Raw genomic sequence first — 57,671 nt, forward strand, 5'->3', positions numbered from 1 at the left:
TTGCAGAAATTATCAAGGAACAAGATAACAGAGAAGCGGTTATACTGCAGGTTCAACAAGAGAAAAAAGCTAAATCAGATTCGCTTTTGGCCGTTAAAAGCCAAAATTGAAATATGAAAAGGTGTTAATATATTTAATATATTTTTTTATTAATACTGAAATTAATCTTACAGTCATCAATTATAATTTTGATTTCGGAAACAAAAAGCGCTGCCAAAACTGGCAGCGCTTATTTTATTTCACGGACAGGATCCCAGAATAAGGTTTTAAAATCTTTTATCCTTCCATTGTCCTGAACCACAATATTTTCTTCTTCTAATCTTCTTCTAAATTTGGGAACAGATAATTTACCACTGCTGCTAATGACGCGGTGAGCAGGAATATCGGCAGGACATCCACCCATAGCATTGCCTACATGACGGGAATGATTGGGGTAACCTACAGCCTTTGCAACAGCGCCATAAGTAGAAACGCGACCGCGTGGGATGAGCCTTGCAATCTCATAAACCTGTTGCTTGAATAATGCATCCATCCTGTAAACTATTCTTTTTAAAATTCAAGAAATTTAAATTTAAGCTGTACTGCAAAATTGTCCTTAAAATTATTTGTGGCATAATAACCTACTCTATAGAAAAAACCTAAATTAAACCTAGAGCTCAAAAAGTTATTGTATTCTAAACCGACTTCCTGATAAAGATGGTTAAGCGGTGAGAAATCAAACTGATGATACTCCGGGTTTTTCATGTCACCAATAATACCTTTGTACACAAAGTCAAAACTGGAGGTATTTTTACCAAAACTTTTAAAATACCATGGGATGCGGTGCGTAAGGAAGTATCCACCAAACTTGTCGTTAAAATATTTTCCAGAAGTCATTGTTGCAAAGCCCAAATACGTAGTGAGGTTAAAGTTGGAAAGAACCCCAGTATTTTTTGTTGAATCTAATCCTCCCATTTCAAATGTATGCCAAATTGGAGCTTTTCCAAAATAATAACCACCGTACACCCGGGTTCCGGTAGTACCCAAAATGGTGCGGAACTGGTGGGTATAAAGAATATCAAAACGACTGTAGTTAAAATCTCCGCCCAAGGTTTTGTAACCTTGTTCGTAATTAAAATAGACTTCGGGATACTTTTGGTCAAAAGTGTATTTTCCTTGCGGTGTCATTACATTTCTGCTGTTGGGCGAAAACTTAAGCGTTGCCATAGAACTAAAGTTGTTGAATTTGCCACTCTCTCCCATAAACTGATAATCAAACCCGGCTTCTTCAGACTGCTTTTTTGCAGAGATATTCAATGTAAGGGCATTCGTAAGATCAATCTCATAAGCCAGCCTTACACCGTCATATTTGTAATATTTATCGTTCTGAATCAGCATACCACTGTTGTTGATCGTCATTTTCATGTTCCACAAATTCTGGTTAAATCTACCAGAGGCATCCACATCATGGAAATAGTTGATTCTGAAGAATGAATTTCTCTCCAGACTTGTACGGACATCCAGACCTGCACCGTACTTCCAATTATGATCTTTAAAACCATATGCAAAATAAACATCCGGCGAAATATAACGGTTAAATCTTTCATTCAGTTTAAAACCAGCTCCCAAACGAAGACCTTCGTAACGGTTATATTTGTTTTGCATAGGATCAATATCAAACATACCGAACCTTATTTTACCTCGTAACAAAGTACTTATAATACTCACTTTCCGGTCTAGTCCGTATTTTTTTCCAAGGCTATCAATCTTTACATAGGTATTTTTTTCCCTTGCAGATAAACTGTCCGTCCTATATTTATCCAAAAGGGTTCCGTCTGCACTTTGTACGCTCATGGTATAGCCATTGAATTGTGAAGCTTTAAGCTCTACTGGCGACTGGAAATCAAAGTAATCAGCCTTCATATAAGCATAATTACCAAATTTTTTGACTTTGGATAACCGTTCTTTTTTTTCTTCAGCTGTTTCATTTTCCTTTTTCTTAACCGTTGAAAATTCTGACGAGCCCATTTTTATTTTCAGGTTTTCACTTTTGAGAAACCACTTATTGTCAATAGGAATCCAAACGGAAGTGATGCTGCCATCTGTCTTAACCTTGCTGTTACTTTCTATTTTCTTTACGGCGTAAGAATCCTTATCTATATAAAGATAACCATTGTATTTTCTTCTGTTCACAGGAGTTTTGTAATCAACTTGGCGAAAACGAATCACATAATTATCGCGCCCATCAATTTGGATAGAATCTGTTAAAAAGTAACGGTAAAGCGTTCGGTTTTCAGGTAAAATTTCACGAGGCACTTTGTTCCGGTTAGATCTTAAAGCTAACATTTCGTATACCGGATTTTGAAGCCCCGAAATCCTATTGTCCAAAACATTAACTTTTTCACCATATTTTTTGGAATATAAATACTGCATAGCACGTTCCCAAAGGAACATTTTGCTCACCTTTACAATGCCCATCATTTGCTCACCTTCTAGGGAATCTTTTTTCTGTTTAGCATCTTGATGGAGGCCACGGTCTGCCACTTTTGACAGAGAATCTTTTCTCGCATCAAAAAATTTTGTGTAAGATTTGACACTATCAGCATCTACATCATAAGACATTTTTTCATATGATTTATAAGAATAGGAATCCAGCGCCTTAGGTGAATTGTCTTTAAAATTCCTGAATGCTTTATCAATAATTGCCAGAGCTTTTGGATCACTTTGATTACTGAGGACAACCCCTTGTATATCTCTGGTTTTGGCATTATCGCGATCCAGAGAAAGTTCCATCACTTTATCTACAGCCACCTCATCACCAATAAAACCTATAAGCTCCACCGTTACCTTGGGACATTTGGTAGTAAAAGTAGCAACGCCTTTATCATCAGTCTCCCCCAGAAAGGTGTTATCACAATAGATTTTGGCATTTTGCAGCGGCTTATGGTTGTCTGCTCTGTAAACTGTTAAAGTACTTTGTGACAAAAGCGCTATAGAGGACAGAAAAGATAAAACCAGCAGGAAATTTTTAATCATGAGACAGTTGTTATTAATATTAAATTATTGCCAAGGCAATTTTGCAGCCAAAATTATATAATTAATACAAGTTAAGCCAATAATTTTCAAATAATGCGATGGAAGACAAAGCTGTTAAAAAAATGCTGATTAAAAGCTTAGTAATGCTACTCTACAAATCCAAAAATGAATTATTATCTTTGCAGAATGGTAAAAATTGGCAATATAGAACTCCCGGATTTTCCGCTCTTGCTTGCTCCGATGGAAGATGTGAGTGATCCGCCATTTCGCAAACTTTGTAAGATGCATGGTGCAGACCTTATGTATTCAGAATTTATTTCTTCTGAAGGATTAATCCGCGATGCTATCAAAAGCCGTAAAAAACTTGACATTTTTGATTACGAGCGTCCTGTAGGAATTCAGATTTTTGGAGGTGATGAAGAGGCTATGGCTATGTCTGCCAGGATTGTAGAGACCGTAGAGCCAGATCTGGTGGATATTAATTTTGGTTGCCCAGTTAAAAAAGTAGTTTGCAAAGGTGCTGGCGCCGGTGTGTTGAAAGATATTGACCTAATGGTAAGGCTTACCAAAGCTGTGGTGAGTTCTACCCACCTTCCTGTTACTGTAAAAACCAGGTTGGGCTGGGATGACAATAGCATCAACATTGATGAAGTGGCTGAACGCTTGCAGGAAACGGGCATCAAAGCACTCACGATACATGCCAGAACACGCTCCCAGATGTACAAAGGGGAAGCCCATTGGGATCACATCTCTAGAATCAAAAACAATCCAAATATAGAAATCCCTATTTTTGGGAACGGCGATATCGATTCTCCAGAGAAGGCTCTGGAATATAAACAAAAATACGATTGCGACGGCATTATGATTGGCCGAGGCGCTATTGGCTACCCTTGGATTTTTAACGAGATCAAGCATTTCTTTGCCACTGGCGAGATTTTGCCACCACCCACAATCTCCGAAAGGCTGGAGGCTGTAAAAAACCATGCTTTGTGGTCTGTGGAATGGAAGGGCGAAAGACCGGGACTTGTGGAGATGCGCCAACATTATAGCAACTATTTCCGGGGAATTCCTCATTTTAAAGAATTCAAGACCAAATTTTTGCAGGCCTTATCGCTAGCTGAGATGGACGAAATTATTGATGAAGCCAGACAATTTTATGCAGAAGTATAGAAGATAATTTTTTGATGTCCAATTTCAAATGAAATTTTACCAACTTTATCTTCTCTCCAAAACGATATTCTAAAAACAACTACTAAACTATTAATTGTCAATTAGTTAACTTGAACAACTAATTCTGTTAATAATAATTTAAGTGGAAAGTTCCTAAAGATAAAATTTCGACTTTTTTGCATGTATAAAATGAAGTGACTTCTGGATTAGACATCACAACGTATTTTTACATTTTAATTTCTTGAAGGATAAATTATTTTTTATTAAAATCAGAATTAAAATTCCTAACAAATCATACCTCAAAAAAGCTAAAAATCCATACTAATGATTCCTGAAGACAATTATATAGAAATTAATAAAAACTCTTGGAATAATCGAATAGATCCCCACCTAAAGTCCAAATTCTACAATATGGAAGGATTTATGACAGGTGAAACCTCACTAAATACGATCGAACTAGAACTACTTGGTGATATCCAGGGAACGACAATCTTACACTTGCAATGCCATTTTGGACAGGACAGTGTATCATTAAGTAGATTGGGGGCAAAAGTTACAGGCGTAGATCTTTCTGATAGGTTCTGACACCGAATTTATCTGCTGTAACCTTTATGATTTGGGAAATCATCTAGATCAGCAGTTTGATATTGTTTTTACAAGTTATGGTACCATCTCTTGGTTGCCAGATCTAGATAAGTGGGGAGAACTAATTTCAAAATATTTAAAACCTGGCGGAAAATTTATTTTTGTTGAATTTCATCCTATAGTCTGGATGTTTGATGAAAATTTCGATAAAATCAGATACCATTGTTTTAATGTAGAGCCTATCGTAGAAATTGAAAACGGAACCTATGCTGACAAGAATGCAGCTATATGTCAATCTTACGTAACATGGAATCATAGTATGAGTGAAGTACTTACCGGTTTATTAAGCCATTCTTTGGAATTGCAATCTATTCAGGAATATGATTACTCTCCTTATAATGTATTCAGTAACATGATGGAGTATGAGGAGAAAAAATATAGGATCAAACACTTAGATAAGAAAGTCCCACTTATCTACTCAATTGTTGTAAAAAAGAAAGAAAATATCTAGCACATAAGCAGCTATCGGGTATAACCTTTTTCAAAAAACTACAATTTTCTATTGTTGAGTTCTTTCGTGGCTTCTGCTAATCCTTCATTCCTGAGTCCGATGCTTACCAAAATATCTTAAAATGATTTCTTGAAAGTTAGTTTTGGCGGTATTTTGAAAATTGAATCTTTTAACAAATCTCTTTTCATTTAAAAAAAACTTTTGGCGATCACACAATAAGGCCAGCCATATCCAATGTTATTTGTTATGATCAAAAATTTTAGCTCAGTCTCAAAGCAATGTTACCAATACCTTAAAATATACAGTTTTCACTGTTTATAAAAATAAAAAGACACTTACAATAATTTATAAGTGTCTGATTTAAAAAGTGAGCGCGAAAGGATTCGAACCTTTGACCGTCTGCTTAGAAGGCAGATGCTCTATCCAGCTGAGCTACGCACCCTAATAACGTTATGTACTGTGATTATTCCGATTAAACCGGACTGCTCTGTCGATAAGAGCAAAGTACTGATGAATAGTTTTTGTAAAACTATCAAAAATTGTCGGGGCGGCAGGATTCGAACCTGCGACCTCCTGGTCCCAAACCAGGCGCGATGACCGGACTACGCTACGCCCCGAGATTTTCTAATGCGGAGGGTAAGGGATTCGAACCCTTGCGACCCTTTCGGGTCGACAGTTTAGCAAACTGCTCCATTAACCACTCTGGCAACCCTCCTTTAGAAATTATTTTAAGATCGTTATCTGCTCAATTGCGAGTGCAAATATAGAAGACTTTTCGTTACCAACCAAAACTTTTTCTTCTTTTTTTTTCATATTTTTGAATCATAATAATCACTTAAACCCAATACCAATGCGTAATTCCTTATATTTCACAGCCTTAGGACTAACGATACTTTCATGTGGATCTCAGCAAAAAAATATAAAAAATAAAACTTCACATATTAACACAGCTCCCAAACCGGTTGTGCTGGAAAAAAAGCCAGCTATAAAAGCTGATGAAGGCGAATATTATAAAATTAATATTGCGGATATTACCAAGAATGACAACACCGTCAGTTATGGTTCTATAGTAAGTGCAAAACCTCTGGGCTATAAGATTGATAAAACTTATTTCCCTTCTTTGGGGCAAAACTTTCGCCAACGGTATGTTATTTTACATTACACGGCACTGGATGATGACAAATCTGTTTCTACGCTTACACAGCAATCTGTGAGCGCGCATTACCTTGTGAGTACCTTGCCAGATAAAGACATTTACCAGATTGTGGACGAAAACAAAAGGGCGTACCATGCCGGCATCAGTTTTTGGAGAAAAGACCAGCAACTGAATGACACGTCGATAGGCATCGAGATTGTGAACCGCGGCTACACCACCGATTCTGCCAACAACCGTGTCTTCTACCCTTATCCGGATGAGCAGTTCCGGAAAGTTGCTGCGCTGGTCAAAGACATCGTAACCCGTTATAATATCCCCCCAACCAACATCTTGGCACATTCAGACATTGCTCCAACCAGAAAGCAGGATCCTGGTCCACTTTTCCCATGGAAAAGGCTTTATGACGAGTACCAAATTGGGATGTGGTATGATGAAGCTACAAAACAAGCTTTACAGACGCAGATTTTAGCGAACGAAGAACTCGTAACCCAATACAACGATCCAGTATTTGTGTCCAAAATACAGCAGCAATTGGTACAATTTGGTTATAACTTAACAGTTAACGGAGCTTGGGATAAGGCAACCAAGCAAACTCTTGAAGCCTTTCAGTTCCATTTCCGCCCAAACAATTACAATGGATTGCTGGATGCCGAAACCTGGGCTATTTTGCAGGCATTGATCCAAAAATATCCGCAAAAATAGATGAAAATCAATCTAACAACGGAGAGATTACTTCTCCGCCCTGTTTCTGAAAAGGATTATGAATCTATTTTTGATCTTCAGACGATGGAAGAAACTGCGAGATATAACACTTCCAAAGTGCCTGAAAGTATCCACGAATCCAAAACTGTAGTCAACAATTGGATTTTTGAAAATCAAAAAGAGAAAATTACACGCTTTACTTTTGCAGTTGACCTCTTAAATAATAATCAATTCATTGGTCTGATTGGTATTAATCTGGGAAAGGAACACTACAAAAATGCAGAAATATGGTTTCAGTTTAATAAAGCGTTCTGGAATAAAGGCTACGCAACAGAAAGTGTCAAACGAATACTTCATTTTGGTTTTCAAGAACTGAAACTCCATCGGATTGAAGCAGGTTGCTCCGTCGCAAATATTGGATCAATAAACGTTTTAGAAAAGTCGGGAATGACGAGGGAGGCACACACCAGACAGTTGCTACCTCTACCATCGGGTTGGTCTGATAATTATGGATATGCTATTTTGGAAACCGATTTTTTAAATCATTAAAAATATACAAAAAACCCTCGAATTGATTTTCGAGGGTTTTATTTGAACAAGCTTAGTTTAATTATTATTTACTCAACAATAGAGAAACCCATTCTTCTCTCTGGATTTTCTTTTCGAGCTTCAAATGCTGTTCTGTACAGACTTCTAGGATATCATCCACATCAAAGAAACAAAGCCCTGACAACAGCAATTTCCCACCATCTTCTAACACAGAAACATAAGTTGGGATGTCCGAAATCAAAATATTCCGGTTGATATTGGCCAGGATAATATCAAATTTCTCTTTGCCAAGATTCTCCGCCGTGCCGAGTTCTATTTCCAATTCTACATTATTCCGCGCCGCATTTTCTTTGGAATTTTCTACAGACCATTCATCAATATCAATGGCAACGGTTCTTCCGGCAACTTTTTGTTTGGCAAAAATGGCTAAGACAGAAGTTCCGCAACCCATATCCAGCACTTTTTTGTTCTCCAAATCCATATCCAGCATTTGCTGAATCATGAGGTGTGTTGTGGGGTGATGGCCTGTTCCGAATGACATTTTGGGCTGAATCACAATCTCGTGCATTTCTGGATTAGATTCATGAAACTCTGCCCGAATAAGTACTTTGTCCTCCACATTGATCGGGGAAAAGTTCTTTTCCCATTCCTCATTCCAATTGATATTCGGCATTTCCTCGTAGGTATAGGAGATTTCAACCTCATCATTTTGCAGGATAAAAATATTTTTCAGTTCATCTTCATTAAAAATATCTTTCTGAATATATCCCAAGATGCCGTCATACTCTTCGGTAAAGCTGTCAAAACCAATCTCTATCAACTCTGCCATCAGTATCTCGTTCCAAGGTTGCAGTGGGTTTATTTTAAAATTAAATTCTAAGTAGGCTGCCATTTTTATATTTTCAGCAAATTTAAGTTATTTAAAAAACATTTCTATAAGGCTAATGTGACAAATCCTTTCATTGAGGCTAAGGTTCCTAGAGCATTTTTACTAATTAATTCATTTTGATTTGATATGTAAACCCGACATGAAACCATCTCCCAGGCATCGGCACAAGGCTTGTTTCGGTGTATTGTGCATTGGTAAGATTATTAATCAAAACATACAGATTAAGGTTTTTGTGACGGAAATTAATCTGCTCATCCAGCGTATTGTAACTTCCCAGGTTAACCCTTTCAGAATATCTGTATATCAGCTGATTGCTAAAATTTTTGAGAAACTTAACATCCAACTGCGCCACCAGTTGATGCCTCAAATTTTGTAATGCGTAGCGCGAAAAGGACTCATTTTTATATTGATTATCCAAATAGGTATAAGCCAACCTATAATTGAGGAACGGAAATAGCTGATGTTTGAATTCGGTTTCAAAACCTTTCAGGTTAATTTTACCCACATTCTCTGCTCTCCAAGGGCTTTGTGGAGACTGCTTAAGCCAGTCGATACCATTGTTGGTATTACTTATAAATCCACTGATTTTAGCCATAATTTTAGGATTCTGAAAACGGTATCCCAATTCCGAGGACACCGCCGACTCCGGTACTAAGTTAGGATTTCCGGTTTCTGTCGGACTTTTGTAGTACAAATCTGTAAACGTGGGAATACGGAAACCTTTGGATATGGCGCCAAAAACTTTGTGCTGCGGGTTGAAGATAAAACCAACATCTACACCGGGATAGAAAAAATTATCCCCCGAATAATTGGCCCAGCTTGCACCAGGATTAATCTCCAGTTTTTGGTTAAAAAATTTGAACTGGTGGTCAAAAAAGACCTGCGTAACATCCCTATTCCTGTCTCCAAGATTACTGCTCAAGAGATATTCTTTCCGGTAATCAACACCAATGCTTGTTACGCCAATTGATGATTGATACGTCGCATTTACCGTCCCACCCACATTATTACCGATGTGCATATTTCTATAGTAGGAAGGGTTTTGACGAACGTAGAGATACATATCCTGGCCTCTTCGCCAATAGACACTCCCGTTAACAGATAGGTTTCTGAATTTTTGCTGATATTGCAAACTCACCACAGACGCCTGCGTTTCCTCGTATTGGTTAACCGCAGTTGGCGTGGCATAAAAACCATTAGCACCAAACTTTTTCTCAGAAAAACCGGCCTGCAGACTTATATTTCCTTCATTAAGTTTAAATCTGTTTTGGTAAAAAACATTCCTAATCTGATAATCTGTATTGTATCGGTATCCGTCCGAAGCTCCATTGCTGACAGAAACAAGATTAGAAAATTTATCGGTACCAAAGGTTCCTGTTGCCGATAAATCATAAGTTTTATAATCGCCACCCTGCGCTTTTATTGCGACTTGTTCTTCTGCGGATGCTTTAGTTACAATATTAATAACGCCGGCATACACATTTTGCCCATAAAGTTTTGCCGATGACCCCTTCATAATCTCTATCCGCTCTACCGCAGAAATATCAAACGGAATATTGAAGGTATTATGCCCCGTCTGAGAATCATTCATTCTGATGCCGTTTATCAAAACCAGCACCTGTTCAAAAGAACTGCCACGGATGGCAATATCGCTTTGCACGCCATTTGACCCCCTTCTTCTGATATCCATACCGGTGTAAAATTGGAGCAACTCATCAATGCTGGTTGCAGGGCTATTCTTGATCTGTTCTTTGGTAACCACTGTTACATTTTCGTTGACATCATTGTACGGGATTGATAAAAACCGTCCCTGTAAATTCAGTTCATCAATGGTTTTTTCCTGGTTTTGCCCATAAGCGTTAATTGCCAGGACAGCAACCGATAAACCCGTTATAATTCTCTTCATAATATGACTTCATTTTTAATAATTGGCGGCAAATATAGAGATTAGCAGTGACACCAACCTAAACAATATGCTAAACATAATATTTGAAATCTTGTGAAAGCATCAATACTTAATACAATTTGTTATTTAATCTTCTTGATTTTAGTAATTTTCAAAACCATGACTTAATCCAAAAATCATAAGGCCAATCCTTTTAATTTTTCGTAAATTTGTTGGTCTTATTTTTACTATGGCTACAGCTTCAGAAATCGATATCAAAAAGTATATTTTCGTTAAAAACGCCCACCTCAACAACCTGAAACACATTGATGTTCTCATCCCGAAGAATAAACTCATTGTGATAACGGGTGTATCCGGAAGCGGAAAATCATCATTGGCATTTGACACCATTTATGCCGAAGGGCAGAGGCGCTATGTGGAGAGTTTGAGTTCTTACGCACGACAGTTTTTAGGCAAACTGGAGAAACCAAAAATTGACGATATCAAAGGGCTTGCACCTTCTATCGCCATTCAGCAGAAAGTGATTTCTTCTAACCCGCGATCTACAGTAGGCACCTCCACGGAGATTTACGATTACCTAAAGTTGTTCTACGCCAGAGTCGGCAGAACTTTCTCACCAATTTCCGGTGAAGAAGTCAAAAAAGACAGCGTTACCGATGTAATCAACTTTATCCGCGATTCCAAAAAAAGTGAAACATTTTTACTTTTGGCACCTTTGGTTTTTGAAGTGGAGCATTTTGCGGAGCAATTAAAAACACTCAAAGTTTCTGGCTTTACAAGATTGGAAGTCAACGGCAATCTTGCCGGTATCGAAGATTTGGAAAGTTTCGGATTCACGCCGGAAAAAGATATGGCAATCAACTTGGTTATCGACCGGTTTAGCTATGAAGAAGACGAAAACTTTTTACAACGTTTGGCAGACTCTATCCAGATGGCTTTTTACGAAGGCCGTGGCTATTGCGCAATCAAGAATACAGACAACGGAAAGATCCGGGATTTTTCCAACAAATTTGAGCTGGACGGCATTGTTTTTAACGAACCGAATGTTCATTATTTCAGCTTTAACAATCCTTATGGCGCCTGCCCAACCTGCGAAGGTTATGGCAAGGTGATTGGCATTGATGAAGATCTCGTGATCCCGAACAAAAACTTATCGGTGTACGAAGATGCAGTAGCATCCTGGCGCGGCGAAAGTATGAGTGAATGGAAAAAAGATTTCATCAAAAAAGCTAAAGATTTCCCGATTCATAAACCTTATCACCAGCTGACAAAAGAGCAGAAGCAATACCTTTGGCGCGGCGATAAAACGAGAAATTTCCCAAGCATCGATAATTTTTTCAAAATGCTGGAGGAGAATCTTTACAAAATCCAATACCGCGTAATGTTGTCCCGCTACCGTGGGAAGACTACCTGCCCCGATTGCGAGGGATTACGCTTAAGAGAAGAAACCAGTTGGGTAAAGATTGATGGTCATAATATCCAGTCGCTGATAGAACTGCCGCTGGACGAATTGCTGCCCCTGATTAAAGGTTTTAAACTAAATGATTACGACAAAGAAATTGCCAAAAGACTAACTTATGAAATCGAAACAAGGTTAGAATTTTTGACGAAAGTCGGACTCGGCTATTTGACACTGAACCGGACATCCAACACACTCTCGGGCGGAGAAAGCCAGAGAATCAACCTGGCAACCAGTTTGGGAAGTTCTTTGGTGGGTTCCATTTATATTTTGGATGAGCCGAGTATCGGTCTGCATTCCCGCGATACCGAAAACCTGATCGGCGTTTTGCAACAGCTGCGTGATCTTGGAAATACTGTTATAGTGGTAGAGCACGATGAAGATGTGATGCACGCTGCTGATTACATTATTGACATTGGCCCGGAAGCCGGTTATCTTGGTGGCGACCTCGTATTCAGTGGTAATTACAATGAAATGCTGAAGTCTGCAACTTTAACCGCCAAATACCTGAATGGCGAACTGGAGATTGAAGTACCTGCTAAACGAAGAAAACCAAAAGAATTCATCAAAATAAAAGGTGCACGACAGAATAACCTTAAGAATATTGACGTCAATGTTCCTCTGGAATGCCTTACTGTGATTACCGGCGTTTCGGGAAGTGGCAAATCAACGCTAATGAAGGAAGTGATGACCAATGCGATCCAAATCCAACTGGGAATGGGCGGTAAAAAAGCGGATTATGATTCGGTGGAGTTTCCAAAAAAGTTGATTCAGAATATCGAACTAATCGATCAAAACCCTATTGGGAAATCTTCGCGCTCCAATCCTGTGACTTACCTGAAAGCCTATGATGACATAAGAGATTTATTTGCCAAACAAAAATCGGCAAAAGTGCAAGGTTATAAGCCAAAACATTTCTCTTTCAACGTAGATGGCGGCCGATGTGACGAGTGTAAAGGTGAAGGTGTCATCACGGTATCGATGCAGTTTATGGCAGACATCGAGCTGGAGTGTGAACATTGCCACGGCACAAGATTCAAAAAAGAAATCCTGGAAATCAAATACGACGAGAAGAATATCTCAGACATCCTGCATATGACAGTGGATGAAGCGCTGGAATTTTTCTCGGAAAATCACGAAGAAAAAATTGTAACTAAACTGAAACCTTTGCAGGACGTAGGTTTGGGTTATTTGCAATTGGGACAATCCTCTTCTACCCTTTCGGGAGGCGAGGCGCAGCGTGTAAAATTGGCGTCTTTCCTTGTAAAAGGTGTCACCACGGAGAAAACCTTATTCATTTTTGATGAACCTTCCACAGGTTTGCATTTCCATGATATTAAGAAATTACTGAAATCGCTTCAGGCTTTGATAGAACTGGGGCATTCTGTAGTGGTTATCGAGCATCAGCCTGACATTATCAAATCGGCAGATTACATTATTGATGTTGGCCCGAATGCAGGAAAATACGGTGGCGAGATTGTTTTTACCGGAACACCGGAAGATTTGGTTAAAGAGAAAAAATCTTTTACCGGGAAATATATTAAGGATAAGCTCAAGTAGATTTTTATCAAATTTAATTTTAACAGATACGAAGTTATCCACAAAAAAATGTGGATAAGTGTGAAATTTTAACATTCAGTTTACATTTTGTATTGTTTTTCTTTCTAAATTTACCATAGAGATTTAAGAAAAATGATTACAAAATCAACTTTTGGTTTCATCAGAATTACTCAAATTACATTTGATATAAAAATCAAAGGATAGCATCGTCGGCTATCCTTTTTTGTTGTTGTCTAACTAAAAAAATGAGATGTTTTATCTACTGAACCGGCTTCTAAAGAGTCGGTTCTTTCATTTTAAAAACAAATTTATTGGGCTTCGACAAACTCAGCCTGGCAAGATTCATTATAAGTTAAATATTAAGAATGTCACATTTTGGCCTTTGGAAGTGTTTATGTAAACATTAAAAAAAGCCACTTCTTGCGAAGCGGCTTTTGTATTATTTTCAGATCAATTATTTAGCAGCTTGCACATTGATGCCAAGCTCGATATCTTTACTGATCATCCATTCTGCTGGATCGGTTTCATCAGTCCCGAATTTGATTCCCCAGTCTGCCCTGTTTACCGTAAACTTAGCTTCAATTGAGGTTTTACCATCCGCAACAGTCACTTTCGCAGGGAAAGATACATTGACTGTTTTACCCAATAAAGTCAGGTTTCCGCTAATGGTTTTGTTGGCACCAGCAACCGCATCTTTTGGAAGATCGCCCTTTACATCGTCCACAGAAGTGATTTTAAAATCTGAAGTCGGATTCTTAGCCACATCAAAAAAGTCAGGATTTTTTAAATGAGCCTCAAGATCAGCCGGTTTTTTATCTGCCTCGGTCACCGATGCAGGATTAACCTTTAGGCTGGTCATATCAATCACAAAATCACCTGATGTAATTGCATTATTCTCCACGGTAATTTCACCAGACTTAAGGTTCAAAGTTCCCCAACGAGGTGCAAATCCACCTTTGTGAAATGCCTTCCAATCAACATTAGAAGTTGCTAAATCAACTTTGTAGGAATCCCCTGTTTTTGCAGCAACTTCCTGCGCATCTTTAACAGATTCTTTTTTGTCATTACACGCTGTAAACATAAGTGCAGCGCCTGCCAACGCCAATACTGTTAATTTTTTCATTACTAAATATTTTTATTTTTCAGTTGCAAAAATAGGAAACCTATTCACATGAAGCATTGATGTAGATCAATAAAAATTTGACCATCGCTTTTAATTAGTACATATTAAAACTCCTCTAATGCTTTGGAAACGCCCAGTCCAAATAACGCAAAATCATAAATAGCAGGATCGTTGGGGTTATATTTGCGGAGAATCATATCCAGTTCCTCCACTGCTTTCCAGTCATTTTGTTTACGGGTTAATATACCGAGTTTTCTTGAAATATTAGCGGTGTGAACATCCAGCGGAACCGACAAAAACCGGGCATCAATATTCTCCCAAATACCAAAATCTACCCCTTTTTTATCTTTTCGCACCATCCAGCGGAGAAACATGATTAACCTTTTGGACGCGGAATTCTTGTAAGGAGAACTGACATGTTTTTGTCCCCGGTGCTGCTCGATGATAAAATAATTCCGGAATCGTTCTATGGAATGATAAAAATTGGTTTCATTTTCATTGATGAGAAAGACGTCTTCCAGACTATCAAACTGAGTATAAATTCGTCTGAAATTCTTTAAAAAGAAAATGAAATCCTCATGATTAAATGTCCTGTGAATCGCTTTTGATGGGATTTTATCCAAATCAGACTCTGTAAAATTCATGATAAAATCGTAAGGTGACTGCCCCATCAATTCCATCATTTTGTTGGCATCATTGATAATCGATTTTCTATTGCCCCAAGCAATACTGGCTGACAAAAAACCCGCGATCTCGATATCTTGCTTTAGAGAAAAACGATGTGGAATCTGAATTGGGTCATCGGTAATAAAATCCTGAGAATTGTATAATTCCGCTTTTTCGTTCAGCAGATCGAAAATATCTTCTTCTTTCAAATTCATTGTTCAAAAATACGAATTGTTTTTGTCGCAAAGGTGAAAGACAAACAATCATAAAACGAAAAAAGCCGCAAAGTTCTCATTGAAAACATTTGCGACTTAATTAATTATTGATTTAAAATCTAGATTTTAAAATATTTTTTATCTTCCGATTACTTCGGTTATAGGATTGCCAACATTACCACTTGGGAACTGGATGTGCAAAAGGGAAGAAACAGTTGGTGCAATATCCGTCATGAAATAAGGTTTGTTGCTCTCGCCATGCGGTATGCCCCATCCCATAAAAATCAAAGGTATGTGAGAATCGTAGGAATTCCAAACGCTGTGTGTAGTCCCAGTTTTGGAATAAGGCGGCAACATAGAATCATGAGAAATCAGCTGGATATCACCACTTCTTTGCCTGTTGATCCCATTGATAATTCGTTGCTTGATAGGCTCGGGAATAGTTGCTTCCTGAACCTTGGTAGTAGAAACTGCATACAATACATTGGGATCTTTTGTTATTTCCTGGATGGCAAAATCTTTGATCGCTTCCAAATCCAGTTTGTTATCTGCGATCAGTTTTCTGTCAAAATAGACCTGATAATTATCTATGGCATTAATCAGTTTGTCAACCCCAAATTTCTCTTTCAGTTTTGCGGAGACATTTTTCTGCATGCCTTCTCCAAAAAAGCCGGTCGCAATTTTATGTTCTTGAAGGAAACCAACGGAATGTGCCCCACCATGATCTGCGGATAAGAAAACCGTATATTGGCCTTTGCCCACTTTGCTGTCTAGATATTTGAAAAATTCAGCCAAATCCTGATCCAGTCTTAGATAAACATCTTCTACTTCTATAGAATTGGGTCCAAACTTATGACCGGCATAATCGGTAGAGGCAATGTTGATCGCCAGAATATCCGTAATATTGTCCCCGCCCAAATTTTCACCTTCTACAGATGCTTCCGCCAATTTCAGCGTGAGCGTGTTTCCAAAAGGTGTAGATCTGATATTATCTTTTTTGTCCTGATAATCTGCAGCAAGGTTGCTGTAAGGGAAAGTAGGCGTTTTTGCACTTCCCAACAAACCCTCCCAAGGCGAATTGTCGGGTGCACTCTCTGTGTACTGATTGATTGGAAGGAGTGTATTCCAGCCATTGGCAACCAGTTTTTCCGGAAGTTTTTGTGCATTAAACGTCTTTACCCAGGTAGGCAATTCATTCATATAGTACGAACTTGTGATAAAGTCCCCTGTAGAATCATCAAACCAAAAAGCGCCATTAGGCGTATGGCCGGCAGGTAATATAGAAGCGCGATCCTTCAGTGAAACGCCAATGACTTTACCCTGAAAATTCGTCGCCAACCTCAGTTCATCTGTAATCGTTGTAGACCACAGGTTTTTGGGTGAATGGCTTCCAATCTTCGCGTTAGTTGTGCCTACAGGTTTTACACTCTCGTCCGTGGTGCAATAAACGTTTTTACCGGTTTCCTTGTCCATCCAGTCATTTCCGGCAATACCATGGATAGCAGGAACAGAGCCTGTATAGATCGAAGTATGCCCCAAGGCAGTTACCGTAGGAACATAGGGGATATGAACATTATTAAGAGAATAACCAGTATTGAGGAGTCTTTTGAAACCATCATTCCCAAATTTGTTATAATAGCGGTAAAGATAATCCCAGCGCATCTGGTCTATAACAAGACCTACTACAAGTTTTGGTCTTTCAACATTATTTAATTTTGTTTTTTGGGCTTCTACATTCGCCATCGTGGCTACAGCCAGCAGGAGAATCTGAATTTTTCTGAACATCCGATTACTTTTTATTGCCGTCAAATTTACAGTTTTAAAAAGTTTTAGGAAAAGAACTGTATTAATTTTAATTAAAACTGTTGGCAATAAAAAAAGAACGGAAGTGATCCGTTCTTATCCATTGTAGTTATAAAAATTACTTTGCGCCACCCGCATCTTTCTCCACATCGGTTTTAGTATTTTCTTTAACTTTTTGGTTTCCAAAACGCTTCACAAAAGTCAGAGAAAAACCATACCAGTCCCATTTGTTATAGCTTTGAACAGTACCTATTTGGGTATAAGTAGTTGTGTTCATACTTGGTCTTTTAAAGATATTCATCAATTGAAGACTTGTCTCGATCTGTGAAACAGGGAAAATTTTGGTCACCGATATATTATGAAAATAATTATACTTATTAGAAACTGAATTCCCGTTATTTTGATTATCAACGCTAAACCAAGCGCTTACATTAATATTCTTGTTAAAAAGATTGGTGTAAGAAAGGTTAGCTGTACCACCCAGATAGCTGATGTAATTGTTGGCATTTCCTAATCCGTTTCTTTGGTTAAAATCGCTATTATCAATGTAATACCATCCAAGGCCGAGATTGACGTTCAATTTATTTTTTAAAAGATTCTGATTTGTATTGGCAAACAAGTAATATTTGTTCACCTTCCCTTTGAAGTTATCAGGAAACGTAATGGTTTTCAACAATTTCCCGTTAGCATCATATTCCTGTTGATAATTTTCCCAATAATCCTGATTGGTGAACGAGTATCTTGCAGAAAGAAAGTATTTTTTGAATAAACTCAGTTTCAACATAAATCGGTCATTCGGATTTGGGAGAAGCTCCATATTTCCACGGTAATAGATCCCTTCATTATTGGGCATTTCGAATGGATTAAATTCGGAAAACCAAGGTCTCCAAAGACTGTGGTTATAAGTAAAGCTCAAATCATAGTTGCTAGAAAACGCATATTTGAGTAAAACATTGGGCATGAAGCTACCATAAGAATCCTTCCTGCCATTGTTCCCTACATTTTCTCTGATTTTGAAATGAATGTATTCATAGCGCAAACCAAATCTGGTCTCTAATTTTTCAAAAAAGGTCTTGCTGTAATTAAGATATAAAGAATTGATGTTATCAACATAATGAAAATCACTTCTAAGGGTTTTCGAGCTGTCCATCAAATCAATATAATCATTCGGAATTACATTATTATTAAAATTAGCCTTGCCGCCAGCTTCCAATGTGCCACCTTTCCCTAGAGGCGTGGTGTAATCTATTTTGAAGTAATAATTACGGTTCTCAGCGTCTGTATTTATAAGTGTTTGCTGGGCAGGTGTAATCAAATTCCAATCTATGCTTTGAGAAGATTGAGTCGCATTTTTAAGAATCCTTTCTGCTCCGCTTTTTTCAGAATCATAATTAACCCCCAAATTAATATCCAGAATTTTATTTTTTTCTTTATCATAATACTTATAGAACAAATTGGTTCCCAAAGTATTATTGATTGAGGAATTTACCAATTTCTGATACGCTTTCTTTTGCAAAATATCATTGGTAAAGAAAGTTGTAAAGGAATCAGAATTAGCATCTCTATTGCCACGAGAATATTCCAGTACCAATCCCAGACTGTTTTTGTCATTCAACTCATACTCAGATGTAGAAGAAAAAGAAGGTGTTTTGTTGTTATAAGCACTTTGCGATTCTATCAACTGCCTATCTTTGTTAGCGTAATAATTGTAATCACTGGCATTTTTGATGACAAAAACATTGTCGTTATAGCTTCCTGTAAAGGTTTGTGTAAAATTCTTTTTGTGATAATTAAGATTGATACTGCCGTACTGGTTATTTTTGGTATTCTGTTTATTGGTAAGGGAAATACTCCCCTTAATCCCTTCATCATCTCGCTTTTTAAGTACAATATTGATTACAGCCCCAGTGGCTTCATACCTAGAAGATGGACTAGTAATCACCTCTACTTTCATCAGATTATCTGCAGGGATAGTTGCAAGATATTCTTTGAGCTCTTTGCCAGTAAATACGGTTTTTCTATCGTTGATATAAACCGTTACAGACTGGCCTTCTGCACGTATATTGTCGTTATTATCTATATTAACCAATGGCGTCATCCGCACAATATCCCATGTGGTATTTCCTGCAATGATAGAGCTATTTGCCACGTTAAAAACCGTTCTGTCAGCTTTATTTTCAACAGTCGGCTTCTTTGCGATTACAGTAACCGCTTCTATTTCTTTTTCTTTGGTCTTGATTGTGTCATTGGTCTGCGCCAAAGTTAACGTTGCAGCAAGCAATCCCAAGCTTGAAAAGATTAATCTCATGTTCAGTTTTTTATATAAGACAACAACAACAGAACATTTGTTACATCCAATTTTCATGAAATTGCTGTAAAATCGAATTTTAATTAAATTTGGACAAAATACTTTGAACATGAATCCAAAAGTAGACGATTATATTAATCAATCAAAACAGTGGAAGCACGAGCTGTATACGCTGAGAACCATCATATTGGACTGTGACTTGACAGAATCTCTAAAGTGGAGCAAACCATGTTACTCTTTTCTGGGGAAGAATATTGTTATTATACAAGGCTTCAAAAACTATTTTGCGCTTTTGTTTTTTAAGGGCGGAATTATGAAAGACCCTCATCACCTTTTGTTAAAAATGGGAGAAAATACCCAAGCCGGCAGACAGTTGCGATTTGAAAATGTTCAGGATATTCTGGATAAAAAGCAAATTATCAAAGACTATATTTTCGAAGCTATTGAGATAGAAGAACGGGGCGAAAAGGTTGAAATAAAAAAAGAAGCGATACCAATTCCCGAAGAATTTCAGATAAAACTGAATGAAAATCCCGAATTAAAAAATGCTTTTGAATCTTTAACGCCGGGAAGACAACGAGGTTATTTGTTTTATTTCTCTTCACCTAAACAATCCAAAACGAGAGAATCCCGTATAGAAAAATCCATCCCCAATATCCTTGACGGAAAAGGCATAAATGACTAAAGATTGAAAAAGGAAATAACAGTCCAGCCCTTAGAAGGAATAAACGTTCTATAATCTGATATTAACAAAAAAAGCCGCATTGGAAAAATGCGGTTTTTAGGTTTATGACTTGTACAATCTAGAATTTTAAGTCGCCATTCACTTCTTTTACGGCTTTGGCAGCTTCGGCAAACTTCAGCTGTTCGTCTGCGGTCAAGGTGATATTGACGATGCTTTCTATACCATCTTTTCCTATAATAGCCGGTACGCCTAGGCAAATATCGCTCTGCCCATATTCGCCATCCAGCATTACAGAGCAAGGGATCATTTTCTTTTGGTCACACAGGATAGCCTGCACCATTACTGACACAGCAGCTCCCGGAGCATACCAAGCCGAAGTCCCCAATAGTTTGGTAAGCGTAGCACCTCCCACTTTGGTTTCTTCTATTACAGAGGCTTTTTGCTCATCATCCAAAAACTCGGAAACTGGCACTCCGTTTCTTGTCGCTTTGCTGTAGAGCGGCAACATCCCGGTATCAGAATGCGCAGCAATCACCATCCCATCTACATCAGAAATGGGACTTCCCAAGGCTTCTGCCAACCTGTATTTGAACCTTGCAGAATCAAGCGCACCGCCCATCCCGATAATCCTTTCTTTTGGAAGACCAGAAGTTTTGTGAACCAAATATGCCATGGTATCCATCGGGTTTGACACCACGATAATAATAACATCTGGGGAATATTTTACCAAGTTTTCTGTCACATCTTTTACGATGCCTGCATTGATTCCAATTAATTCTTCCCTGGTCATCCCTGGTTTTCTTGGGATCCCAGAGGTGATAACTGCCACTTTGGAACCTGCCGTTTTAGAATAATCGCCCGTTGTCCCCGTAATGGTGGTATCAAAGCCATTAAGAGAAGCGGTTTGCATCAGATCCATCGCTTTGCCTTCGGCAAAACCCTCTTTAATATCTACCAATACCACTTCTGATGCAAAATTTTTCATTGCAATATACTCTGCGCAGCTTGCTCCTACGGCGCCGGCTCCTACTACGGTAACTTTCATAATATAATTTTTTTGTTTTGATATAATTCCAGGTTTGCCAATGTGTAAGTTGATAACATTTCACCTTGGCAAAAAACTGTTTGCTAATAATCGTAAATATAATAAAACTTCCTTTGTCTGATATAAAAATAAAATCCAATTTTTATCATATCGCGATGGCTTGATCAATCATTGAGCCTATTTGCATGATTAATGGTCAAATGATGTTATAATAACATTTGTATTATAATTTGGTGCATAATAATTAATTCAGCAATGAAATGTGATTCATATTTTGTAAATTTGCTTGGAAAATTTTTGAATATATGTCAGAAAACAATATAAAATCTATTGCCGTTCTCACTTCCGGAGGAGATGCACCAGGAATGAATGCCGCGCTCCGAGCCGTTGTAAGGACAGCAAACCACTTCGATATTACCTGTTACGGGATTCGCGAAGGTTATAACGGCCTCATTGCCGGTGATGTTACCAAAATGGGCGCAAGGTCTGTAAAAAATATTATCAATCAAGGCGGAACCATTCTAAAATCTGCCAGATCCAAAGAATTCATGACGCCAGAAGGTCGTAAAAAAGCTTACGAACAATGCCAGAAGCTGGGCATTGATGCTTTGGTATGTATTGGCGGAGACGGTAGTTTTACCGGAGCTAAAATATTTAATGAAGAATTTGGTATCAAAGTAATTGGCGTTCCAGGGACTATTGATAACGATATCTTCGGGACAGACAATACGATTGGTTATGACACCGCGCTTAACACCGCGATGGATGCCATAGATAAAATCCGTGATACGGCTACCTCACACAACCGTGTATTTTTTGTAGAAGTGATGGGGCGTGATGCCGGTTTTATTGCACTGAACAGTGGTATTGCGACAGGTGCATTAGACATCCTGATCCCGGAAAGAAAAGACAGCATCCATGATCTTTTTGAAAACTTCCGTACGGCTGAGAAAGTTGGTAAATCTTCCAGCATTGTAGTAGTTGCAGAAGGCGAAGAGCTGGGCAGCATCTATGACATTGCCAAAGCCACAAAAGAAGAGTTCCCAAATTTTGACATCCGTGTTACGATTTTGGGCCATATCCAAAGAGGCGGATCGCCTAGCTGTGCAGACCGTGTGCTGGCAAGCAACCTGGGTTATGGTGCTGTAATTGGCCTTATGGAAGGTAAAAACAAAGTGATGGTAGGTATGCAGGGGAACAAAATCACCTACACGCCTATTGAAGAAGCCATTAAAAAACATAACGAAATCGATAAAAAGCTATTGCATATCGCAGAGATATTGGCAATGTAATCATTCATTAATAATAATTTAAAAACCTAAATTTTTTTAAACAATATGTCAACAATTAAAGTAGGAATTAACGGATTCGGTAGAATAGGACGTTTAGTATTCAGAGCAATGACTGAAAGAGACAACATCGAAGTAGTAGGTATCAATGACCTTATCGATGCAGAGTACATGGCTTATATGCTAAAATACGATTCTGTTCACGGAACATTTAAAGGAGAAGTATCGGTACAGGGTAACAACCTTGTCGTTAACGGAAAAACCATCCGCGTAACAGCTGAGAAAGATCCTAACAACCTAAAATGGAACGAGGTAGGCGCAGAATATATCGTAGAATCTACAGGATTATTCCTTACCAAAGATGCTGCACAAGCCCACATCAATGCTGGTGCTAAGAAAGTAATCCTTTCTGCTCCTTCAAAAGATGATACTCCAATGTTTGTAATGGGTGTCAACCACAAAGAATTGACAGATGATGTAAAAATCTTCTCCAATGCTTCTTGTACAACCAACTGTTTGGCGCCGTTGGCTAAAGTAATCCACGATAACTTCGGTATTGCAGAAGGCCTTATGACAACAGTACACGCTACTACAGCCACTCAAAAAACTGTGGACGGACCGTCTGCAAAAGACTGGAGAGGTGGTAGATCTGCACTTAACAACATTATCCCATCTTCTACAGGTGCTGCAAAAGCAGTAGGGAAAGTAATCCCTTCACTTAACGGTAAATTGACAGGTATGTCTTTCCGAGTACCAACAGCAGACGTTTCTGTTGTAGACCTTACTGTTAGATTGGAGAAACCAACTTCTTATGACGAAATTGCAGCAGCTGTAAAAGCAGCTTCTGAAGGTGAGTTGAAAGGTATACTTGGTTATACTGAAGATGCTGTAGTTTCCCAGGATTTTGTAAGCGATGCAAGAACATCTATCTTTGATAAAGAAGCAGGTATCATGTTGTCTCCAACTTTTGTAAAATTGGTTTCTTGGTATGATAACGAATGGGGTTATTCTAACAAACTAACAGACCTTTTGGTACACTCTTCTTCTTTGTAAGAAAAACTTTTTTAAGTCTTAATAGAACCTTCGGCCAGTCCGGAGGTTTTTTATTTTTTGTATCATTTGTTTTTTGCAACTATTTTTTTCCAATATATTATTAAACAATGTATTATCTATAAAATTTCAAAAAATTAGTAATTGAAAATTAAAATGATTATTTTTGAGAATAATTTTACGATACAATGAGTAACAACGATGATAAGAAAAAAGCACTACAACTGGTGCTTGAAAAACTAGACAAAACATACGGAAAAGGGACAGTTATGACCTTGGGAGAGGATTCTGTAGATACGACTATAGAAGTAATTCCTTCAGGATCGCTTGGGCTGGATCTGGCTTTGGGTGTTGGCGGATATCCAAGAGGAAGGATTATAGAAATCTATGGACCGGAATCCTCAGGTAAAACTACCCTTACACTGCATGCCATTGCCGAAGCCCAAAAAGCAGGTGGTATCGCAGCATTTATTGATGCTGAGCATGCATTCGACAGGAATTATGCCGCTAAACTTGGCATTGACTTGGAAAACCTCATCATTTCCCAACCGGACAACGGTGAGCAGGCTTTGGAGATTGCTGATAACTTGATCAGATCTGGCGCAATTGATATTGTTGTGATTGACTCGGTGGCAGCCCTTACACCAAAAGCCGAGATTGAAGGAGAAATGGGAGATTCCAAAATGGGGCTTCATGCAAGGCTGATGTCACAGGCCTTAAGAAAATTAACCGCAACCATTTCCAGAACCAAATGTACTGTTATCTTTATCAACCAGCTCCGTGAAAAAATCGGTGTAATGTTTGGTAACCCAGAGACGACCACTGGTGGTAATGCGCTTAAATTTTATGCTTCTGTAAGAGTTGACATCAGAAAAGCAAGTGCACCCATCAAAAATGGTGACGAGGCGATTGGTAGCCGCGTGAAGGTGAAGATTGTTAAGAACAAAGTGGCTCCGCCTTTCAAAATGGCAGAATTTGACATCATGTATGGCGAAGGTGTTTCCAAAGTTGGAGAGATCCTGGATACAGCCGTAGATCTTGGCGTAGTGAAGAAGAGTGGATCTTGGTTCAGTTATGAAGACACCAAACTAGGACAAGGACGTGATGCTGTGAAAGATGTTTTGAAAGATAACCCTGAATTATCCGAAGAAATAGAAAATAAGATCAAAGAAGCGATCAATAATAAATAAAAAAATGCTGTGAACTATTTCACAGCATTTTTTTTTATTTAAAGAAATAAGTTAATCCCAGGCTGACCACCTGTTCTGATTTCTTCTTCTGAGTATCGGGATCCATCGTCCATGATTCTACAAGATTAGGATAAGTGTTAGACAATCCTATATCATATTTTAACGCAATCTCTAACTGCCTCTTATAACTATATCCTATCCCTGCACCCAACCCTATATTAAAGGAATTAGCCTTACCATTAAACCCTGGATGAGCAGGGTCTCCATCTGCTGTATAAACTGGACGACTAGGATTTTTGATTTTTTGATCAATTAAGAAATTAAATCGTGGCCCTGCTAATCCAAAAAACTCAGACTCTGCTTCAGAAAAATAAGCTTTGAAATTAAGAGGAACACTAATGTAATTATTAGCATACACAGCATGATCCCATCCTTTAGCTTTCTCATATTTTCTATCGCCGCCTTCCCCAGCCCCAAAGTAGAGCACTTCACCCTGAATATAAAACTGCTCTGCAAGCCCCACAGGAACCTGAGCTGTAACGCCTCCAAGAACCGAAAATCTAGGTCCTGAAGGATTGTGCGCATTTCTTACCCTAGAGTATGTCCCACCTGCTACAACCCCGAAAACAGTAGACCTGAAATCGATCTGAGCCTGAGATAAGAAAGACAACAAAAAAAGAGAACTAAAAAGGATTTTTTTCATATTTGTGTGTTTTTATAATTATGCTAAAACCTGTGCAACTGTCTTACCAATCTCTGCCGGAGAAGCAACTACATGGATGCCGCACTCGCTCATGATAGCCATTTTTGCCTGAGCAGTATCATCTGCACCACCTACAATAGCACCAGCATGTCCCATTGTTCTTCCTTTTGGTGCTGTCTGCCCAGCGATGAAACCTACAACCGGTTTTTTAGAACCTGATGCTTTGTACCATCTTGCAGCTTCAGCTTCCAACTGGCCACCAATCTCACCAATCATTACAACAGCTTCAGTTTCTGGATCGTTGATAAACAATTCCAAAGCTTCTTTTGTTGTGGTCCCGATGATAGGGTCTCCACCAATACCGATAGCAGTAGAAACACCGTAACCAGCTTTCACCACTTGATCAGCAGCTTCGTAAGTTAGAGTCCCTGATTTTGAAACAATCCCTACTTTACCTTTTTTGAAAACGAAACCTGGCATAATACCAATTTTAGCTTCATCGGAAGTGATGATACCTGGACAGTTAGGACCGATTAACCTACAGTCTTTATCGTGGATATAATCTTTTACCTTCACCATATCAGCAACTGGAATTCCTTCAGTAATACATACAATTACTTTGATACCAGCTTCTGCAGCCTCCATCACAGCATCTGCAGCAAACGCTGGCGGAACAAAAATAATACTGACGTTGGCACCTGTTTTTTCAACAGCCTCAGCAACAGAATTAAAAACAGGTTTACCAAGATGCTCGCTGCCACCTTTTCCTGGTGTAACACCGCCTACAACGTTGGTTCCGTAATCGATCATCTGACCTGCGTGAAAAGTACCCTCGTTACCTGTAAAGCCCTGTACGATAACTTTAGAATCTTTGTTTACTAATACTGACATTTTTTATTATAATTTATTGATTTTACAAACTTTTGTTACTCGCAAAAATAACGATAATTATTCATATTTTCCTGCAAACGTTATTTTTTTGAATAATTTAAAATATGATTTACTTCAGATTTTTTAGCTTCACCTCTTTTCTGAGATAATCCCGGAATTCTTCTGCAATGGCTCCAAAATAAGTTCCTTTTTTAAGATCTCTATTAACACCACATTTCGCTAAGAGGACCGTCCCCTTTTCAATCGTTAAACCCGAAGCCATCCCCACCTGTCCCCATATAGTAACCTCGTCCTCTATAGTACAGCAGCCTGCAATCCCCGTTTGGGAGGCTATCAAAACTTTTTTTCCTATAATGGTGTCGTGCCCAATCTGGATTTGGTTATCCAAGATGCTGCCTTCCCCAATAATCGTGGCATCGGTAACGCCGCGGTCTATGGTACATGCGTTGCCAATCTCTACATTATTTTCTATGACAACATGACCTACAGAAATAAGCCTATCAAAATTACCATTCAGTTTTCTGTAATAGAAGGCATCGCCGCCGATGACCGTATTGGCCTGGATGATAACATTATCACCAATTATTGTCCTGTCACCAATCACCACATTCGGAAAGATATGACAGTTTTTTCCAATGGTAACATCATTACCGATTACCACAGAGGGATGAATAAATGTATTATCGCCCACCTGGATGTCATGTAGCTCTTCCCGAAAATTAGAAATCCTGGTAAAATGGGTATTGATTTTATTAAAATCTCTGAACGGATCATCCGAAATCAAAAGAGCCTTACCATCCGGACACGGAACTTCTTTATCAATCAAAATAACTGTTGCTGCAGAGTTGAGCGCCTTATCATAATATTTGGGATGGTTAACAAAAACGATATCGCCGGGACGCACACGGTGGATCTCATTGCTACCCAAAACCTGGAAATGCTCATCTCCTATATATTTTGCATTAATAATCTCTGCAATGGTTTTGAGATTTTGTGGCTGATTAAAAGTCATAAATAGTTATTGAAATTTAAAATAGATATTCAGATACAATCAAGTTTTATTAGTCATAATATCTACTGATTGTTAAAGTTCTATGTGAGAATCTGAGTTAAGGACTTAAAAAAAAAAATGGAAGAATGAAGATCAACTCCAGACTTCCATCTTGATTTATTTTACCCTTTCCAGATAAGAGCCGTCTTCTGTATTTACTTTGATTTTATCGCCAGGTTCTATAAAAAGTGGAACCATCACGCGTGCACCAGTTTCTACGATAGAATTCTTGAGTGCGTTGGTTGCGGTATTCCCTTTTACACCCGGATCTGCTTCTACCACTTCCAGGTATACTGTTGGTGGGATCTCGGCAGAAAGTGGTGTTTCATCAGCTTCCTTCAAGATAATTGTTACCTCTTCGCCCGCTTTCATAAACTGAGAGTTCTCAATCATCTCCTTATTAAGATAGATCTGAGAGAAATCATCATTGTTCATAAAGTGAAAACCATTGTCATCCTCATAAAGATACTGGAATTTTCTTGTAATCACACGCACTTCATCAATCTTGTGACCCGCAGAGAATGTGTTATCCACTACTTTACCATTGGTTACAGATTTTAGCTTGGTTCTTACAAATGCAGGTCCTTTACCCGGTTTCACGTGTAGAAACTCGATTACCTTGTAGATGTCATTGCTGAACTCGATGCAAAGTCCTTTTTTAATATCGTTGCTTGTTGCCATTAGATATAGATAAACTTATTTATTTTTAATTAATTATTCTTTAGAAGAGCCATAGCCTTTTACAATACCACGTGGGGAGTTTTGTACAAAGGTGATTATTTCGTCGCGCTCCATGGTAGGTAGCATCTCTTTTTCGATATATTCTATTGCCTGCGACACATTCATCTTCATCTGGAAGATATAACGGTAAATTTTCTGAATTTCGAAGATCTTATCGTTGGTAAAACCTCGTCTCCTAAGTCCCACAGAATTGATTCCTGCATAAGAAATAGGCTCTCTTGCTACTTTTATATACGGCGGAATATCCTTCCTTATTAGAGAACCACCGGAAATCATGACGTGTTTGCCTATCTTACCAAATTGTTGAACTGCAGAAAGACCACCCATAACTACAAAATCACCAATCTCAACATGTCCCGCAATACCACATCCATTGGCAATAATAACATTGTTACCAATAATACAGTCGTGCGCCACGTGAGATGTAGCCATTATAAGGCAATTATCCCCTACTTTTGTGAAACCCAGTGCCTTGGTACCGCGGTTGATGGTAACACATTCTCTAAGTGTGGTGTTATCACCGATTATAGTTTGAGTATCTTCTCCGTCAAATTTTAGATCCTGAGGAATGGCTGAGATTACGGTGCCCGGGAAAATTTTACAGTTTTTTCCAATCCTTGCACCATCCATAATGGTTACATTAGACCCAATCCAAGTCCCAGATCCTATCACTACGTCAGAGGAAATAGTGGTAAATGGTTCTACAGTGACGTTTTTGCCAATTTTAGCTCTTGGATCTACTGCGGTAAGCTGGTGAATCATAAATTATATTTTGTTTTTAGCAACCTGTGCCATCAGTTCACCTTCTACAACCACGCTGTCTCCTACATAGCCATAGCCTTGCATGTGGACAATTCCTCTTCTTATAGGTTCAATCAATTCTATTTTGAATATCACCTGATCTCCCGGTACTACCTTTTTCTTGAATTTCACATTATCCATTTTCACAAAGTAAGTTGAATAATTCTCAGGATCTGGCACATTAGCTAATACCAGAATTCCACCTACCTGAGCCATGGCTTCTACCTGCAAAACACCTGGCATCACAGGTTCTTTAGGAAAATGGCCCACGAAGAAAGGTTCGTTCATCGAGACATTTTTAAGTCCTACAACATGGGTTTCAGAAAGTTCCAAAATTTTATCGACCAATAGAAACGGCGGCCTGTGCGGTAACAGTTTCATAATTCCGTTGATGTCAAAAACAGGCTCTGCCTTGAGGTCAAAATCAGGAACGTTTTTTCTTTTTTGCAATTTGTATTGTCTATTTAATTTTTTGGCAAACTGGGTGTTTACAAAGTGTCCCGGTTTATTGGCAATTACGCGCCCTTTGATCCTCACACCTACCAGTGCCAAGTCACCAATAACGTCCAGCAGCTTATGTCTGGCAGCTTCGTTGGTAAAATTAAGCGTTAGGTTATCCAAGATACCGTTGGGGCGGATAGATACTTCCTCTTTACCAAAAGCAACCTTTAGTTTTTCGGTAGTTTCAGGCGTCAGTTCTTTGTCCACATAAACAATCGCATTGCTGATGTCACCACCTTTTATAAGGTTAGCATCCAAAAGCTGCTCCAGCTCATGTAAAAAACTGAATGTCCTGGCCGGAGCTATCTCATCTTTAAATTCAGAGATATTTTTCATACTGGCATTTTGGGTACCCAAAACTTTGGTCCCAAAATCCACCATGGTGGTAATCTCATAATCATCTGCAGGAATCACAGTCAGTTCCGAGCCTGTAGAAGGATCAATATAATTCATCACTTCTTTGATGACCAAATATTCTCTTGGTAAATCCTGCTCGGTAACGCCTACTTTTTCTATAGCCTCTACAAAGAATTTTGAAGAACCATCAAGAATAGGTGGTTCTGCGCTGTTCATTTCCAGGATGGCATTATCAATATCCATACCTACAAGTGCTGCTAACAGATGCTCGCATGTGTGAATTTTAACACCCAGTTTTTCCAGCGTGGTACCACGCTCTGTGGTAGTGACGTAGTTAACGTCTGCCTCTACCTGCGGACGGCCTTCTAGGTCTGTTCTTACAAAAACAAATCCTGTATTTTCTTTAGCCGGCTTGATGGTAAGGCTAACTTCTTTTCCTGTATGAAGACCTATTCCCGAAAGGGAAATATCTTCTTTGATGGTTTTCTGTTTATCGCTCATTGTATAAGTTTTGAGGTGGAAGAATGGCTTCTGCTCCCGATACCTTTACTCTGATTTTTTATTTTCTAATTCTTCTATTCTTTTCACAATGTCTGTAAAATGGCGGAAATGCACATAATTCCTTCGGTAGTCGCTGTAGTTGATAGCAGGCGAACCATAGAGCGTCTCACCGTCTTTTGCGGATGAGTTAACTCCACTCTGAGCCTGGATCTTCACCTGATTACCAATTTTGATATGCCCAACGATTCCTACCTGGCCCCCAATCTGGTTCCAGTCGCCAATAATGGTAGAGCCTGCAATACCAGCCTGAGCTGCGATGACATTATTCTCACCAATTTTCACATTATGTGCAATCTGAATTAGGTTATCAATCTTAGTTCCTTTACCAATAATCGTAGAACCAATGGTTGCACGGTCTATGCTGCAGTTGGAACCAATCTCCACATTGTCTTCTATAATGACATTCCCCAATTGAGGGATTTTCTTAAAACCTTCTGCCGTTGGCTGAAAACCAAATCCGTCGCCACCCACCACAGTATTGGAATGGATGATGCAATTATCGCCCACCACACAATAATCGTAGATCCTTGCGCCACTATCTATTTTACAGTTTTTGCCAATCTTAACGCCTTTGCCAATGTAAACATGCGGGTAGATCTGGGTATTTTCGCCTACTTTGGCTTTCTCCGATACATAGGTAAATGCCCCGATGTACACATTCTCACCAACCTCTGCAGTCTCATGGAAGAAAGAACCTTCTTCTATGCCGGTTTTTCTGCCCTGCATCTCCTGATAAAGATTCATCAATACCTGAAAAGACAGGTACGCATCCTCCACAGCAATGATGACAGGTTTATACTCTTTATTATCTTCCAGCAAACTCTCCGAAACAATCAATACGGCGCAATCTGTAGCGTCTACATAAGGCAAAAACCGCTCCTGCCCTACAAAAGACAAGTGTCCGGCCTGGCCATTTTCTATTGGTGACACGCCTGTAATAACAGTACTTCCGTCCCCGATGATTCTTCCGTTAATGAGTCCTGCAATCTGTTCTGCACTAAATTCCATAGTTTGCAAAGATAAATATTTTATTAATTATCCGTTAATTTTTATCATTAACAATTAAATCTCTCTTGGGTAATACAGGATATACTTCTTGGTTGCGGTCTCCATACATCCAAAAAGGATCTGGTTTTCGGATTCTTCCAGCTTCAATGTCTTACCGGATTTTTCAAGCAAACAAATAGGTTGCTTTTCAGTATCATATGGCAGTAAGCTCCTTGAGATCTGACCAACTAATTCCTCACCATTATCTATATTGAAATGATTATTCGTTTGCAAGATTTTTTCTTTAATCAACTCTTCGGAAAAAGGTTTGGACGAAATAATACTTTTCGGAAAATCCCTATAAATTACAACTTTACACAACCTTGCCAATATAAAATCGTCATGGTTTGCCCATTCTTTAATCGCCTGATAGACATCCATATCATCTAACAATGTAAATCGTCTGATATCTTCTTCTGTCGCCTCCTCAAAATGGTTTTTAATCAAAAAATACTTGAGGTTGGAAGGTGCATCCAGAGTAACATTTTGGGATACCAGATACTTGGCTCGATTTAAAATCTGAACCAGGATATGCTCTGCCAAAGCTGCTGTCTTGTGATAGTAAACCTGCCAATACATAAACATCCTTGCGGTCAAATAATTCTCAACCGAATAAATCCCCTTTGCATCAATCACCAGCTCTTCATTACTCACGTTCATCATAGAAATAATCCTTTCCACATTCACGCTGCCTTCTGTAACACCTGTGTAAAAACTGTCACGTTTAAGATAATCCATCCTGTCAACATCTAATTGGGAGGAAATCAATTGGTTAAAAAATGGTCTGTGATATTTTCCTTGGAACATTTCTATTGCCAAATCCAGTTTTCCTTTGAACTCTTTATTAAGTCTGTTCATCAGCAAAATGGAAATTTTCTCATGATGCCAGTCATCCATCAGCATATTTTCCAAAGCGTGGGAAAATGGGCCGTGCCCAATATCGTGGAGCAAAATTGCCAGCATGGCTGCCTTTTCCTCATCTTTTGATATTTTTACGCCTTTCAGTTTCAGCGTTTCCAATACTTTGAACATGAGATTCATGGCGCCAAGGGCATGGTGAAACCTGGTATGTTTGGCACCCGGAAAAATAAGGGACAAAAGCCCTGTTTGGGAAATCCGGCGCAACCTTTGGAAATAGGGATGTTCTATAACATCAAAGAGAATCTCGTGAGGAATTTTTATAAATCCGTGAACCGGATCGTTGATGATTTTCAGTTTGTTTTGCACCTTTAATAGTTGATGATTCATACAAAAATAGGGATTTTTAATTGGTTTTTAAATCAAAAAATTAAGGGTTAAGAATTAATTTATGATATTAAATTTGATTTGTAAATTTGAATTTAAAAAACTTTCTCTATGAACAAAATTAAAAATGTAAGTCAATTTATAGAACAAGTGATAAAAATAACATCAAACCAAGAAAGTTCAGAACAAATTTATTGGTTTAGAGGTGAATCTAATACTGACTATTCATCACCTTTAGTTCCTAATGAGTATAGAGAGATATCTGATACATTAAAAAATATAAAAAATAAGCGTTTTTTCTCAAAAAACATTAAATCTATTGAGGCAAATATTGATGCTGAGTATTTTAGAAAGTCTTTCAAATATTTAAAAGATAATAAAGTGAAAAATAATTTTGCAAATAGGTATTTTTTGAAACAGCATTACGGAATATCTACGAGATTATTAGATTGGACGGAAAACGCATTAATAGCATTGTATTTTGCAATTAGCTCCAATGAAAAAAATGATGGACGTATTTGGATTTTAAATCCATTTGAATTAAATAACATTACATTTCAAAGAATTTTAGGAAGTGAAAAAAATTGCAAAATAATTCCAAGTTTAGATAATAATTTCAAAAAGAAAAATTTATTCAACAAAGAAGGAAAATTTAGGATCACAGAAATCTCTAGACGTTATCTTCTAATGGATTTTTCAAATGATAATACAGAAGACGAAAAATCATATTTTCCTTTAGCAATTTACCCTCCATTCATTGATGATAGAATTCAATCTCAGTCCGGATGTTTTACTATATTTGGAAATGAGATTAATGGATTCTCAGAAATGAATAATTCTAACATTTTAAATAGCATTACAATCGAAAAAGACTGTAAAAAGAATATGTTAAAAGAATTATCCTTATTAGGAGTAAATGAAAACACTATCTATCCAGGTCTAGATGGATTGGGAAAAAGTATAAAAAATAAATATTCTCAAGAATATTTTAATAATTCGGAAGCAATTATTCATTTACTACAAAATCAAGATTATAATTAATCTTTGCATATTTTTAAGAAATAAAATATTCAAGAATTATAATTTTCAAACCAATATCCTCAAACTCTTCGGCAACACTTTGATGTGAATCGGGGATTTGATTTTCTTAAACTCGCCATCAATATGCCAGGTTTTTGTATTGACTTTAAACTCGATTTCGGATACAGGAAGGTAAGTCACATAATCATCGTCTTTCAGACGTTTTGTAAACATCCTGAATGCAAAAAAAGGCGAATAGGTCAAAGGGAATTTCTTAACCAAAACCAAATCTACCAAACCGTCACTTTTGCTCGCCATAGGCGCAATGTAGGCATTGTTCCCAAACTGCCTGGTATTTGCGATATTCAGCATCAGGTATTTGCCGTTGTAGGACCGGTATTCTTCCTGCAGAAACTTGATCTTAATTGGTTTATAATTGAAAAATGTTTTGATGGATACCTTAATATAATTCTTAAAACCACGGTTGGTCTTCTCAAATTCTTTCACCACTTTGCCATCAAACCCCGTTCCTGAAACGTTGATGGAAAAATGTTCATTAACGGTAAAGGTGTCAATCTCACGGGATTTTTGGATTTTTATTTTTTCCAACAAAAGATCCAAATTTTTATTAAAATTGGTTTCATTGGAAAATCCATTTCCGGAACCAGCTGGGAAAACCGCCAGTATTTTTTCTGTATTAATGAGCTTTTGCGCCACGACAGAGATGGTACCATCACCACCAACAGCCACAAACACATCTACATTATCCCAATTCTCATTGATAAAACGATCTGTATCTTCCAGCGATTGAGAAATCAGATAAAGCGGTTGTTCTATCTTCCTGCAAAGGCTGTCCAGAAAAGGCTGGTAGTTTTTTTTAGCAGAAAAAGGGTTGATAATAAATGCAGCTCTCATATGGCCTCAAAAATAAAAAAATACTCTGGGACTTCAGAGTATTTTCTTTGCTAATATTTTTTTTGAAAACTATTTGATATTGAATCTTTTCAAAAACTCAGGTTTCAATTTGTCTTTTATCTCATCAAATTTAAGAGTAATTGGAACCACACCGGCTGCATAAGCTGCCACTTCATATTGGTTATAGACAAATGTAATCTTTTGATTATCGAAGTAAAAGTTATTATTCAAAGGGATTTTATCGACTAACAACATTTCCTTTTGATCTTTGTTCGTGAAATGACTCATCATAATATTACTCCATGCTGGGTCTGCAGGATTTTTGAAGATATCGTCTTGTGTTAAAACTTTATTGGTATTTAAATCAAAAGTTTTGTAGCTCTCCGAATAATAACCATGAGCACCTCCGGTATAGCCACTTGCGGTATATTGTATCGTTAATAGATTATCTTGATTGGAAATCATTTTCATCGCAGAGGTATCGTCCCAAGTCTGTTTGAAAGAAGGTGCAAAGTCCTTCATCCCACTTTTTGTTTTATCAAAACTATCTTTCATGGTTTTTTCCAAGGCAGTTTTTAATCCGTTAGCATCAAAAGACGCTGTTTCTAAGGATGCATTTTTATAGATACTATCCAACACCGTTTTGTTTGTGATACCAGGAAAAACCAGTACTTTTTTATTAAAAGCTGCAGTCAGATTTTTGCTGACAGATACAGAATCATTAACACGAACAGAATCTATTACCAATTCTTTAGCTGCAGATGTACTATCCGCTGTTCCTCCTTTCACGGTTGCCGTAGTCTTTTTTTCGCATGACGCTAATAATAGAGCGACCGCCAAAACACTAACTAAATTTTTCATATACTATGTTTTTATAATTTTAAAATATCTACTGTGATAACAAAAAACCTTCCAAAATATGGAAGGTCTTTATATTTATCAATTTATTTTGATATGTTATGCATCAATCCTTGCGTAGACAGCATTTTTCTCTATAAACTCACGTCTTGGCGGTACCTCATCGCCCATTAGCATAGAGAATGTAGAATCAGCTTCCACTGCATTGTTAATCGTCACTTGTTTTAGGATTCTGTGTTCCGGGTTTAGGGTTGTTTCCCAAAGCTGTTCCGGGTTCATCTCACCAAGACCTTTGTAACGTTGCACTTCTACACCTTTTCCGTCAGGTGACATTTCCAGAGTAAACTCTTCACGTTCTTTTTCGTTATAAGCATAGACTTTTTTATTTCCTTTTTTCAGGAGATACAAAGGTGGCTGAGCAATGTAAATGTAACCATTCTCAATCATCTCCTTCATATAACGGAAGAAGAATGTCAAAATCAAAGTAGAAATGTGGGAACCATCGATATCAGCATCTGTCATAATCACGATTTTATGATAACGGAGTTTTGCCATATTCAACGCTTTGGAGTCCTCTTCAGTTCCTACGGAAACGCCCAACGCTGTATAGATATTTTTGATTTCCTCGTTATCGTATACCTTGTGAAGCATTGACTTTTCAACATTCAGGATTTTACCTCTCAAGGGAAGAATAGCCTGAAAATGACGGTCACGGCCTTGTTTTGCGGTTCCACCTGCGGAATCTCCCTCCACTAAAAAGAGTTCTGATATCGCAGGATCTTTGGAAGAACAATCCGACAGTTTTCCTGGAAGACCAGATCCGCCCATCGGTGATTTGCGCTGAACCATTTCGCGGGCTTTCTTAGCCGCTTGTCTAGCTTTTGCCGCCAAAACCACTTTTTGCACAATTTGCTTCGCTTCCAAAGGATTTTCTTCTAGGAAGTTGGTTAGCATTTCGCCCACGATTTTATCTACCGCCCCAGAAACTTCGGAGTTACCTAATTTGGTTTTAGTCTGACCTTCAAACTGAGGTTCCATCACCTTTACAGAGATCACAGCCGTTAAACCTTCGCGGAAATCGTCTCCGGTAACTTCTACTTTTTCTTTTGCAGGAAGCCCAAGCTCATCCGCATATCTTTTAAGCGTTCTTGTCAATGCTCTTCTGAAACCTGCAAGGTGTGTTCCACCCTCATGTGTATTGATATTATTAACATAAGAATGCAGATTCTCGTTGAAAGACGTGTTGTAACGCATCGCCACTTCTACCGGAATATCATCGCGCTCGCCTTCCATAAAGATCACATGCTCCATAATAGATTCGCGGTTACCATCGATGAACTCAACAAATTCTTTCAATCCACCTTCGGAATGAAAAGTATCTGTCCTGTAAGTCCCATCTTCCAGCTTTTCTCTTTCATCAGTCAAAGTAATATTGATGCCTTTGTTAAGATAGGCCAACTCCCTCAAGCGGCTCGCTAAAGTATCATAGTTGTAAACCAGCTCGGTAAAAATGGTATCATCCGGCTGAAAAAACTGTTTGGTTCCTCTTTTATCACTGTGGCCAATCTCTTCAACTTCGGTTTGAGCTTTACCTTTGGAATAAACCTGTTGATAAACATTGCCATCTCTATAAACCGTAGTTACCATTTCGTTGGACAATGCATTCACACAGGAAACACCAACACCATGAAGACCACCGGAAACTTTATAGGAATCTTTATCAAACTTACCTCCAGCTCCAATCTTAGTCATTACCACTTCAAGCGCTGACTTTTGCTCCTTCTCGTGAAAATCGACAGGGATACCACGGCCGTTATCGGTCACTTCTACACCATTGCCTTCTTTTATAGAAACGGTAATTGTATCACAATATCCTGCCAAGGCTTCATCAATAGAGTTATCCACGACTTCATAAACCAAATGGTGGAGACCTCTTACCCCAACATCACCAATGTACATCGAAGGGCGCATACGTACGTGCTCCATCCCTTCCAATGCCTGAATACTGCTTGCTGTATATTGTTTTTGACTCATATTTTAGCTATTTGCAATCCGCATAATGCCTCTTGCTTTTATATTTAAATTCTATTAAAAATGCTTACAAATATCGTCAAAATAATCGAAATACGAAAGTCCTATAATTACTCAACAACATCAACTTTTCAACAGGAATGTTCGTAAATCCTGAAGCAAAAAAATCGAGCTGCATAGCTCGATTCCTAATAATTATTATCATTGACATTTAACGTGTTTTAAGAAAATCATCTACTTTTTTTGCACAATCGCGACCTTCCGCAATGGCCCAAACTACCAAGCTTTGCCCTTTTCTAGCGTCACCACAAGAAAAATATTTGGTTTGATTGGTCCTGAATTCTTTATTGTTCCCAATAAGATTTCCTTTCGGATCAAGATGGATATCCAAAGCTTCCACCAAGCCTTTTTGCTCCACATGTGTGTAACCAAGAGCAATAAAAGCATAATCACATTCGATAACAAATTCTGAATTGGGTTTTTCTGTGTAGAGATTCCATTTTCCATCGGCATCTTTGGTCCATTCTGCTTCCACAAGGCGCAAACCGACAAGATTCCCGTTTTCATCCTTCACAAATTCTTTGGAATTGACAGACCATTTCCTTTCACAACCTTCCTCGTGAGAAGATGTTACCTGCAACGTCATCGGCATCGTTGGCCAAGGCATCGTTTCATCACGTTGCGTTGGCTGTATTGGCTTATAATAAATCTGATAAACCACTTCAGCACCTTGACGATTAGAAGTCCCAATACAATCCGAACCGGTATCTCCACCGCCAATGACGACTACTTTTTTCTCTTTGACGTTGAGTTCTTCTTCATTAAAATCAATTCCGCTTACTTTTTTATTATTCTGAACAAGAAAATCCATCGCATAATGAACCCCTTTTGCATCGCGGTTTGGGATCATCAAATCCCTTGGAACCGTACTTCCTAAAGCCAAAACAACTGCATCAAAATTCCGGTTCAATTCTTCAACCGAATAATTGACACCAACATTCACATTAGTTTTAAATTTGACACCTTCCTGCTGCATCCATTGGACGCGGCGTTCCACAATATTTTTATCCAGCTTAAAATCCGGGATACCAAACCTCAGCAAACCGCCAATCTCAGGATCTTTCTCAAAAACCGTTACTTGATGACCAGCCTGATTCAGTTGATAAGCTGCCGCCAAACCGGCAGGCCCAGAACCCACAACAGCGACTTTTTTATCCGTTCTTGATTCAGGAATTCTAGGCTTTGCAAAACCCTGCTCAAAAGCAATTTCGATAATATTTTTTTCAATTTCCTCAATTGCGACCGGAAGGTTATTAATACCCAGAACACAAGCGCCTTCGCAAGGTGCAGGACAAATCCTACCAGTAAATTCAGGAAAATTATTGGTGGACGTTAAAATATCATACGCTTTTTCCCATTGTTTTTTATAAACCGCCTCATTAAATTCTGGGATCACATTACCCAGCGGGCAACCGCTTTGGCAAAACGGAACACCGCAATCCATACATCTTGCAGACTGCTCGTGCAGGAGCTTTTCAGAAGTGGGTTCATAAAATTCCTTATAATTTTGCAGCCTTTCCGAAACCGGAAATTTTGCAGGCAAACTCCTTTCATATATCAAAAAACCATCTGTCTTTCCCATTATTTCATTGCATTTATTTGATTTTCCATTACTCTTTTATATTCACGTGGATAAACTTTGATAAAGTGTTTCAGATTATTCTCAAAATCACTCAAGAGATATTCTGCCAAGTGGCTTCCTGTCATTTCAAAATGCTCCTGAATCAAGGCAAAAACCAGATTTTTATCCTTATCCGTCAACATTTCCAAATCTGCCATATCCGGGTTAAAATTTTTATCCAAATTTCTATCAACATCCCACACATAGGCAATTCCACCACTCATTCCGGCTCCAAAATTCCTTCCAACTTCACCCAAAATCACAACCGTTCCGCCAGTCATATATTCGCAGCCGTGATCACCAATTCCTTCTACAACAGCCGTTGCGCCAGAATTACGTACACAGAATCTTTCACCTGCCATTCCGTTGATAAAAACCTTACCTGATGTCGCACCGTACAAAGCAACGTTTCCAATAATGCTATTTTCATTGGCTTTAATGACCGCTTCTTCATCAGGAAAAACAGCCAGTTTCGCACCTGATAAACCTTTACCAAAATAATCGTTCGCATCACCTTCCAGAATCATCGTTATTCCTTGATTACAAAAAGCACCAAAACTTTGCCCTGCCGTTCCTTTAAAATTAAATTTCAAAGCATCTTCCTGCATCCCGTCAGAATGGTAAATTTTCGTGAGTTCGTGCGAGAGAATTGTACCAACCGTACGGTCTGTATTTTTAATAGGGAAAGCAGCCTCTACTGTTTCATTATTCTCCAAAGCGAGCTTCGAAGCCTCCAACATTTTCCAAGACAGCGATTCATCCAAACCATTATCCTGATCTTCTGCCTTAACGATTGGCAAATCCGTTTCCATCTTGAAAAGCAGCTGACTCAAATCAATATTCTGATGTTTCCAGAATTTGATTTCTTTTTTCTTTTCCAGACATTGAGATTGACCGACCATTTCATCAATCGTTTTAAAACCAAGACTTGCCATTATTTCCCGAACTTCCATTGCTAAAAAGGTAAAATAACTCACCAAATGCTCCGGTCTCCCTTTAAATTTCTTTCTTAATTCTTCATTCTGCGTCGCAATCCCGACCGGACAAGTATTAAGATGGCATTTTCTCATCAGGATACAACCTTCCACAATCAAGGCAGAAGTCGCAATTCCCCATTCTTCCGCGCCCAACAATGTTGCCATTACCAGATCACGGCCAGTTTTCATTTGCCCATCCACCTGAACTGTCACCCGTTGACGCAATTTATTTTTAATCAAAGTCTGATGTGTTTCCGCCAATCCTAATTCCCAAGGCAATCCCGTATGACGAACCGAACCCAAAGGCGAAGCACCCGTTCCGCCATCATAACCGGAAATCAAAATATGGTCAGCTTTAGCTTTTGCCACACCCGAAGCAATGGTTCCAACGCCGGCTTTCGAAACCAGTTTAACCGAAATCCTCGCATGGCGGTTGGCATTTTTCAAGTCGAAAATTAACTGCGCCAAATCTTCTATAGAATAAATATCGTGATGCGGCGGTGGCGAAATCAAACCAACTCCCGGCGTAGAATGTCGTGTTTTTCCAATCCAAGAATCTACTTTTTCGCCAGACAATTGGCCACCTTCACCCGGTTTTGCACCTTGAGCCATTTTGATTTGAAGCTCTTCTGCTTCCGCCAAATATCTCGCTGTCACTCCAAATCTACCTGAAGCAACTTGCTTGATTGATGAACGCAAGCTGTCGCCGTTTTCATTAATGATATATCGGTTTTCATCTTCGCCTCCTTCTCCGGTATTGCTTTTGGCACCAATTCGGTTCATTGCGATTGCCAAAGTCGTGTGCGCTTCCCAGGAAATCGAACCAAAAGACATTGCTCCGGTCGCAAAGCGTTTCAGGATATGTTCAATAGGTTCAACTTTTGATAAAGGAATCGATGGACGGTCATTTTTAAACTCCAACAAGCCTCTTAACAAAGACGCATTTTCGGTTTGACGATTAACTGCACGGGAATATTTTTTGAACGTTTCGTAATTGTCATTCCAGGTTGCCTGTTGCAGCAAATGAATGGATTGAGGATTGAACTGATGATATTCGCTGTCTTTTCGCCATTGGTAAATCCCGCCAGAATCCAGAATCCCAAATGCGGAATCTTTTTCAAAAGCCTGATAATGTTTTGCCAAAGCTTCTTTTGCAATTTCATCAAAACCAATCCCGTTAATTCTGGACGTAGCGCCTGTAAAGCAAGTATTGACCAAAGGCTTATTGAGACCGATAATTTCAAAAATCTGCGCCCCGTGATAGGACTGCAAAGTCGAAATCCCCATTTTGGAAAAAATCTTTAACAATCCATCTCCCACAGCTTTTTTATAATTGTATTTAAGTAATTCCAAATCCGTTTCTTCCCCAAACTCACCATCAAAAAACATTTGACGGATACTTGCTAAAGCCAGATAAGGATTAATCGCGGTCGCTCCAAAACCAAGCAAACTCGCAAAATGATGAACTTCCCAAACATCGCCGGCTTCAATCACCAAACCTACTCTCCTTCTTACACCTTTTCTTATCAAATGGTGATGAACAGCCGAGCAGGCCAACAAAGAAGGAATAGACGCGTGTTGGGAATCCAATGAACGGTCAGACAAAATAATCACCTCAAAACCATCCTCCACCGCATCCATCGCATAACGGCAAATCCTGTCCAAAGCTTTTTTCAAACTACCTTCTTTCTCGTCGGATTTAAAATAAGTATAAATCGTTTTTGACTGGAATTTCCCCGTGTCAACACTTCTGAGTTTTTCTAATTGTTCATTATTAAGAATCGGATGTTCTAACTTGATGGAATGGGCGAAGTTTTTATCATCTTCCAGAAGATTCCCATTTCCGCCAATAATTGTCGTTAATGACATCACCAATTTCTCCCGAATCGGGTCGATTGGTGGATTTGTAACCTGCGCAAATAATTGCTTGAAATAAGAACTAAAATGCTGCGGCTTCTCACTAAGAACAGCTAAAGGTGCATCGTAACCCATTGAGCCAATCGGTTCTTTGCCGTGAACCGCCATTTCTTTGATGATCTTATCCAAATCTTCTCTGGAATAACCAAAAGCTTTCTGGTATTTGAAAATATCTTCGGACTGAAGTTTATTAAACCTGATTTTTGGTTTTGGCAATTCCTCAAGATGGATATTCATTTTATCAAGCCAATCGCGGTAAGGCTGGGAGGAACATATCTCTTTTTTAAGTTCGTCATCACTTACGATAACGCCTTTTTTCATATCCACCAAGAACATTTTTCCCGGCTGAAGGCGGCCTCTTTTGATGACATTTTTCGGATTGACAGGCAAAGCTCCCGATTCCGATGCCATAATCACCAAATCGTCCGAGGTTACACAATATCGCGAAGGTCGAAGGCCGTTCCTGTCCAAAGTTGCACCAATCATTTCGCCATCCGTGAAAGAAATGGAAGCCGGACCATCCCAAGGTTCCATCATACAGGCGTGGAATTCATAAAAATCTTTTTTGTATTGCTCCATTTGAGTGTTCCCATCCCAAGCTTCGGGAATCAGCATCATCATTGTGTGCGGCAAAGACCGCCCAGAATGATAGAGTAATTCCACCATATTATCGAGATAAGAAGAATCGGACTGATTGGGTTTTGTCAACGGCAAAATCATATCCATCTCCTGAGGTGTAAAGTTGGGGTTTGAGAAGGTTTTCTCAGAAGATTTCAGCCAATTAAGATTGCCGCCAATTGTATTAATTTCGCCATTATGCGCCAAAAAACGGAATGGCTGCGCCAGACTCCAAGTTGGAGAAGTATTGGTCGCAAAACGGGAATGAATCATCCCAAACGCAGAACGGGTTTTAGGATTCGTTAAATCTTTGAAATAATTACGAATCTGAACAGAACGCAATTGCCCTTTGTAGATCAACTTTTTACAAGAAAAAGAAGCGACATAAAAACCAATCGGGTCATTGCTGGTTACACTTGTAATCTGATGCGAGATATAATTGCGGAAAACAAAGAGTTTCCTTTCAAAATCTTTATCGGTTTCTACATCAAAAGGGCGTTCCACAAAAAGCATTTCCATCACAGGTTCTACACTTTTCGCCAAATCTCCTAAGTCGATATTATTGACGGGAACGGGGCGATAACCCAAAATCTTGAGCCCGAGCTTATCCGCCGACTGCTCGATAATCTCTTTGCATTCTTCTCTTATGAAATTATTCTGAGGAAAAAATAACATTCCCACACCGTAATCACCCGGATCCGGCAAATCGAAACCAAAATTAAGCGCCTCATCATACAACAACTCGTGTGGAATCTGGATTTGCAAACCAGCACCATCGCCCGTATTACTTTCGTATCCTGTAGCGCCACGATACTCCATATTCTCGAGCATTGTAATAGCGTCGCTGATAATTTTGAAACTTTTTATACCTTTTATATTAGCCACGAAACCAACACCGCAGGAATCGAACTCAAATTCGGGACTGTATAATCCTTCATTTTCAACTTCATTACCAATACTCATTTTGTTAAATATTTAATACTATTAACAATTATATGAATTTATATCATTAAAAACAATATTTAATTATTAATAATTTGTTAATAAAGATTTTTTAATGTTATTTAGATAAGTTTAAAATAACGAATAAATATTAAAAAATAAGCTACAACGCCAAAATAGAAAGGGTTAATTTTAATGATTTAAATAAATATTAATATTAAACAACAAAATAAAAGGGGTCTGATTTCAAAAATGCATTTTTTAACAAATAATGAAATTTAAAATCACCAGATATTACAATAAAAAAAATCCTGAAAAATAATTTCAGGATTTGATTATATGTTTTGATTGATGATTAAATCAATTTCATTAATAAGACATCATCAATTTTTTCAACTTTTACCAAGTTGTTTTTGGTTAATGTTTTAGACGCCTTGTCCCATTTTTTTCCGGAAAGCTGGGAACGAGTTTTCACTTCGTTCAGTTCTATTGGTTCTTCTTGGGAACTGAGGATTTCAACGATTAATTTTTCATCTTCTCCCAACTCCACTTTTGGTACTGATTTTTCCGGTCTCATTTGCGGGAAGAACAACACTTCCTGAATGGACGGATTGTTGGTCAAAAACATAATCAACCTGTCCATCCCTATTCCTAAGCCAGACGTTGGAGGCATCCCGTATTCTAACGCCCGCAAGAAATCTTCATCAATAAATCCTGTTGCTTCATCATCACCTTTTTCCGACAACAATAACTGATGTTCGAAACGCTGTCTTTGGTCGATGGGGTCATTCAATTCTGAATAGGCATTGGCGATTTCTTTTCCGCAAACCATCAATTCAAAACGCTCCGTCAAACCTTCCTGGCTTCTGTGTTTTTTGGTCAAAGGCGACATTTCCACAGGATAGTCGGTAATAAAAGTTGGATGAATGAAGTTGCCTTCACATTTTTCACCAAAAATCTCATCGATTAATTTCCCTTTGCCCATCGTTTCATTCACTTCAATTCCGATTGATTTTGCAAAGTCGAATAACTCTTGTTCGGATTTTCCCGTAATATCAAAACCTGTAAATTTTTGAATTGCTTCTGTCATAGAAACCCTTGGATAAGGCGCTTTCCAGCTGATTTTATGTTCCCCGAAAGTTGATTCCGCAGATCCATTTACCGAAGTGGCACAGAACTCCAACAATTTCTCGGTGAAATCCATCATCCAATTGTAATCTTTGTAAGCCACATAGATTTCCATCGCGGTGAATTCCGGGTTATGTGTCCTGTCCATCCCTTCATTTCTGAAGTTTTTTGAGAACTCGTAAACACCGTCAAAACCACCAACAATCAGTCTTTTGAGATATAATTCATTGGCGATCCTCATATACAAAGGAATATCCAAAGCGTTGTGATGCGTGATGAAAGGCCTAGCCGCAGCTCCACCAGGAATTGCCTGCAAAATTGGCGTTTCCACTTCAAAATACCCTGCATCATTGAAGAAAGTCCTCATTGCATTGAACAGTTTTGTTCTTTTTACAAAGATTTCTTTCACGTGAGGATTCACCACCAAATCTGCGTAACGCTGTCTGTAGCGCAATTCGGGATCTGTAAATCCGTCGAAAACATTACCTTCTGCATCAACTTTTGGAAGCGGCAACGGGCGAAGAGATTTTGTAAGCAACGTAAAATTCTTTACCATTACGGTCATCTCGCCTACCTGGGTTTTGAACAATTCGCCTTCGATACCGATAATGTCACCAATATCCAAAAGGTGTTTGTAAACCTCATTGTATAAAGTTTTGTCTTCACCAGTACAGATCTCGTCACGGTTAAAATAAACCTGAATTTTCCCTTCGGAATCCTGAAGCTCGGCAAAACTCGCCTTCCCCTGAATCCTTCTGGACATCAGCCTACCGGCAATCAACACCTTCTTGCCTTCCTCAAAATCCTGTTTTATAGATTGGGTAGAATCTGTGATTTTGTACTCAGCAGCGGGGAATGCATCGATTCCCAGATCGGTCAGTTTTTGTAGTTTTTCGCGACGGATGATTTCCTGTTCTGATAATGACATTTTAATTCAATTTTTTTCGACTTGCAAAAATAGCAATTTTTCATCAAAAAAGACAGCCTAAAAAACTGCCTTCTATATTATAAGGAGATGAAAGATACAATATTTACAACTAACTGTTGATACGTCCTAAGACATATCATTAATTTTTCTATTGTTAATGACTTCAATATTATTTTATTATTTCAACGACAAAACATATTGAGCCATAAATTTTGCATTTTCTTTACTAAAACCGTGCGCAGGCATTGGAACATCGCCCCAAACGCCAGAACTTCCCTTGATAATTTTATCTGCCAGCATTTCTACATTTTCCGGTGTATTTTCATATTTGGCAGCCACTTCTTTATATGAAGGCCCGATCATCTTTTCATCCACCTTATGACAACTGAGACAGTCTGCACCTTCTATCAGGGATTTGCCTTCCGCGACAGGATCTGCCACCACAGGAGCAGGTGTCGGAGCAGACGTTTCTGTGGAAGTTTCTGTTCCGCTGTCTGGCTGTTCCTTTTTGGAACACGATAAAGCAAAACCTATCACCAACATAGAAAATACTATTTGTTTCATAATTTACATTTGTTCAAATTTAAAGAAATTAAAATATTTATGCACAGCGGCAAATGAATTTACAATGATTCTAAACACAAAAAAAACCGGAAATATATCCGGTTTTATTCTATTATTAAATAGGAATTACGCATTGTAATGCTCTTTTATTTCCTCCAAAACCTGTTCCTCGGTTTGTTGAGATGCTGTTCCCAAGGTGATATTAAGGTTTTTGTACTGTGGTGTATCCAAAAGGTAATTCCTCAACTCTTCCTGAGATGTGCCGGGACCTGTGATGTAGAGCTCCACACTATTGGTAATCAATTTTTCGATCTCTTTATAGAACTTTACTTTATTAGTCTGCTCTACGTTATTGGCGGCATTTTCATTGGAATTCCCTTGCTGAACATCGGCTTTTACAATCTCCCGAACAGCAAAATCTGTAACTTCTTGAGCATTGTGATTGGTGATTACGATGGCTTTTCTGCCGTCAATCCATAATCCGGCTACTTTTTTATCTTTCATAATTTTTGATTTGAAAGATGAGTTTCAAGGATTGTGCAAAAGACCTGTTAAGAGACGTTAAATATTAATGATGATAAACATCCTGATACTTAACACCGGCTTCAATTTTTACAGGCAAACGGTTTTCTTCGGGGACAATTGGACAATTATAATCAAAAGCGTTGTAAGCACAATAAGGCTGATAAGACTGGTTGAAATCTATAACAATCGTATCACCTTGCGGGATTTTCAGATCCAGATATTTTCCTCCGCCATAAGTTTCTTTACCATTGGTCTCATCCCGAAAAGGCAGAAAAAGATAATCTTTGTATTTGTCAAGTTTCATCAAATCCAAACTCTGGTAAATAGCCAATGTATAATGTTTGCCGCCTAAATCAAAATCAGCTTTCCCATATTCTTGATAATGTTTGACTTTGCCGGATGACGTTGGCATCTCAAAAGGTTGTGGATTTTCGGTTTTAACAAAATGGGCAACAACCCGATATTTCAAGTTGATGGGAAAGAACGGATGCTTTTTAAAATTCTTCAAATTATCGCCCCGCAAAGGTGTTTCCTTCGGATTAAGATATTCTGCATCCAAATTTTTTTGAAAGCTTTTGATGGCCGCAACCTGCTCTTTCCTATTCTGCGCACTTAAAAACACGGAAGACAGCAACAATAAAAATAGTAATTTTCTCATCCCTATAATTTCTATTATTTTAAAAAAGATAGTTGGTTCTCTAAACCTGAGAATCTTCTTCTGTATGTGGAACCTCTTTTTTGACTTTAACCTTTTTAACCAAAAAATACTTGTCAAAAGTGGATTTGAAAACCGGTACTTCGTCATCTTCGCCCATTAAAAAGCCCCAAGACTGGAGACCTTCCACCCTATCAAAGATAATTTTGATAATAGCCAAAACAGGAATAGTGAGAAACATGCCCGCAATACCCCACAGCATCTCGCCGACAATCAAGCCTATAATCACAATCAACGAATTGATTTTGACCTTAGATCCCACAACGCGTGGCATAATGATATTCCCATCTATCGCATGGATAATAACAATGGCAATCGCTACAAACAAAACATGACTTATGCCCGATGTAGCAAATGTAATAAGAGCCCCAATGAGCAGCGCTGTGAATATACCAATGTAAGGCAAAATGTTGAGAACTCCTGTAAGAATAGCCAACATAAAATTGTATTTGATTCCGATAATTGTGTAAGCTATAAACGCTAAAATGGTCACAATAATCATTTGAAGAAAAAGCCCTATCAGGTATTTTTTGGTCATGAATTGAATATTATCAATCACATCAAAAACAGTTTTATGATACGTCTCGGAAAAACTGGCTACCAAAAACTTGAGCAGATGGGTTCTGTAAATGAGAAAAAATAAACTGAAAAGAAAAGTAAAACCTGTAATCATCAACACATATCCTACAGATGCCAGTGTGCGTTCCAATATCGCGGTACCAGTACTAATAGACTTTTTTGCGGTATCACTTAGATATTCCAACTGATCGTGACGCCGCACCCCAAATGTTTTTGAAATCCAACTTTGCAAATCATTGGTAAGCACTACAAACTGTTTCTGGAACTGAGGCCAATCATTGGCCAATTTTGCGACTTCCACAGACATCATATAGATGACGCCCGCAATAACCACCAAGGCTAAAATGCTTGCAAGAATAGATGAAAGCCCACGCGGGAATTTCAGTTTTTGCTCCATAAAACGACAAAGCGGCATTAGCAAAATGGCAATTAGCAAGCCCAAAATCATGGGAACCAAAATCTGCTGTCCAAGGATGGCTAAAAAACCAAGAATGACTATACTGATAAGGATACAGCACAATCTTAAGTAAAATGGGTAAGGTTGATTCATATTTTTTGGTGTTTAGTTTAAGATTAAGCAATATTAATAAAAATCAGACCAATTTTTGCCAGTTATTTGCCAATCAGGAAAACCGCCGGGATTTTATGCAGTTCCGGTTTATCTTGTCGCCAGTCGGATATTTTTTTGGTTTTAATAAACTCCGTGTTGGGATCATTGATATTGGCGGCAATACAAAGTTTGGTATGGGGATTCAGGATTTTTACGAGATCCTCAAACAATTGATTGTTGCGGTAAGGCGTCTCCATAAAGATTTGCGTATAACCTGTTTTGGCAAGATGAGATTCCAACGCCTGGATTTCTCTTTTTTTCTGGTCTTTATCAATAGGAAGATAACCGTTGAAGGTAAACTCCTGCCCATTGAAACCACTTGCTATCAACGCTAAAACAAATGAACTTGGCCCGTTTACAGGAACCACCTGTAGATTATTCTCATGCGCCCATCTTACCATGATATTCCCTGGATCGCCGATACAGGGCAAACCCGCCTCTGAAAGCAAACCGAAGTCCACTCCTTCTTTCATCAACTTCTGAGCATCTTTTAAATCTGCAGTTTCAGAATATTTGTCAAGAACGTAAAGTTTCAGTTCGGGTTGTTTTTTTTCAGGAGCAAAAAACTTAATCACCTTTCTTGCGGTTTTCTCATTCTCCACAAAATAATGATCCACATTCATGATAATATCCTTGATTGCAGGCGCAAAATAATCTATAGGTGAGTTTTCTGAAAGATAAGCCGGAAGTAAATAAAGCATTTAAATAATTTTTGTAAAAATGGATTTGGGATCAAACTAAATCTTCCACTATCTCATTCTAAAAAAAGATAATCCAGATAATTTCCCAAATATGATTACAAATTTAATTCAAAACTTCTTTAAGACGGTCTTTATCCAGTCTTTTTTCCCAGTTAGATACAACAACGGTTGCCACCGCATTTCCTATAACATTGGTAAGCGCGCGGCATTCTGACATAAATTTATCAATCCCCAAGATTAATGTCATTCCGGCAATGGGTACTTCGGGAACAACTGCCAAAGTTGCCGCAAGCGTTATAAAACCTGCCCCGGAAACACCTGCAGCTCCTTTGGAACTGAGCATCGCAACCAAAAGCAGACCCAGCTGGTGCTCCAGCGTTAAATGGATATTGCATGCCTGCGCTATAAATAGCGCTGCCAATGTCATATAAATATTTGTCCCATCTAAGTTAAAAGAATAACCGGTTGGCACTACAAGACCTACAACACCTTTGTCACATCCCGCATTTTCCATCTTTTTCATCAGGCCTGGCAATGCAGGTTCGGACGAGCTGGTGCCTAGAACCAAAAGAATCTCATCTTTTAGATACCGTAAAAATTTAAAAATGTTAAAACCGTTGTACCACGCTACACTTCCCAAAACGAGTATTACAAAAAGCGCCGACGTTATATAAAATGTCCCAACCAGCATAGCCAGGCTTTTAAGAGACTCCAAACCGTACTTACCAATGGTAAAAGCCATCGCACCAAAAGCACCAATCGGCGCCAGCTTCATAAGAATTTCGACAATTTTAAAAATAGGGACGGTTAAGCTGTGCAAAAAGTCATACACCGGATAACTTTTCTCCGAAGTCAGCGCTAGTGCCACACCAAAAAGGATTGCCACCAATAAAACCTGAAGAATATTATCTCCTGACAAAGGACTTAGCAGCGTTTCTGGAATAATATTAAATATAAAATTAACCAACGAATTGTCGTGCGCCGCCTTGACATATTTATCTACCTCGGCGCCATTAAGGCTGGCAGGATCGATGTTAAGGCCTTTTCCTGGCTGGATAAGGTGACTGACAATCAAGCCTATAATAAGAGCCAGCGTAGAAAATGTGAAAAAATAAATGAACGCTTTGCCTGCGATACGCCCAACCTTTTTCAGGTCACTCATCCCGGCGATACCTGTGGAAACGGTAAGAAATATAACCGGCGCAATGATCATTTTCACTAGTTTTATAAAACCATCACCCAAAGGTTTCATCTTTTCACCCAAGGCAGGATTAAAATAACCAAGAGAAACACCAACTACAATAGCCAATAAAACCTGAATGTATAATAACTGATAAAACTTTTTGGGTTTTAAAGGTTTTTGATCAATATCTAAATCCATAAGAAAGCTTGTCTTACAAATTTAAAATTGTTTACGAATTATAAAGTATTGTTGAGGATTTTTTCTGCAATAATTTCGCAAGCTGCATCTAACAAGCTGTAAACGTGAGCAAAACCACCCTCGCCACCAAAGTAAGGATCTGGAACGTCTTCCCCATTTTGCAGGATTAGCCTAATTTTAGCCTTTTGGTCATCTCCCGCTATTGCCAGCACATCTTTATAATTATGGCGATCCATGCAAAAAATCAGGTCAAAATCATCAAGATCTGAAACCTTGATTGGCCTGGATTTTTGCTGTGATATATCAACTCCATTTTGCAATCCAACCTTTATAGATCTTGCATCCGGGCCGCTACCCTCGTGATAATTGATAGTTCCGGCACTGTCTACAAAATAGTATTCTCCCAATTTGGACTTCAAAATACCTTCTGCTAGTGGGCTTCTGCAAATATTACCCAGGCAAACCATAAGAATTTTCATTAATTAATATATTAGATAAGTTGCAAAAATAAAGAAACAAAAAAAGCCAATCACATGGATTGGCTTCAAATCTTAATCTAAGATAATCTAGTCGATAATTTCGTATTCAATTGCAACGGTACCTTTTCTGGCATCAGCAATTGATTTAAATGCAGCTTTGGAAAGATCAAAGGCTCTAGCCGAATGGTATGGTCCTCTGTCGTTAACTCTGACAACTACACTTTTCCCGGAGATCAGATTGGTAATTTTCACCTCTGTTCCAAAAGGGAGATTTCTGTTAGCTGCTGTAAGGTCATTATTATTAAAAATCTCACCGCTCGCTGTTTTTCTACCATTAAACTTATCGTGGTAGAACGATGCAAAACTTGTTTTAGCATCTGTGGCATAACTCTTGAATGAGTAAATACCAAGTGTTGAAATCATCATTATGATTACGAGAAAAACTCTTTTCATCATTTTGAATTATTTTTTTTGGTTTTGACTCTGCAAATATACCCGGCAATGTATGTTGAAATACAGTTTTTGCGCGGCCGGATCATTTTGAACAATAATCAGTCTACTTCATAACTTGGGATCGACCTACAGAAAGGCGATGACAGAATTTGTTAAAAAATGTTAATTAAAATCGAAATTTCTTAAATTTTTTTGTCAAACCAGATTGTAATTTTAACCGTTCTAATTTGACAATCAACACATTATCATTTAAACAACAATTTAATAAATTATATATTATTTAATGATTAATTCATATTAGCTAATTATATTTAATTTAAACAGCCTAATCGTTAAAATACTTTAGTATTTCTTCATTTAAAAGACTATTCTTTAAAAATATTAAAATTTCAAGAGAATTAAACTGCTAATAATATTTTAACTATTTGATAATGTGATAATTAAAAATTTTAGCAACTTTTTTTAACAAATTAAGCATTTTGATACTGCAAAAAAGGAGTAGTTAACCTTGAAAAATTGGTTCAGAAAATCAATGTTTGAGAAAAGATTGGCCGTAGCTTTGGAATTTTGAAAACAAAAAGGTAATGATTAATGCCACAAAACAGCCTATACATACGCAAACAACACGCTCAATAGGAATCATCCAGTCATGTGCTTGATTCTCCTGAATCAGTACGATAACCAATGCAGCCAATGCCGTACGAAGTGTATTGTCCAGCCGCAACGCAATCCCAACAAGAATGGTAAGTGCAACACCACAGCATACCAACAAAATACTGGGAATAGGTATAAAGAACAGGATAAGACCGATAGATGCACCCAACAAATTTGACTTAATCCTATCATAAGCTAGTTTTTTATTATTATCTGGAGAAAAAACAATCACTACAGATATAATTGCCCAATAAACAGGGTACTGCGGCATGAAGGCATAAAACAGATAACAGATAGCAGCGCCGATGACGCACTTTACGAGATAAATCCATTCTGAAGTTGACACCCGCCATCTTAAAAATTTTGAAAACTGTTTGAAAAAATCCTCCATCCTTTTACTGTACAAATAAACGTCAAAATTATAAAACATTCAGTAATTAAAAGGTGTACACTATATTATTTATATCATAAAAATTCCTTTTTTATTTTCATAATTAGTAAATTGCAGATTCAAAAAAAATTCTAAAAAATGGAATATTCACAATTGGAACCACAGCAGATTTGGAAAAATTTTGCTGCACTTAATTCGGTTCCGAGACCATCAAAAAAAGAGGAAAAAGTTATAAAATTCATAAAAGAATTTGGAGAAAACCTAGGCTTGCCAACTTCGGTAGACAGTACCGGGAATGTGATTATCAAAAAATCGGCTACATCTGGTATGGAAAACAGACAACCTATTGTGCTCCAGTCCCACCTGGATATGGTTTGCCAAAAAAACAACGATGTCGATTTTGATTTTGAAACCCAGGGCATCCAGATGTATGTGGACGGCGATTGGGTAAGGGCAAAAGGAACCACGTTGGGCGCAGATAACGGTATTGGCGTTGCCACTATTATGTCTATCCTTGAGAGCAAAGATATTCAACACCCTGCTTTGGAGGCATTATTTACCATTGACGAAGAAACCGGAATGACCGGCGCGTTGAACTTAAAACCCGGACAACTAGAAGGCCAAATCCTACTAAATCTGGATACCGAGGAAGATGATGAGATTGACATTGGCTGCGCAGGCGGTGTAGATGTTACCGCTACTGCAAAATTTGATGTGGAAAATGTAAGCGGTGAAACTATAAAAATCGACATCAAAGGTTTGAGAGGAGGCCACTCAGGAATGGACATCCACAAAGGTTATGGAAACTCTAACAAATTACTGGGGCGTTTTCTGTTCTTGGGCTTAGAAAACCACATCCAATTGATTTCAATTGATGGAGGTAGCCTTAGAAACGCGATCCCAAGGGAAGCACACGGCATCTTTTCGGTTGACAATGCCGTAAATTTCCTTCAAAAAGCAGAACAGTTGAAAAATGAAATTCTAGAAGAGTTTGCTTCTTTGGAAAAAGATTTAGTTATCAATATAGAGAAAGCACCGGCTGAGGAAAAAGCTGTTTCTTTTGATAACTCTAGGAAAATTATTTTTGCTGTTAACGCCGCTCACAATGGTGTTTTTAGAATGAGTCCGGATGTAGAAGGTCTTGTAGAAGCCTCCAACAATGTTGCAAGGGTTGAGTTAACAGACGGGAACATCAAGATCCTGAACCTTACCCGTTCTTCTGTAGAATCTACAAAATGGGAAGTTGCCCGCCAGCTGAAATCTTCTTTTGAAGCCAATGATTTGACAACCGATTTTTCGGGTTCTTATCCCGGCTGGAAACCAAAGCCAGATGCAGAGATCAATCAGGTTATGACCAAACTTTACGAAAAAAACTTTGGAGAGAAACCATTGGTTGTAGCCTGCCACGCTGGCTTGGAATGTGGAATCATCGGCGCCAACTATCCCGAGATGGAAATGGTAAGTTTTGGGCCAACCATCAAAGGTGCACACTCACCGGTGGAACGGGCAAGTATCAGCTCGGTTCAGAAGTTTTGGACATTTACCCAGGATATATTGAAAAATATCCCTTTGAAATAAAACAAAAAATGCTCGCAGTTTGCGAGCATTTTTTTATCTGTCATTAATAAGATTAATGTCCGGAATGTCCATCTGCGCCGTGTGCGTGGCCGTGAGCCAATTCCTCCTCAGTTGCAGGTCTTGTGTTAAGAAGTTCCACATCAAAGTGTAAATTTCTTCCCGCCATTGGATGGTTAAGATCTACAATCACAGCTTCTGGAGTTACTTCCAAAACAATCGCCTGAAAATGATTACCTTGATTGTCAGACAAAGGCAAAGCCGCACCAACTGGTGGCAACTCCTGACCCTGGAACATATCCAACGGCAATTGCGTTACCGCATCCGGGTTTTTCTCGCCATAACCTTCTGCAGGTTCTATTGTGAATGATGTTTTATCACCAACATTTAGGTTTTGGATGCTTTCTTCAAACTTAGGGATCATCATTCCCACGCCGTATAAGAAAGTCATTGGGTTATCTTCAGACGTTTCTTCTACAAAAACTTTTTCGCCGGACTCGTCATTGGTATGCAGTACATATTTAAGCGTAACTACATCATTTTTTTCTAATGCCATTTTATTATTGATTAATTGATTCTGAAATTGTAATCCGGCAAAAATAAGCTTTTGAAAATAAACCGCAGAAAATGGAAAGAGAAAAATCAGGTCGTTTTTGATATTGACATTTATATTACTTTTTTACCTTTTTTAATCGACTTTTGTAGTCTTAGCAATAGGGTTATCAAGAAATAAAATATGATGCCTAGCACTAATGTAACAGGAATAAACCAATTTCCAAGAACTTCATAATTCTGTAAATCTGGATTTTTTACAAATCCGCCATACTGAAATATCTCACCTTTTTTGTAATAGAAACCAACATTAGCTGGAAAGAAAATTTTCCCAAATATTAGGATTATGAAAGAAAACAGTAATAGATATAGTATAGAAAACACCACATAAATAACGCCTTGAGAAAAATTTAAAATTAAGGCTTGTACAATATGAATCGGATTAAATGTTTTTGTTGCCTGATTGAGTTTCTTCTCCGCAATCAATGGCTTCAAAACCTCAGCTGGAATTCCAATTCTGTCCAGCGTATTAATAAGGTTTTTCAATTCATCATCTCCTTCACCTGTCTGAGACATACTTTCATAAATATGACTATTCAGTTCCATTAGAATATCATTTTGATCTTCCTTGTTCAGTTTTTTTATAGCCAATTGTATTTGCTTAATGTAAGCATCATACATTTTTTGAGATTCGCTATTTTTAAATTGTATTTTTCTGAATTCCATAGTCATATTAATTTATTCATTTTATTCTGTAAATCGATCCATCGGGCTTTCATTTCTTGCAGGGTTTGGGTACCTATTTCGGTTAAGAAGTAGTATTTTCTTGGAATTCCGGTTTGCTGCTCCACCCATTTTGATCCTAAAAGATTATCCGTTTTTAACCTATTCATCAATGGGTAAAGCGTACCTTCTGCAATCTCAAGATTGGTTAATGATTTTATTTTTTCGATAAGTTCATAACCATAGATCTCATTTTCATTAAGCACAAGAAGAACAATAAATGATAAAGTTCCCTTTTTAACCTGAGATTGCCATTTGTCAATAAATTCAATATTCATAATGCAAATATAAAATAAAATACATAGTATAACAAAGTATATAGTTTAAAAAATTAAACTCTTCTATATCTCACCAACGTATAGCCAATTGCAAAACTTAAACTTGACATTAGATTTTTTAATTATCAAATTTTTCTGGAACTTAGCAGAATGGCAAAACTTAAAACTTTATATTTCTGTCAAAACTGTGGTGCACAGTATTCCCAATGGCACGGGCAGTGCAAAAACTGTGGCGAATGGAACACACTGGTGGAAGAAGTAGTGGAAAAACCAACCCGCTCGGTAGTTGCAAAATCCAAATCACACATCATCAACATTATCGAAGTAGAAACCAACGAGGAACCACGGATTGCAACACCTTCCGAAGAGCTGAACCGTGTTTTGGGAGGCGGGATTGTCTTGGGTTCTGTGACACTGATTGGTGGCGAACCGGGCATTGGGAAATCTACACTTCTACTCCAATTGGCTCTGAAAATGAAGAGGAAAATCCTGTACGTCTCCGGGGAAGAGAGTGCTTCGCAAATCAAAATGAGAGCCGACCGGCTGGCCGATCTCAAAAACCCGGAATGTTTTCTTTTTACCGAAACATCCGTGGAAAAAATCCTTCACGAAGCCAAAAAGCTAATGCCGGATTTTATCATTATCGACTCTATCCAGACTTTACAATCCCAGCTGATAGAGAGTTCTCCGGGAACCGTTTCGCAAATCCGGGAATGTTCTAACGAGATTATTAAGTTTGCCAAAGAGAACAATATTCCTGTTTTTCTGGTAGGGCACATAACCAAAGACGGGCAAATTGCCGGCCCAAAAGTTTTGGAACATATGGTAGATGTGGTCCTCAATTTTGACGGTGACAGAAACCACCTTTTCCGCCTGTTGCGCGCCAACAAAAACCGCTTTGGTTCTACCGCAGAAATCGGGATTTACGAGATGATTTCGCAAGGTCTGAAAGAAATAAAAAACCCATCCGAAGTATTGATTACCAAAAAATCCGAGGAACTCTCCGGCAACGCCATTGCTGTAACGTTGGAAGGTAACCGCCCTATGCTGCTTGAGATTCAGGCATTGGTTTCCACCGCGGTTTACGGAACACCGCAGAGGAGTTCTACTGGATTCGATTCTAAGAGGCTGAATATGCTTTTGGCCGTTTTGGAAAAGAGAGCTGGTTTCCAATTGGGCGCAAAAGACGTTTTCCTTAATATTACAGGAGGTATTAAGACTGATGATCCTGCGTTGGACCTGGCTGTGATTGCATCCATCCTATCCAGCAACGAGGATATTGCCATCCCAGAGCATTACTGCTTTGCCGGAGAGATCGGCCTCAGCGGAGAAATCCGTCCCGTAGCACAGGCAGAACAAAGGATTACTGAAGCTGAAAAACTTGGTTACGAGAAGATTTTTGTATCTAACCTTAATAAACTTCCCAAAAGAAAATTCGGGATTAAGATTGAAGAAATCAGTAAGATTGAGGATTTTGTTGAACTTTTATTTTAATCGCATTAATTATTATAATGAAAAACTGGCAAAAAATACTATTCGCTATTATTGTGGTTGGAGGCTTATTATTCAATATTTACGAGGGATATCAATCCGATTTTAAAAATATGTCTTCTAATATCATTAGCTTTTCTTTGTTTTCTAT

47 protein-coding genes, 3 tRNA genes and 1 pseudogene (1 of these 51 running past the window's edge) are annotated in these 57,671 nt (G+C 38.3%); 13 read left to right on the forward strand and 38 right to left on the reverse strand.

Annotated elements, in window-relative coordinates; translation table 11 throughout:
• Positions 1-110, forward strand: partial view of a L,D-transpeptidase gene (locus tag AC00Y6_RS00755; RefSeq protein ID WP_474488711.1) — the final stretch only. Its footprint begins 913 nt before the window's first position; only the last 110 of its 1,023 coding nucleotides appear in the window; its start codon lies beyond the left edge, outside the window; the stop codon is at positions 108-110.
• A gap of 119 nt (positions 111-229) precedes the next feature.
• Here AC00Y6_RS00755 and AC00Y6_RS00760 read toward each other — a convergent pair whose 3' ends face one another.
• Together AC00Y6_RS00760 and AC00Y6_RS00765 are read right to left on the reverse strand one after the other, a co-directional pair.
• Positions 230-532, reverse strand: a complete 303-nt coding sequence (locus AC00Y6_RS00760; protein ID WP_474488712.1) for an MGMT family protein — start codon at positions 530-532, stop codon at positions 230-232.
• Positions 533-549: 17 nt separating this feature from the next.
• On the reverse strand, positions 550-3,015 hold the full coding sequence (locus AC00Y6_RS00765) for a DUF5686 family protein (protein ID WP_474488713.1): 2,466 nt from the start codon (positions 3,013-3,015) through the stop codon (positions 550-552).
• 186 nt (positions 3,016-3,201) lie between these two features.
• Here AC00Y6_RS00765 and dusB point away from each other — a divergent pair, with 186 nt between their 5' ends.
• Together dusB and AC00Y6_RS00775 are read left to right on the forward strand one after the other, a co-directional pair.
• Complete coding sequence (gene dusB, locus AC00Y6_RS00770) at positions 3,202-4,185, forward strand: tRNA dihydrouridine synthase DusB (RefSeq protein ID WP_474488921.1); 984 nt, start codon at positions 3,202-3,204, stop codon at positions 4,183-4,185.
• 324 nt (positions 4,186-4,509) lie between these two features.
• Positions 4,510-5,281 (forward strand): annotated as a pseudogene (locus AC00Y6_RS00775) (class I SAM-dependent methyltransferase).
• A gap of 368 nt (positions 5,282-5,649) precedes the next feature.
• Here the strand turns inward: AC00Y6_RS00775 and AC00Y6_RS00780 are convergent.
• The 3 genes from AC00Y6_RS00780 to AC00Y6_RS00790 all read right to left on the reverse strand — a co-directional run bounded on the left by AC00Y6_RS00780 (position 5,650) and on the right by AC00Y6_RS00790 (position 5,996).
• Positions 5,650-5,723 (reverse strand) — tRNA-Arg (locus AC00Y6_RS00780).
• A 100-nt stretch (positions 5,724-5,823) separates the two neighbouring features.
• A tRNA-Pro gene (locus AC00Y6_RS00785) sits at positions 5,824-5,898 on the reverse strand.
• A 13-nt stretch (positions 5,899-5,911) separates the two neighbouring features.
• A tRNA-Ser gene (locus AC00Y6_RS00790) sits at positions 5,912-5,996 on the reverse strand.
• Positions 5,997-6,131: 135 nt separating this feature from the next.
• On the opposite strand from AC00Y6_RS00790, the gene AC00Y6_RS00795 reads away from it, so the two are divergent.
• Together AC00Y6_RS00795 and AC00Y6_RS00800 are read left to right on the forward strand one after the other, a co-directional pair.
• On the forward strand, positions 6,132-7,139 hold the full coding sequence (locus AC00Y6_RS00795) for an N-acetylmuramoyl-L-alanine amidase (RefSeq protein WP_474488714.1): 1,008 nt from the start codon (positions 6,132-6,134) through the stop codon (positions 7,137-7,139).
• Positions 7,140-7,688 (forward strand): GNAT family N-acetyltransferase, encoded by a 549-nt coding sequence (locus AC00Y6_RS00800; protein ID WP_474488715.1) that lies wholly within the window; start codon positions 7,140-7,142, stop codon positions 7,686-7,688.
• 64 nt (positions 7,689-7,752) lie between these two features.
• Here AC00Y6_RS00800 and prmA read toward each other — a convergent pair whose 3' ends face one another.
• On the reverse strand, positions 7,753-8,580 hold the full coding sequence (gene prmA, locus AC00Y6_RS00805; protein WP_474488716.1) for a 50S ribosomal protein L11 methyltransferase: 828 nt from the start codon (positions 8,578-8,580) through the stop codon (positions 7,753-7,755).
• Positions 8,581-8,683: 103 nt separating this feature from the next.
• Complete coding sequence (locus tag AC00Y6_RS00810; RefSeq protein WP_474488717.1) at positions 8,684-10,483, reverse strand: TonB-dependent receptor plug domain-containing protein; 1,800 nt, start codon at positions 10,481-10,483, stop codon at positions 8,684-8,686.
• A gap of 229 nt (positions 10,484-10,712) precedes the next feature.
• On the opposite strand from AC00Y6_RS00810, the gene uvrA reads away from it, so the two are divergent.
• Positions 10,713-13,502 carry an excinuclease ABC subunit UvrA gene (gene uvrA / locus AC00Y6_RS00815; RefSeq protein WP_474488718.1) on the forward strand — a complete coding sequence of 930 codons (2,790 nt, stop codon included), beginning with the start codon at positions 10,713-10,715 and terminating at the stop codon, positions 13,500-13,502.
• 454 nt (positions 13,503-13,956) lie between these two features.
• On the opposite strand, the gene AC00Y6_RS00820 is transcribed toward uvrA, so the two are convergent.
• The 4 genes from AC00Y6_RS00820 to AC00Y6_RS00835 form a co-directional block, all read right to left on the reverse strand.
• Positions 13,957-14,625: a YceI family protein gene (locus tag AC00Y6_RS00820; RefSeq protein ID WP_474488719.1), complete on the reverse strand. Its 669-nt coding sequence runs from the start codon at positions 14,623-14,625 to the stop codon at positions 13,957-13,959.
• 104 nt (positions 14,626-14,729) lie between these two features.
• Positions 14,730-15,500, reverse strand: a complete 771-nt coding sequence (locus AC00Y6_RS00825) for a TIGR02757 family protein (RefSeq protein ID WP_474488922.1) — start codon at positions 15,498-15,500, stop codon at positions 14,730-14,732.
• Between the two features lie 144 nt (positions 15,501-15,644).
• Entirely contained in the window at positions 15,645-17,291 is a 1,647-nt protein-coding gene (gene pafA / locus AC00Y6_RS00830) for an alkaline phosphatase PafA (protein WP_474488720.1), read from the reverse strand.
• A 136-nt stretch (positions 17,292-17,427) separates the two neighbouring features.
• Complete coding sequence (locus AC00Y6_RS00835) at positions 17,428-19,617, reverse strand: outer membrane beta-barrel protein (protein ID WP_474488721.1); 2,190 nt, start codon at positions 19,615-19,617, stop codon at positions 17,428-17,430.
• A 109-nt stretch (positions 19,618-19,726) separates the two neighbouring features.
• Between AC00Y6_RS00835 and AC00Y6_RS00840 the strand changes: the two genes are divergently transcribed.
• Positions 19,727-20,302: a YdeI/OmpD-associated family protein gene (locus tag AC00Y6_RS00840; protein ID WP_474488722.1), complete on the forward strand. Its 576-nt coding sequence runs from the start codon at positions 19,727-19,729 to the stop codon at positions 20,300-20,302.
• 118 nt (positions 20,303-20,420) lie between these two features.
• On the opposite strand, the gene AC00Y6_RS00845 is transcribed toward AC00Y6_RS00840, so the two are convergent.
• A complete protein-coding gene (locus tag AC00Y6_RS00845) occupies positions 20,421-21,347 on the reverse strand; it encodes a malate dehydrogenase (RefSeq protein WP_474488723.1) in 927 nt (308 codons plus the stop codon).
• 305 nt (positions 21,348-21,652) lie between these two features.
• Here AC00Y6_RS00845 and pfkA point away from each other — a divergent pair, with 305 nt between their 5' ends.
• From pfkA to recA, 3 genes are all read left to right on the forward strand, one after another.
• The gene (gene pfkA, locus AC00Y6_RS00850; RefSeq protein ID WP_474488724.1) at positions 21,653-22,639 is read left to right on the forward strand and encodes a 6-phosphofructokinase; all 987 of its coding nucleotides are present in this window, start codon (positions 21,653-21,655) and stop codon (positions 22,637-22,639) included.
• A gap of 45 nt (positions 22,640-22,684) precedes the next feature.
• Positions 22,685-23,689 (forward strand): type I glyceraldehyde-3-phosphate dehydrogenase, encoded by a 1,005-nt coding sequence (gap, locus tag AC00Y6_RS00855; RefSeq protein WP_168637405.1) that lies wholly within the window; start codon positions 22,685-22,687, stop codon positions 23,687-23,689.
• A 185-nt stretch (positions 23,690-23,874) separates the two neighbouring features.
• Positions 23,875-24,876: a recombinase RecA gene (gene recA / locus AC00Y6_RS00860; RefSeq protein WP_474488725.1), complete on the forward strand. Its 1,002-nt coding sequence runs from the start codon at positions 23,875-23,877 to the stop codon at positions 24,874-24,876.
• A gap of 34 nt (positions 24,877-24,910) precedes the next feature.
• Here the strand turns inward: recA and AC00Y6_RS00865 are convergent, their stop codons facing one another.
• The 8 genes from AC00Y6_RS00865 to AC00Y6_RS00900 all read right to left on the reverse strand — a co-directional run bounded on the left by AC00Y6_RS00865 (position 24,911) and on the right by AC00Y6_RS00900 (position 32,777).
• Positions 24,911-25,579 (reverse strand): porin family protein, encoded by a 669-nt coding sequence (locus AC00Y6_RS00865; RefSeq protein ID WP_474488726.1) that lies wholly within the window; start codon positions 25,577-25,579, stop codon positions 24,911-24,913.
• An 18-nt stretch (positions 25,580-25,597) separates the two neighbouring features.
• Positions 25,598-26,470 carry a succinate--CoA ligase subunit alpha gene (gene sucD, locus AC00Y6_RS00870; protein ID WP_474488727.1) on the reverse strand — a complete coding sequence of 291 codons (873 nt, stop codon included), beginning with the start codon at positions 26,468-26,470 and terminating at the stop codon, positions 25,598-25,600.
• A 109-nt stretch (positions 26,471-26,579) separates the two neighbouring features.
• Positions 26,580-27,482: an LpxD N-terminal domain-containing protein gene (locus AC00Y6_RS00875; protein ID WP_474488728.1), complete on the reverse strand. Its 903-nt coding sequence runs from the start codon at positions 27,480-27,482 to the stop codon at positions 26,580-26,582.
• Between the two features lie 156 nt (positions 27,483-27,638).
• Entirely contained in the window at positions 27,639-28,202 is a 564-nt protein-coding gene (gene efp, locus AC00Y6_RS00880) for an elongation factor P (RefSeq protein WP_474488729.1), read from the reverse strand.
• Between the two features lie 33 nt (positions 28,203-28,235).
• Positions 28,236-29,024, reverse strand: coding sequence for an acyl-ACP--UDP-N-acetylglucosamine O-acyltransferase (gene lpxA, locus AC00Y6_RS00885; protein WP_474488730.1), 789 nt, complete (start codon positions 29,022-29,024; stop codon positions 28,236-28,238).
• A 3-nt stretch (positions 29,025-29,027) separates the two neighbouring features.
• Positions 29,028-30,422 carry a bifunctional UDP-3-O-[3-hydroxymyristoyl] N-acetylglucosamine deacetylase/3-hydroxyacyl-ACP dehydratase gene (locus AC00Y6_RS00890; protein WP_474488731.1) on the reverse strand — a complete coding sequence of 465 codons (1,395 nt, stop codon included), beginning with the start codon at positions 30,420-30,422 and terminating at the stop codon, positions 29,028-29,030.
• Positions 30,423-30,467: 45 nt separating this feature from the next.
• Entirely contained in the window at positions 30,468-31,490 is a 1,023-nt protein-coding gene (gene lpxD, locus AC00Y6_RS00895) for a UDP-3-O-(3-hydroxymyristoyl)glucosamine N-acyltransferase (RefSeq protein WP_474488732.1), read from the reverse strand.
• Between the two features lie 54 nt (positions 31,491-31,544).
• Positions 31,545-32,777 carry an HD domain-containing protein gene (locus AC00Y6_RS00900; RefSeq protein ID WP_474488733.1) on the reverse strand — a complete coding sequence of 411 codons (1,233 nt, stop codon included), beginning with the start codon at positions 32,775-32,777 and terminating at the stop codon, positions 31,545-31,547.
• 108 nt (positions 32,778-32,885) lie between these two features.
• Between AC00Y6_RS00900 and AC00Y6_RS00905 the strand changes: the two genes are divergently transcribed.
• Positions 32,886-33,815: an FRG domain-containing protein gene (locus tag AC00Y6_RS00905; protein ID WP_474488734.1), complete on the forward strand. Its 930-nt coding sequence runs from the start codon at positions 32,886-32,888 to the stop codon at positions 33,813-33,815.
• 45 nt (positions 33,816-33,860) lie between these two features.
• Here the strand turns inward: AC00Y6_RS00905 and AC00Y6_RS00910 are convergent, their stop codons facing one another.
• The 15 genes from AC00Y6_RS00910 to AC00Y6_RS00980 all read right to left on the reverse strand — a co-directional run bounded on the left by AC00Y6_RS00910 (position 33,861) and on the right by AC00Y6_RS00980 (position 52,841).
• The gene (locus AC00Y6_RS00910; RefSeq protein ID WP_474488735.1) at positions 33,861-34,709 is read right to left on the reverse strand and encodes a diacylglycerol/lipid kinase family protein; all 849 of its coding nucleotides are present in this window, start codon (positions 34,707-34,709) and stop codon (positions 33,861-33,863) included.
• Between the two features lie 69 nt (positions 34,710-34,778).
• Complete coding sequence (locus AC00Y6_RS00915; RefSeq protein WP_474488736.1) at positions 34,779-35,570, reverse strand: DUF3298 and DUF4163 domain-containing protein; 792 nt, start codon at positions 35,568-35,570, stop codon at positions 34,779-34,781.
• Between the two features lie 96 nt (positions 35,571-35,666).
• On the reverse strand, positions 35,667-37,601 hold the full coding sequence (gene gyrB / locus AC00Y6_RS00920; RefSeq protein ID WP_474488737.1) for a DNA topoisomerase (ATP-hydrolyzing) subunit B: 1,935 nt from the start codon (positions 37,599-37,601) through the stop codon (positions 35,667-35,669).
• Positions 37,602-37,809: 208 nt separating this feature from the next.
• Positions 37,810-39,240, reverse strand: coding sequence for a glutamate synthase subunit beta (locus tag AC00Y6_RS00925; RefSeq protein WP_474488738.1), 1,431 nt, complete (start codon positions 39,238-39,240; stop codon positions 37,810-37,812).
• Positions 39,240-43,754 carry a glutamate synthase large subunit gene (gltB, locus tag AC00Y6_RS00930; RefSeq protein ID WP_474488739.1) on the reverse strand — a complete coding sequence of 1,505 codons (4,515 nt, stop codon included), beginning with the start codon at positions 43,752-43,754 and terminating at the stop codon, positions 39,240-39,242. The genes AC00Y6_RS00925 and gltB overlap by 1 nt, the downstream gene beginning before the upstream one ends.
• Before the next feature lie 334 nt (positions 43,755-44,088).
• On the reverse strand, positions 44,089-45,789 hold the full coding sequence (lysS, locus tag AC00Y6_RS00935; protein ID WP_474488740.1) for a lysine--tRNA ligase: 1,701 nt from the start codon (positions 45,787-45,789) through the stop codon (positions 44,089-44,091).
• 177 nt (positions 45,790-45,966) lie between these two features.
• Positions 45,967-46,353, reverse strand: coding sequence for a c-type cytochrome (locus AC00Y6_RS00940; protein ID WP_474488741.1), 387 nt, complete (start codon positions 46,351-46,353; stop codon positions 45,967-45,969).
• A gap of 126 nt (positions 46,354-46,479) precedes the next feature.
• Entirely contained in the window at positions 46,480-46,857 is a 378-nt protein-coding gene (locus tag AC00Y6_RS00945) for a hypothetical protein (RefSeq protein ID WP_474488742.1), read from the reverse strand.
• A 64-nt stretch (positions 46,858-46,921) separates the two neighbouring features.
• Entirely contained in the window at positions 46,922-47,536 is a 615-nt protein-coding gene (locus AC00Y6_RS00950) for a DUF1684 domain-containing protein (protein ID WP_474488743.1), read from the reverse strand.
• Positions 47,537-47,576: 40 nt separating this feature from the next.
• Positions 47,577-48,722 (reverse strand): AI-2E family transporter, encoded by a 1,146-nt coding sequence (locus AC00Y6_RS00955; RefSeq protein WP_474488744.1) that lies wholly within the window; start codon positions 48,720-48,722, stop codon positions 47,577-47,579.
• Positions 48,723-48,784: 62 nt separating this feature from the next.
• Positions 48,785-49,483 carry an SAM-dependent methyltransferase gene (locus tag AC00Y6_RS00960; protein ID WP_474488745.1) on the reverse strand — a complete coding sequence of 233 codons (699 nt, stop codon included), beginning with the start codon at positions 49,481-49,483 and terminating at the stop codon, positions 48,785-48,787.
• A 103-nt stretch (positions 49,484-49,586) separates the two neighbouring features.
• On the reverse strand, positions 49,587-50,864 hold the full coding sequence (locus AC00Y6_RS00965; protein ID WP_474488746.1) for a dicarboxylate/amino acid:cation symporter: 1,278 nt from the start codon (positions 50,862-50,864) through the stop codon (positions 49,587-49,589).
• 38 nt (positions 50,865-50,902) lie between these two features.
• Positions 50,903-51,343 carry a low molecular weight protein-tyrosine-phosphatase gene (locus tag AC00Y6_RS00970; RefSeq protein WP_474488747.1) on the reverse strand — a complete coding sequence of 147 codons (441 nt, stop codon included), beginning with the start codon at positions 51,341-51,343 and terminating at the stop codon, positions 50,903-50,905.
• 87 nt (positions 51,344-51,430) lie between these two features.
• Positions 51,431-51,799, reverse strand: coding sequence for a septal ring lytic transglycosylase RlpA family protein (locus AC00Y6_RS00975; protein WP_474488748.1), 369 nt, complete (start codon positions 51,797-51,799; stop codon positions 51,431-51,433).
• A 526-nt stretch (positions 51,800-52,325) separates the two neighbouring features.
• Positions 52,326-52,841 (reverse strand): FUSC family protein, encoded by a 516-nt coding sequence (locus tag AC00Y6_RS00980; RefSeq protein ID WP_474488749.1) that lies wholly within the window; start codon positions 52,839-52,841, stop codon positions 52,326-52,328.
• Between the two features lie 138 nt (positions 52,842-52,979).
• Here AC00Y6_RS00980 and AC00Y6_RS00985 point away from each other — a divergent pair, with 138 nt between their 5' ends.
• Entirely contained in the window at positions 52,980-54,419 is a 1,440-nt protein-coding gene (locus AC00Y6_RS00985; RefSeq protein WP_474488750.1) for an aminoacyl-histidine dipeptidase, read from the forward strand.
• 52 nt (positions 54,420-54,471) lie between these two features.
• On the opposite strand, the gene AC00Y6_RS00990 is transcribed toward AC00Y6_RS00985, so the two are convergent.
• The 3 genes from AC00Y6_RS00990 to AC00Y6_RS01000 all read right to left on the reverse strand — a co-directional run bounded on the left by AC00Y6_RS00990 (position 54,472) and on the right by AC00Y6_RS01000 (position 56,029).
• Entirely contained in the window at positions 54,472-54,972 is a 501-nt protein-coding gene (locus AC00Y6_RS00990) for an FKBP-type peptidyl-prolyl cis-trans isomerase (protein ID WP_474488751.1), read from the reverse strand.
• Positions 54,973-55,082: 110 nt separating this feature from the next.
• Positions 55,083-55,694 (reverse strand): HAAS signaling domain-containing protein, encoded by a 612-nt coding sequence (locus AC00Y6_RS00995; protein ID WP_474488752.1) that lies wholly within the window; start codon positions 55,692-55,694, stop codon positions 55,083-55,085.
• Between the two features lie 2 nt (positions 55,695-55,696).
• On the reverse strand, positions 55,697-56,029 hold the full coding sequence (locus AC00Y6_RS01000) for a PadR family transcriptional regulator (RefSeq protein WP_474488753.1): 333 nt from the start codon (positions 56,027-56,029) through the stop codon (positions 55,697-55,699).
• A gap of 150 nt (positions 56,030-56,179) precedes the next feature.
• On the opposite strand from AC00Y6_RS01000, the gene radA reads away from it, so the two are divergent.
• Positions 56,180-57,523, forward strand: coding sequence for a DNA repair protein RadA (gene radA / locus AC00Y6_RS01005; RefSeq protein WP_474488754.1), 1,344 nt, complete (start codon positions 56,180-56,182; stop codon positions 57,521-57,523).
• Positions 57,524-57,671: the final 148 nt, after the last annotated feature.

Source organism: Epilithonimonas sp. (genome assembly GCF_056329745.1).

Bases quoted from the DNA above. Each gene is read 5' to 3' on its own strand.
- AC00Y6_RS00760 (WP_474488712.1), bottom strand. From the start codon at position 532: ATGGATGCATTATTCAAGCAACAGGTTTATGAGATTGCAAGGCTCATC.
- AC00Y6_RS00765 (WP_474488713.1), bottom strand. From the start codon at position 3,015: ATGATTAAAAATTTCCTGCTGGTTTTATCTTTTCTGTCCTCTATAGCG.
- dusB (WP_474488921.1), top strand. From the start codon at position 3,202: ATGGTAAAAATTGGCAATATAGAACTCCCGGATTTTCCGCTCTTGCTT.
- AC00Y6_RS00795 (WP_474488714.1), top strand. From the start codon at position 6,132: ATGCGTAATTCCTTATATTTCACAGCCTTAGGACTAACGATACTTTCA.
- AC00Y6_RS00800 (WP_474488715.1), top strand. From the start codon at position 7,140: ATGAAAATCAATCTAACAACGGAGAGATTACTTCTCCGCCCTGTTTCT.
- prmA (WP_474488716.1), bottom strand. From the start codon at position 8,580: ATGGCAGCCTACTTAGAATTTAATTTTAAAATAAACCCACTGCAACCT.
- AC00Y6_RS00810 (WP_474488717.1), bottom strand. From the start codon at position 10,483: ATGAAGAGAATTATAACGGGTTTATCGGTTGCTGTCCTGGCAATTAAC.
- uvrA (WP_474488718.1), top strand. From the start codon at position 10,713: ATGGCTACAGCTTCAGAAATCGATATCAAAAAGTATATTTTCGTTAAA.
- AC00Y6_RS00820 (WP_474488719.1), bottom strand. From the start codon at position 14,625: ATGAAAAAATTAACAGTATTGGCGTTGGCAGGCGCTGCACTTATGTTT.
- pafA (WP_474488720.1), bottom strand. From the start codon at position 17,291: ATGTTCAGAAAAATTCAGATTCTCCTGCTGGCTGTAGCCACGATGGCG.
- AC00Y6_RS00835 (WP_474488721.1), bottom strand. From the start codon at position 19,617: ATGAGATTAATCTTTTCAAGCTTGGGATTGCTTGCTGCAACGTTAACT.
- AC00Y6_RS00840 (WP_474488722.1), top strand. From the start codon at position 19,727: ATGAATCCAAAAGTAGACGATTATATTAATCAATCAAAACAGTGGAAG.
- AC00Y6_RS00845 (WP_474488723.1), bottom strand. From the start codon at position 21,347: ATGAAAGTTACCGTAGTAGGAGCCGGCGCCGTAGGAGCAAGCTGCGCA.
- pfkA (WP_474488724.1), top strand. From the start codon at position 21,653: ATGTCAGAAAACAATATAAAATCTATTGCCGTTCTCACTTCCGGAGGA.
- gap (WP_168637405.1), top strand. From the start codon at position 22,685: ATGTCAACAATTAAAGTAGGAATTAACGGATTCGGTAGAATAGGACGT.
- recA (WP_474488725.1), top strand. From the start codon at position 23,875: ATGAGTAACAACGATGATAAGAAAAAAGCACTACAACTGGTGCTTGAA.
- AC00Y6_RS00865 (WP_474488726.1), bottom strand. From the start codon at position 25,579: ATGAAAAAAATCCTTTTTAGTTCTCTTTTTTTGTTGTCTTTCTTATCT.
- sucD (WP_474488727.1), bottom strand. From the start codon at position 26,470: ATGTCAGTATTAGTAAACAAAGATTCTAAAGTTATCGTACAGGGCTTT.
- AC00Y6_RS00875 (WP_474488728.1), bottom strand. From the start codon at position 27,482: ATGACTTTTAATCAGCCACAAAATCTCAAAACCATTGCAGAGATTATT.
- efp (WP_474488729.1), bottom strand. From the start codon at position 28,202: ATGGCAACAAGCAACGATATTAAAAAAGGACTTTGCATCGAGTTCAGC.
- lpxA (WP_474488730.1), bottom strand. From the start codon at position 29,024: ATGATTCACCAGCTTACCGCAGTAGATCCAAGAGCTAAAATTGGCAAA.
- AC00Y6_RS00890 (WP_474488731.1), bottom strand. From the start codon at position 30,422: ATGAGCGATAAACAGAAAACCATCAAAGAAGATATTTCCCTTTCGGGA.
- lpxD (WP_474488732.1), bottom strand. From the start codon at position 31,490: ATGGAATTTAGTGCAGAACAGATTGCAGGACTCATTAACGGAAGAATC.
- AC00Y6_RS00900 (WP_474488733.1), bottom strand. From the start codon at position 32,777: ATGAATCATCAACTATTAAAGGTGCAAAACAAACTGAAAATCATCAAC.
- AC00Y6_RS00905 (WP_474488734.1), top strand. From the start codon at position 32,886: ATGAACAAAATTAAAAATGTAAGTCAATTTATAGAACAAGTGATAAAA.
- AC00Y6_RS00910 (WP_474488735.1), bottom strand. From the start codon at position 34,709: ATGAGAGCTGCATTTATTATCAACCCTTTTTCTGCTAAAAAAAACTAC.
- AC00Y6_RS00915 (WP_474488736.1), bottom strand. From the start codon at position 35,570: ATGAAAAATTTAGTTAGTGTTTTGGCGGTCGCTCTATTATTAGCGTCA.
- gyrB (WP_474488737.1), bottom strand. From the start codon at position 37,601: ATGAGTCAAAAACAATATACAGCAAGCAGTATTCAGGCATTGGAAGGG.
- AC00Y6_RS00925 (WP_474488738.1), bottom strand. From the start codon at position 39,240: ATGGGAAAGACAGATGGTTTTTTGATATATGAAAGGAGTTTGCCTGCA.
- gltB (WP_474488739.1), bottom strand. From the start codon at position 43,754: ATGAGTATTGGTAATGAAGTTGAAAATGAAGGATTATACAGTCCCGAA.
- lysS (WP_474488740.1), bottom strand. From the start codon at position 45,789: ATGTCATTATCAGAACAGGAAATCATCCGTCGCGAAAAACTACAAAAA.
- AC00Y6_RS00940 (WP_474488741.1), bottom strand. From the start codon at position 46,353: ATGAAACAAATAGTATTTTCTATGTTGGTGATAGGTTTTGCTTTATCG.
- AC00Y6_RS00945 (WP_474488742.1), bottom strand. From the start codon at position 46,857: ATGAAAGATAAAAAAGTAGCCGGATTATGGATTGACGGCAGAAAAGCC.
- AC00Y6_RS00950 (WP_474488743.1), bottom strand. From the start codon at position 47,536: ATGAGAAAATTACTATTTTTATTGTTGCTGTCTTCCGTGTTTTTAAGT.
- AC00Y6_RS00955 (WP_474488744.1), bottom strand. From the start codon at position 48,722: ATGAATCAACCTTACCCATTTTACTTAAGATTGTGCTGTATCCTTATC.
- AC00Y6_RS00960 (WP_474488745.1), bottom strand. From the start codon at position 49,483: ATGCTTTATTTACTTCCGGCTTATCTTTCAGAAAACTCACCTATAGAT.
- AC00Y6_RS00965 (WP_474488746.1), bottom strand. From the start codon at position 50,864: ATGGATTTAGATATTGATCAAAAACCTTTAAAACCCAAAAAGTTTTAT.
- AC00Y6_RS00970 (WP_474488747.1), bottom strand. From the start codon at position 51,343: ATGAAAATTCTTATGGTTTGCCTGGGTAATATTTGCAGAAGCCCACTA.
- AC00Y6_RS00975 (WP_474488748.1), bottom strand. From the start codon at position 51,799: ATGATGAAAAGAGTTTTTCTCGTAATCATAATGATGATTTCAACACTT.
- AC00Y6_RS00980 (WP_474488749.1), bottom strand. From the start codon at position 52,841: ATGGAGGATTTTTTCAAACAGTTTTCAAAATTTTTAAGATGGCGGGTG.
- AC00Y6_RS00985 (WP_474488750.1), top strand. From the start codon at position 52,980: ATGGAATATTCACAATTGGAACCACAGCAGATTTGGAAAAATTTTGCT.
- AC00Y6_RS00990 (WP_474488751.1), bottom strand. From the start codon at position 54,972: ATGGCATTAGAAAAAAATGATGTAGTTACGCTTAAATATGTACTGCAT.
- AC00Y6_RS00995 (WP_474488752.1), bottom strand. From the start codon at position 55,694: ATGGAATTCAGAAAAATACAATTTAAAAATAGCGAATCTCAAAAAATG.
- AC00Y6_RS01000 (WP_474488753.1), bottom strand. From the start codon at position 56,029: ATGAATATTGAATTTATTGACAAATGGCAATCTCAGGTTAAAAAGGGA.
- radA (WP_474488754.1), top strand. From the start codon at position 56,180: ATGGCAAAACTTAAAACTTTATATTTCTGTCAAAACTGTGGTGCACAG.